Here is a 57131-nt window from a genome sequence, read left to right as displayed (position 1 = left end):
ATCATTGCTGCCCTGGCCGTCAGTGTTGTCGGCTGCACCCGTTGGTCGATGGACCATCATTTGAACAATGCGTACCGCGCCTACGGTGTGGGCGATTGCCAGCGGGTCACCCTTGAGTTGTCCCAGGTCGACCGTGAAAGTCGTTCCCGGCGCTACGTGCAACCGGAAGTCTCGATGTTGCGCGGGCAGTGCCTGGAGCGCGAGAAATTGTTTGTCGATGCGGCGCAGACTTATCAGTTCATCATCAGCCAGTACCCGGCGAGCGAATATGCTTTCCGGGCACGCGCGCGGCTGGATACCCTGCAACAACTGGGGCATTACCCCGGCGCGAGTGCCGCCCGGCCGCGTCCGGCGTCGTTGTAATGATATTTGTCATGCCATAGCTGGCTCGTTGCCAGTCTTGGGCTAATCTTTGAGTGTCAGTTTGTATAGGTTTCTATTCGAACGGATGGAATACCCGGATTTGGCAGCCGTAAAGTGGCAACGCTTTTGCCGTTGTCGCACCGATATCCGGGGAGAGCGGGCCTTTGGGCTCGTTTCGAATCACTGGAGCGGCCACAATCATGGCCATTGGATGGCGACCTCATCATGTTTACTCCCCGACGGATCAAGCGGCATCAGTTACCTTGCTTCCTTCAAGTGTTCAATCGCCTCACAGACAAACCTATTGGCTATTTGGGCAATCTCTCCGAGCAGGGCCTGATGTTGATCAGCCAATTACCCATGATGGTCGACGTGGAGTTCGAGTTGCGCTTGAAGATCCCGGGGCCTGAGGGCGAGGTACATGCGGTGGACCTCACGGCTACCTGCCTGTGGTGCCATGAGGATATAAACCCCAAGCATTACGACTCCGGGTTTCGTATTTCCCAGGCGCCTGCCGAATATGGGGAGGTGATCAACGCACTGTTGAGTTACTTCAGCTTTGATCCCTTGCAGGCCTCTGCCTAGAGACAGTGCACCAGCATTCATAGTACGCCGGCTTTTTTCCAGCCCAGGTAGCGGGTCACCAGGGCGGCTCCCATTTCCGAAGGCAGCGTGTCCAGTACCGAAAGCCCGTGGGCGTTCAAGCGGTCATGGAGTTCGTCCCGGGTATTGAGATAGTCGACATTCCCGCAATAGGCCAGGGCTTCGGGCAGGGTTTGCACGGGGGCCTGGCGCAACTGGTCAAGGACTTCCTCCCGCAGGCTGGCAACCAGCACCCGGTGCTGGCGACTGATGCGTTTAACGGCGCCCAGCAATTCTTCATCATCCTCATCGCGCAAATTGGTCACTACGATCACCAACGAACGACGTTTCTGCCGGGCTAGCAGTTGGCTGGCGGCTGCCTGGTAATCGGCCGTACGCCGGGAAGTGTCCAGGTCATACACCGCATTCAGCAGCAGGTTGAGCTGGCCGCTGCCCTTGACCGGCGCGAGGTAACGCGGCTGGTCGCAGGCAAACGTGCAGAGCCCGACGGCATCGCCTTGGCGCAGGGCGACATAGCTGAGCAGCAGGCATGCATTGAGGGCGTGGTCGAAGTGCGACAGTTCGGCGTCCTGGCTGCGCATGCGCCGGCCACAATCGAGCATGAACATGATCTGCTGGTCGCGCTCGTCCTGGTACTCCCGGGCAATGGGCGTGCGTTGCCGAGCGGTGGCTTTCCAGTCGATCTGGCGCAGGCTGTCGCCCTCGCGAAATTCACGCAGTTGATGAAACTCCATGCCCAGCCCGCGTCGTTGGCGCTGGCGTACGCCGAGCTGGTTGAGCCAGTTGTCCACCGCCAGCAACTGCGCGCCGTACAGGCGCGCGAAGTCCGGGTAGACCCGGGTGGCATCGCTGACGTCTATCAACCGCCGTGCCGACCACAATCCGAGTGGGCTGGGAAGGTGAACTTCGCAACGGGTAAAACTGAAATGCCCGCGCCTTTGAGGTTTTAACCGGTAGCCCAATTCACTCTGCTCGCCGGGTCGCAGGTCGATGGACTGCGGCAGGTTCTGCACCGTCAAACCGTCCGGTACATGATCGAATACCTGGAGCACCAGTGGCTGGGAATAGTCGTGGTCCAGCGTCACCCGCACCTCGCCCCAGCGACCCAGCGCCAGGCTCCCGGGCATCTGCCGTCGCACGCGCGGGGACGGGCGGCGACGCAAACGGCCGGCATCCAGCAGGGCCAGTAACAACAGGGCCAGCAGCAGGCCCCACGTCACGGCGTGCAGGGTGTCTGGCACCTTGACCTGCAGCGCCACCAGTGCGCCGAGCAGGATGCTCAGGCCCAGCAGCACACCGAGCCAGATCAATAGCAGGCGGGTCGGTCTCATGGGCGGGTCATTGCCGTGGCGCCGGGACTTGGTCCAGCAGTTGCTTGAGCACCTGGTCGACTTCCAGCCCGTCGATATCCAGCTCCGGGGCAATGCGCACCCGATGGCGCAGTACGGCCAGGGCGCAGCCTTTGATATCGTCCGGGGTGACAAACTCGCCACCGCGCAGCAAAGCCCGGGCTCGTGCGCCACGCACCAGAGCGATGGAGGCCCGAGGGCCCGCGCCGATGGTCAGGCCTGGCCAACTGCGGGTGGTGCGGGCCAGCCGTACGGCGTAGTCGAGCACCTGCTCATCCAGCGCCAGCCCACTGGCGATCTGTTGCAGCTGCAACACATCTTCGGCGTGCAGCACCGTTCGCAGCGGTTGCACGTCGAGCATGTCGGCGCGGGACGAACGGGTGACTTCGCGCACCATGTCCAGTTCCTGCTGCGCCTCGGGGTAGTCCATGCGCACCTTGAGCATGAAACGATCCAGTTCGGCCTCGGGCAATGGGTAAGTGCCTTCCTGCTCGATGGGGTTCTGGGTGGCCAGTACCATGAACGGTTGGCCGATGGGCAGCGCCTCGCCTTCGAGGGTTACCTGGCGTTCCTGCATGGCTTCCAGCAACGCCGCCTGGGTTTTTGCCGGAGCACGGTTGATCTCGTCAGCCAACAGCAGGTTGGTAAACAACGGCCCCTTGCGCAGCTTGAACTGTTCGGTATGCAGGTCGTAGACGGCATGGCCTGTCACATCGCTGGGCATCAGGTCCGGGGTGAACTGGATGCGTGCGAACTCGCCACCAAAACAGCGTGCCAGGGCTCGAACCAGCAAGGTTTTGCCCAAGCCGGGAACACCTTCCAGCAGTACGTGGCCACCCGCGATCAATGCCGTGAGCACGTCATCGATCACCTGGTCCTGGCCGATGACCGCCTTGCGCAGTTCGACGCGCAAGGCCTGGGCCAGTTGGCTGGCGCGCTGGATCGGGTCTGCGGCTGGAAATTCGCTCATAGGGCATTCCTGAGGGTTTGCAGGCTAGCCACCTGGCGGCTGAAGTCGGCACTGGAGAGCCGTTTTGCCGGGAGTGGGCCGAGGGCCTGGCTGATGACGAGGGAGGGTTGGCGGGTCAGGCGTTCAAGCACCCGCGATTGTTCGGCAGTGTCGAGGTGTTCGAACCCGGGATGACGGCGCCTCGCCGTACGTTGGATGTCGCGCTGCAAGGCTTGCAACAAGCTGTTTTGGCCGCTGCGGCGCAGCAGGAAGTCGGCACTGGCTTTCAAATGTTCCTGCAATTGCCGACGTGCCTTGGGGGCTGGTTGCCGGATCGGGCCCTGGCGCAGGCTGGCGTGCCATAACCCCAGGGCGATCAATGCGGCGAGTGCCACCAGAGCCTGGGGGAAATAGCGCAGCAACAGACTGAACAGATCCTCGATATCGGTGTTGAACCGCAGCGTGACCTGCGTCCCCTGACTCAGGTACCAAAGCAGCCAGGCGTTATCGTATTGACCAATGGCCGGGCTTTTCCACAGGTCGCTGTCGGTGATCACGGTCACACGGCCTTGCCCGAGGTTAATCTGCATCAGGTGCGTCGACTTGGCACTGTTGGCCGAGAATTGCGCCAGGTGCCTGGGGTCGGTGAGATTGAAGTCGGTGTCGAAGCTGAAATAGGCCGGGGCCGTTTCGTTGTCCACATAGAGTTTGGTCAGGTCCGGTGTTTTCTTTTTACGCGCGGGTGCTGGAGCGTCGAACTCTTCACTGAAGGATTGGTGTATCTGCACGCGGTCCAGCAGCAGGTCACCACTTTTACCGGTGTCGTCATCCCACAGTGCCTCTGCGACGAGCAGCAGGTGGCCGCCAGCCTGTGTCCATTGCAGCAATTGCTCGACCTGCGGTGGGCTCATGTTACTGCGCTCGCCCAGCAGCAACAGGCTGTTGCCTTTGGGCGAAAGACTGGCCAGCCGTTCCAGGCTGTTGGCGTGCTCCACCACCAGGCCTTGCTGGCGTAGAAAGTGTTCCGCCGCCAGGTAAGGGTTGGCGAGGGCTTCGGGCGAAGGGCCGCGATCGACCACCTCCTGATACGGGATCGCCTTGTGCCAGGCATAAAAACCGCCTGCTGCGAGCAGGCCCGCCACGAGCAGTCCGACCCACAGCAATGGCCGGTTCATTGCGCAGCTCCCGAGCCGAACAGGGCTCGCCAACTGCTGCATAGCTGTTGTTGCGCGAGGGCAGGCGGCAGGCGGTGGCCATAGGCAAGGTTTTGCCAGTAGCGGGTCAGCTCATCGCTGAACGCCAGTAACTGCGGCTGTTGCAGTTGGCGGATACGCTCCAGGACCTGGCCTTCCGTGTCGGCGTTTTTCAGCGGCAGGTTGAAGTCGTGCAGCAGTCGGCTGAGCAAGCCACGGTAAAGCAAACCGAGGGCTTCCCGAGGCTGTGTCGCCCAGAGCTGTTCGGCGGTGCCGGCGATGTCTTCGGGCAAGGTGTCTGCCCCCAGTTCGAGGCCGAACAACTGCGAGGGGGCGGGCTTGGCAGCCTTCGGCTTGCGTGGGCTGCGGCGGCTGACAAAGGCATGCAGCCAGTCGCGGTAGCGCCAGATCACCAGTGCCAGGCCACCCACCAGCAACCCCCAGAGCAGTACTTCAAGGCCCTTCGCGATGTGCTTGAACGAATCGCTGTTGAGGTTTTTCAGCAATGCTTCCAGCCAGGCCGGCAACTTGCCGTCATCAGCCGGTTTGTTTTTGTCCGCCGCTTTTTCTTCGCCGAAGCGGTAGCGGGTGACGGTCTCGGAGTTTTTGAACGGTGGCTGCTCCAACAGCGCCTTGATCGACTGACTGGCCGATTGTGTACTCAGCTGTTTTTGGGGAGCCGGTTCATCGGCCCATGCCGATGGGAGCGGCGGAACCAGCATCAGCCCGATCACCAGCAGCAGGACCGGCGCCACACCGCTCAGGCGCTGGCGCAATCGGCGGAACACCAGCTCCAGGTCCCAGGCTTCCAGTACGGTGCGGCGGTTCAGGTACAGGCTGAAACCGCAGGCGACATAGATAGGCTCCCAGAACACCAGGATCAGCGCGTAGAAGGCGTTGGTCAGGTGTTCCAGCCAGAGCCAGTCGTGCCCCGCTGTGAGCACCAGCTGTTGCCAGTCCCAGTCCCGTTCGACCTCTTGCGGCAGGAAAAAATAGAACACGGCCATCAACCCGAACCACAGGGCGATTTCCAGATGCACCCCGATCAGGGTCAGCCAGCGTGCGGCGCCGGCATTGCGTTGTTGCAGCACACCAAGACGTTGTTGGCGCGCCTGGCCTTGCAGGCCTTCGAGCTGGACCACCGGCATCACGAAGCTGCGGCTCAGGTTGAAGCGTCGCCAGGTCAGGCTGGCCAGCAGTTGGCCCTTGAGCAGGCGCGGCGAGTGGCGCAGGGCTCGTTTCAGGCTGGGTGTTTCGCCGAACAGGGCCCTGGACAGGATATACAGTGGCAGGCGGTCGAATGCCGGTTTTAACCACCAGAACAGTAACAGCGCGGTGGAGGGATGATTCCACAGCAGCACGCTGAACAGCGCGAAGATCGGCAAGGTCACGATGGCCCAGCTGCTCATCAGCAGCAGCCGATGTTCGCGGGCCAGCAGGATGCCGAGGTCCATGGCTTCCCAGGAGGTACGCGGGCGGATCACGACGCTGGCATCACTCAGGCGCATGGCGGTTCCGTCCGGCAAGCAGCAGGTAGGCGGCCATCAGCAACCAGAGGGTGGTGCCCACCAGGTACTTGATCCACGGCGCCACGGCATTGGTGGAAGACCAGTACGCCTCGATAAACGCGGCGATCAGCAGGAACACCATCACACCGCAAATCATCTGCACGCTTTTACGTGCGGCCAGTCGCAGGGATTCACCTCTCGTCAGTTGCCCCGGCGCAATCAACGCCCAGCCCAGTTGCAGGCCGGCCGCGCCTGCCAGGGCGATGGCGCTGAGTTCGAAGGCGCCATGGCCAATCACGAAAGACCAGAAGGTTTGGCCGTAGCCGATTTGTGTCAGGTGCCCGGCAACGGCACCAATGATCAGGCCGTTGAAGAACAGGAAAAACACGCTGCCCAGGCCGAACAACAGCCCGGCGGCAAAGGTCTGGAACGCGATGCCGATGTTGTGCATCACGTAGTAGCCAAACATCATCCAGTCTTCGCTGGAGGCACGTTCGGCTGCCCGGCCCAGGCGGCTGGCATCCGGGTCGTACATGCTTTGCATCTCAGCCACTTGTTGGGGGCTGACGATGCTGTAGATCAGGTCTGGATACAGGTACACCAGCAACGCGATGCCGATCAGGCTGCCAAAGAACAGCAGGCTGGCGGCCAGCACGAACGGCCATTGCGCGCGAACCAGCCTGGGGAAGTCGGCCAGCAGGAAGCTCAGTACGTTTGCGCCCAACTGGCTGCGATGCCGATACAACTGCTGGTGGCCGCGCAAGGCAAGCTGCTGCAACGGGTCAACCAGGTAGCTGCTGTAGCCACGCTCCTGGGCCAGGGCCAGGTGTTGGCACAACTGCCGGTACTGATGAGGGAAGTCGGTGAAGTCAGCGCGCTTGGCGTTGCCTTTTTCAAGCTGTGTCAGTTGCGTGGCAAAGGCTTGCCATTGTGCTTGGTGGCGGCTTTCGAAAAAACTCTGCTTCATGCTGGCCCCAACAATCCGCGAGCCACGCCGTTCAGTTCCGCCACGGCGCGGGCAGGGGAGACTTGCAGGGGAGTGGCCAGGATCGCGGCCAGTTCGTTGATTCGCTCGGCGGAGAGTTCGCCCTGGCGTTCGGCGAAGCTGAGAATCGCCCGTTGTTCGTTCAGCTCAAGGGCGAACGGCAGGCGCAGTGCCGGGGCTTGCGGCACCTGCGGACGGGAAAGGGGTTGTTCGCGATAGATCACCAGCGTCCCGGCCGCCAGGTCACCCAGGCGTTTGAAGTTGGGGTGTTGCAGGCAGCTGATGGCGCCGAGGAAGTAGCCGAAGGGCAGCATGTCGACAAAACGCAGCAGGTTGCGGATCAGCGAGGCGGACCAGCCGATGGGCGTGCCGTCGTCCTGTACCACCCGCAGGCCCATGATCTGCTTACCGGGCGAGCAGCCCTGGTTAAGCACTTCGAACAGCACCATGTACCACCAACTGACGAGGAACAGCAGCAGCGAGCCCAAGCCAATGCCCAGGTTGCCGAGAAACGCGAGGGCGATGAACAGGATGCCAAGAATCAGGCCGCGCAACCCCAGGTCGAAGGCAAAGGCCAGTGAGCGAACCAGCAGGCCGGCCGGGCGCAGGGGCAGGTCGACGCCCTCCGGGGTCTCGATCTGGTAGCGGGTGTCCAGTGGCGCAGATGGCATCGCGGTCCTTGGCAGTGCGGCGCTGGCGCCTGGGCGGCAGCGGCGGGGTTGGAAAGACGGATGCTAGCAGTGTCGACGGTGGAAGCAACCACTCAACGATTTACTGAATGTTTGTACAGTGAACACAGCGCTGGCCCCCGGTGCCGTCAAGCGCCTAGACTTTGCCGGTCTTCAGCACAGGAATAGCCCGTGACCACCATTTTCTGGTACGACTATGAAACCACCGGCATCAACCCGCGTAGCGACCGCCCGCTGCAGGTAGCCGGTATTCGCACCGACCTTGAACTCAACGAAGTCGGGCCGCCGGTCAATCTCTACTGCCAGCCCAGCGAGGATATCCTGCCGCATCCGGCCGCCTGCGCGATTACCGGCATCACACCCGGGGTGCTGGCGGAAAAAGGCCTGGCCGAAGCCGACTTCATGACCCGCGTACACGCCGAACTGGCCACCCCGGGTACCTGCGGGGCCGGCTACAACACGTTGCGTTTTGACGACGAGATGACGCGCTACAGTCTGTACCGCAACTTTTTTGATCCCTATGCCCGGGAGTGGCAGGGCGGCAACAGCCGCTGGGACCTGATCGACGTGGTACGCACCGCCTATGCCCTGCGCCCGGACGGGATCGTCTGGCCGGAACAGGACGGGCGCGTCACCCTCAAGCTTGAGCGATTGACGGGTGCCAACGGCATCGATCACGGCCAGGCCCACGATGCCTTGTCCGATGTGCGCGCCACCATCGCCCTGGCGCGGTTGATCCGCGAGAAACAACCCAAGCTCTATGACTGGCTGTTTCAACTGCGCAGTAAGCAACGGGTTATGGACCAGATTCGTTTGTTGCAGCCGATGGTGCACATTTCCGGTCGCTTTTCTGCCGAGCGTCATTACCTGGGCGTGGTGCTGCCTCTGGCCTGGCACCCGCGCAATCGCAATGCGTTGATCGTCTGCGACCTGGGGCTCGATCCCCAAGGGCTGTTGGACGAGGACGCCGATACGTTGCGCCGGCGGCTATATACCCGTCGTGACGACCTTGCCGAAGGTGAGTTGCCGGTACCGCTCAAACTGTTGCACATCAATCGCTGCCCGGTGGTCGCACCGTTGAGCGTGCTTCGGGCCCAAGACCGCGAGCGTCTGCAACTGGATATGGATGAGTGTGAGGCGCGGGCCCTGCGGCTAAGCGACGCACAGGAACTATGGCGCGATAAATTAGCGCTGATTTACGCCGAGGAAGATTTTGCGCCAACCGCTGATCCTGAGCAGCAGCTATACGATGGTTTTATCGGTGACCGTGATCGACGTTTATGTGAACAAGTGAGAGTCGCCGAGCCTGCGCAACTAGGGCGTCAGCAATGGCCTTTCGATGATGAACGTTTGCCTGAATTATTATTTCGCTATCGTGCGCGTAACTTCCCTGACACCTTGAATAGTGAGGAGCAACAACGCTGGAGAGTTTTCTGTCAGCAACGTTTGTCAGACCCGCAATGGGGCGCGCCAAACACCCTTGAGGCTTTTAAGCAGGCGCGTCTTGAGTTGGCTGTTAGTGCTACACCGTTTCAGCAGCGGGTGCTTGATGAATGGCAGGAGTATGTTGACTCTTTAGCCGCACGAATGAGCCTGTAATCGGCACACAGGTAAAATACGGACAATAAAAAACGCCAGCTAGCTGGCGTTTTTTATTGCGTTGCGTATCACGCGGCGTCCTGGTGAGGCTTAGCCCAGCAGGGTAGCCCAGCCTTCAACCACGTCGCCGCCCCACTTGGCTTTCCACTCTTTCAGAGTCTTGTGGTTGCCACCTTTGGTTTCAATCACTTCGCCGTTATGCGGGTTTTTGTATTGTTTAACCTTGCGTGCACGCTTGGTGCCGGTAGTTTTTACGGCGCCACGTGGAGCTTTAACTTTCGATTCTGGATCCAGCAGCGCGATGATGTCACGCAGGGATTTGGAGTATTCGCCCATCAGGGTGCGCAATTTGCCTTCGAATTCCAGCTCGGTTTGCAGTTTGTCGTCTTGGGACAGGTTCTTCAAACGGGCTTGCAGCTCTTTGATAGCTTCTTCGGTGGCGCGGTATTCGTTGATCAGGGACATGAGGACTACCTTATGTAGGGCGCGGGGTGAAAGGGGATAGTGGCCCAATAATAGTCAGACAGTTTGCTCAAGTAAACATTTAAGACTGCATTTATGTAATTTACTTTGGTTGTTTGTGACAAAAGCGTGGAATTTAGTTAATTACTAACGGCGACAGGCTAAAGATACTCTCGCTAAGTCTTGGCTTACTGCCTGAGTCCACGGGTTTGCACACATACAATGGGTAAAACCTTACGCTATTAAGGGGCAGGGCTGACGCTCGCGATCAGAATAACGGTTAAGGAATACTGCAGTTTTTCTGCGCAATCGCTAGAATGGCGGCCTTTGTGAAGTTCTGGAGTTTCCCCCTAATGCGCACTTTTCGGCTGGTGATTGCTTGCCCGGACCGGGTTGGCATCGTTGCCAAGGTCAGTAACTTTCTGGCTTCCCATAACGGCTGGATCACCGAAGCGAGCCATCACTCGGACAATCTCAGCGGTTGGTTCTTCATGCGTCACGAAATTCGTGCCGATACGCTGCCCTTTGGTCTTGAGGCATTTCGCGAGGCATTTGCGCCGATCGCCGAAGAGTTCTCGATGACCTGGCGCATTACCGACACGGAACAGAAAAAGCGCGTGGTCCTGATGGCCAGTCGCGAGTCCCACTGCCTGGCGGACTTGCTGCATCGCTGGCACAGCGACGAGCTGGACTGCGAGATTTCCTGCGTGATTTCCAATCACGACGACCTGCGCAGCATGGTCGAGTGGCATGGCATCCCGTACTACCACGTTCCGGTCAACCCGCAGGACAAAGAGCCGGCATTTGCCGAAGTCTCGCGCCTGGTCAAACAGCACGATGCAGACGTCGTGGTGCTGGCGCGCTACATGCAAATCCTGCCGCCGGAACTGTGCAGTGAATACGCTGGCAAGGTGATCAACATTCACCACAGTTTCCTGCCGTCGTTTGTGGGTGCCAAGCCGTATCACCAGGCATCCCTGCGTGGTGTAAAGCTGATCGGTGCTACCTGCCACTATGTTACCGAAGAGCTGGACGCAGGTCCGATCATCGAGCAGGACGTGGTACGCGTCAGTCATAGCGACAGCATCGAAGACATGGTGCGTTTTGGCCGTGATGTCGAGAAGATGGTGCTGGCTCGCGGCCTGCGCTATCACCTGGAAGACCGGGTGCTGGTGCACGGCAACAAGACCGTCGTGTTCTGATTGAAGTGTTTTGATTGAAGAGTGAAGGGCCTGGGCGTTAAATCGCTACAGGCCCTTTTTTCTTTGGCAACAGGTGAGGATTGGAGAATGAGCGATCCACTTGATAAAGCCACGTCCAAAGCTCCCGCGACGCTGGGAGAAGGTTGTTTGAGTCGATATGACCCGGATGACCTGAGCAGTGAGGACGGCACCGAGTTTCCAGGTGCCGCCGAGTTGTGGGAGCAACTGCAAGACACATCCGATTCGCCGGAAGAACAGGCGTCAGCCGCTGCGCAAGGCCGCCACTGACGCTGTTGAATCAGATCCGGAAACTGCCCACCAGTTGTTTCAAGCGCGCTGCCTGTTGTTCCAGGTCGGAACAGGCGCGCAACGTCGATTGCAGGTTTTCCACACCTTCCTGATTGAGGGTGTTGATCTCGGTGATGTCCATGTTGATCGACTCCACCACCGAGGTCTGTTCCTCGGTAGCGGTGGCGACTGACTGGTTCATCCCGTCAATCTCGCCGATGCGCTGGGTCACGCTGTTCAGGCGCTCGCCCGCCAGGTTGGCGATTTCCACGCTGTCCTGACTGTGTCGCTGGCTTTCGCTCATGGTGCTGACCGAATCCCGCGCGCCGACTTGCAGCTCCTCGATCATCTTCTGCACTTGCTGCGCCGATTCCTGGGTGCGGTGTGCCAGGTTGCGCACTTCATCGGCCACGACCGCGAACCCGCGACCGGCTTCCCCGGCCCGTGCGGCTTCAATCGCCGCGTTGAGGGCCAGCAAGTTGGTTTGCTGGGAAATGCTGGTGATCACTTCCAGGATCTGCCCGATGTTCACGGTCTTGCTGTTAAGCGCTTCGATATTGGTGCTGGAGGCGCTGATCATTTGCGACAACTGGTTCATCGCCTTGATATTGCGCTCGACAACGTGTTGCCCGTCTTCGGCCAGGTGCCGCGCATCGGTGGCCTGATTAGAGGCCTGGGCGGCGTTGCGGGCGATTTCCTGGGCGGCGGCCCCCAACTCGTTGATGGCCGCGGCGACGCTGTTGGTGCGGTTGGCCTGCTCGTCGGAGTTGATCATCGAGGAGTTGGAGGCGCTGACCACCCGCAAGGCCACTTCATTGACGTGTTCGGTGGCCGAAGACACTTCTCGGATCGAGGTGTGAATCCGCTCCACGAAGCGATTGAACGCGATGCCGAGCACGCCGAATTCGTCGTGGTTCTGGATGGTCAAGCGGCGGGTCAGGTCGCCTTCGCCGTCGGCGATGTCTTCCATGGCGCGGGTCATGACGTGCAATGGTTGCAGGAGGATGCGGATCAGCATGCCCAGCAGGGCGATGATGATGACCACGGCGATGATGGTGGCAATGATCGCCGAGGTGCGGAACTCACTGAGCATGGCGAAGGATTTGTCTTTATCCACCGACAGGCCGAGGTACCAGTTCACCGAGGGCAGGCCCTTGATCGGGGTAAAGGTGACGATGCGGGTTTTGCCGTCCACGTCGACTTCACTGAAATCGCTGCTGATCTTCGGGGTGCTTTTTGGATAGACGTCAGCCAGGGTTTTCATCACCAGGTTTTTGTCCGGGTGCACCAGCACTTTACCGTCGGCGCTGACCAGGAAGGCATAACCCATGCCGCCGAAGTTCAGGGCGCCGATGTTGTCCACCAGGGTTTGCAGGCTCAGGTCACCGCCCACCACGCCGACACTCTGGCCGGCTTTGCTGCTGGGGGTGGCAATGGAGATGATCAACTGGCCGGTGGCCGCATCAATGTACGGTTCGGTCAGGGTTGAGCCGTTACTGCCCTGTGCGCCCTTGTACCAGGGGCGTACACGCGGGTCGAAGCCGTCGGGCATCTTGGTGTCGGGGCGGATCACGAAACCGCCTTTGCTGTCGCCCAGGTACGTGGCCATGAACGAAGACGTCAGGGCTTTCTGTTCCAGGAGGCTTGCGACGTTAGTTGAATCCGGGTTGATGGCGATGTTCTGGGCGGCACTTTCGATCAGCACAATGCGCCCGGTGAGCCAGGTCTGGATGTTGCTGGCGGTGACATCACCCATTTCATGCAGGTAGTTGTTCAGATCGTCGCGAATCGCATTACGCTGCAAGTAGTCGTTGTAGAGGGTAAACAACGCAAAGGCGGCAATGACGATAAGAGCGGCGGCAAGCAGGATTTTATGGCTGAAACGCAGATTTTTATTCATGGCTTGTGGGGTCCGCTATGGTCTTAATATCCGATGCACGTCCTTTTGAGGCGCGCAAAATGGCTGCGTTAAAAAAAGTGTGATATTTCCATCTGCTCCTGCAGGAATTATCCGGCCCGTTTTTCTAAGACTTTTTGGGTCTCTCGCTCTAACTGTATCGACCACGCAGTGCTAAAGATTAACCATGGGTGACAAAATGCCTGACTCCTCGCAACTCATTATTGGTGCCGATCTTCAAGGTCAGCCGATCGCCCAGTCGATGCGCCTGGCCAACCGCCACGGCCTGATCGCGGGTGCTACCGGCACCGGCAAAACCGTCACGTTGCAGCGTCTGGCGGAAGCCTTCAGCGATGCCGGCGTCGCGGTATTTGCCGCCGACATCAAGGGCGACCTCTGCGGCCTGGGCGCTGCGGCCAACCCTCAAGGCAAGGTCGCTGAGCGGATCGCCGGCATGCCTTTCCTTAATTACACGCCCAAGGCGTATCCGGTGACGTTGTGGGATATCCACGGCGAGTCCGGTCATCCGCTGCGTACCACCATGAGTGAAATGGGCCCGCTATTGCTCGGCAGCCTGTTGGAACTCACCGACAGCCAACAATCAGCGCTTTATGCGGCCTTTAAGGTGGCCGATCGCGAAGGCCTGTTGCTGCTGGACCTCAAGGACCTCAAGGCGCTGCTCAATCATTTGCGCTACCACCCGGAATTGCTGGGGGAAGATGCGGCCTTGATGACTACCGGTTCCAGCCAGGCGTTGTTGCGGCGCCTGGCGGTACTGGAGCAGCAGGGCGCCGAAGCGTTGTTCGGCGAACCGGCGTTGCAACTGGAAGATATCCTGCAGCCGGCCAGTGACGGCCGCGGACGCATTCACCTGTTGGACGCCAGCCGCCTGGTGCATGAAGCGCCGAAGGTGTACGCGACCTTCCTGCTCTGGCTGCTGGCCGAGCTGTTCGAGCAACTGCCGGAGCGCGGTGATGCCGACAAGCCGCTGCTCGCGCTGTTTTTCGATGAAGCGCATCTGTTGTTCGCCGATACGCCAAAGGCCCTGCAGGATCGCCTGGAACAAGTCGTGCGACTGATTCGTTCGAAAGGCGTCGGCGTGTATTTCGTCACCCAGTCTCCGGGGGATCTGCCGGACACGGTGCTGGCTCAGTTGGGCCTGCGCATCCAGCATGGGCTGCGGGCGTTCACCACTAAAGAACAGAAATCCCTGCGGGCCGTGGCCGATGGCTTCCGCCCCAACCCGGCGTTTGATGCGCTGGCGGTGCTGACCGAATTGGGTACGGGTGAGGCGTTGGTGGGAACCTTGCAGGAAAAAGGGACGCCTGAGGTAGTCCAGCGCGTGCTGGTGGCGCCGCCACAATCGCGGATCGGGCCGTTGAGCGAAGCTGAGCGGGCGGCGTTGATTGCCGGTTCGCCGTTGCTGGGGCGCTATGACAAGCCGATTGACCGGGAGTCGGCGTACGAAGTGTTGATGGCGCGCAAGGACCTGGGGCCGCAAGAGGAGGCGACGCCCGCTGCTGAAGAACCGAGCTTTACCGACAAGGCCGGCGCGTTCCTGGGGACTACGGCAGGCAAGGCACTGAAATCGGCGATGCAGCAGGCGGCCAATCAGATGGGCCGGCAGTTGGTGCGCGGGTTACTGGGGTCGCTGTTGGGCGGCAGCAAGCGTAAATAACGATGCGATCAAATGTGGGAACGGGCTTGTTCGCGAAAGCGGTGGAACAGTCAATATATCCAGTGACTGACACGCCGCCTTCGCGAGCAAGCCCGCTCCCACACTTGGTTCTGCGCCGGGTCTCAGGTCTTGGGTTTGGCGTGAGCGGCCAGCCGCTCCAGTGCCGCGCGTAAATTCGGGTCGGTAATCCCGTCGGCTGTGGCCTGAATGGTTTCGGCTGCAATCTCCGACAAATCCATCGTATGCCCCACTGCACCTTGCGGTACGGTCGGCGGTTGTACTTTGAACTGGATGCGCGTCAGGCTGGCGAATTCATCGAAGGCCATCAATTGGCGCTGCAACCGTTTTTGCTGATAGCGCAGGCGCGTCGCCCAATGGCCGTCGGTGACGATCAGCAGCAGATTGCCTTCACGCCACGACGCCACATGACAGTGTTCGCGGGCGGCGGGTTGCAGTTGGCTTTCTACCAGGCGTTGCAAATGACCAAGGCGTTGCGCATGGCCGAAGATGGCTTTTAAAGGCTTGGCTTCGCGAAGCAACACGGCGGGAGCTCGAGCCGTAAGAGGGCGAAATGCCATGACTAGACACCTTAAGTAACAGAGCGGCCATGGTAGCAGAAAGTGTCTGCACCGCCGCGCCCATTGCATTACGGGCAGATTATCCATTAAATCAATGAGTAACTTATTGCCCGAATGGGTTGAAGTTCAGCAAAAAGCCCTTATTTTAAACAAGCCCTCTAAGAGCGCCGTGCCTGCATCGTGGAATAACGCCACTTTCCTCACCCACGTTTCCGGGTAGAATGCTCGTTCGCATGCGGCCGTGAGGGCTGCTCGGGCGACTCACGGGGCGCCCTCCATCCCTATGTGTGGAAGAACCTGCCGATATGTTTGCGCCTTTGTTAAAGAAACTTTTTGGAAGCAAGAATGAGCGCGAAGTCAAACGCATGCTCAAGACGGTGCAGCTGGTCAATGCCTTCGAAGAGCAGATGGTTGCCCTTTCGGACGAGCAATTGCGCGCCAAGACCGAAGAGTTCAAGGCCCGCATAGCCAAAGGTGAAACCCTCGACAAGCTGCTTCCCGAAGCCTTTGCGGTCGCCCGTGAAGCCGGTAAGCGTGTCATGGGCATGCGCCACTTCGACGTTCAGTTGATCGGCGGCATGACCTTGCATGAAGGCATGATTGCCGAAATGCGCACCGGTGAAGGCAAGACCCTGGTAGCAACCCTGGGCGTTTACCTCAACGCACTGTCCGGCAAGGGCGTGCACGTTGTGACGGTGAACGACTACCTGGCCCGCCGGGATGCCAACTGGATGCGTCCGCTGTATGAATTCCTCGGCCTGACCGTCGGCGTTGTCACGCCGTTCCAGCCGCCGGAAGAGAAGCGCGCCGCCTACGCTGCCGACATCACCTACGGTACCAACAACGAATTCGGTTTCGACTACCTGCGCGACAACATGGCGTTCAGCATGGAAGAAAAATTCCAGCGCGAACTCAATTTTGCCGTGATCGACGAAGTCGACTCCATCCTGATCGACGAAGCCCGTACCCCGCTGATCATTTCCGGTCAGGCCGAGGACAGCTCGCGCCTGTACACCGAAATCAACAAGCTGATCCCGCGCCTTGAGCAACACATCGAGGAAGTGGAAGGCGTGGTGACCAAAGAAGGTCACTTCACCATCGACGAGAAGACCCGCCAGGTCGAACTCAACGAAGCCGGTCACCAGTTCGTCGAAGACATGCTGACCCAGATCGGCCTGCTGGCCGAAGGCGAGAGCCTGTACTCGGCGCATAACCTGGGCCTGTTGACCCACGTGTATGCCGGCCTGCGTGCTCACAAGCTGTTCCATCGCAACGTCGAATACATCGTGCAGGACGGCCAGGTCGTACTGGTCGACGAACACACCGGTCGTACCATGCCGGGTCGCCGTTTGTCGGAAGGCCTGCACCAGGCGATCGAAGCCAAGGAAGTCCTGAACATCCAGGCAGAGAGCCAGACCCTGGCCTCGACCACCTTCCAGAACTACTTCCGTCTGTACAACAAACTGTCCGGCATGACCGGTACAGCCGACACCGAAGCGTTCGAATTCCACCAGATCTACGGTCTGTCGGTGATGGTTATCCCGCCGAACAAGCCGCTGGCGCGTAAAGACTTCAACGACCTGGTGTTCCTGACCGCCGACGAGAAATACGCTGCAATCGTCGCCGACATCAAGGAATGCATGGCCCAGGGCCGTCCGGTGCTGGTGGGTACTGCCACCATCGAAACTTCCGAGCACATGTCCAGCTTGCTGAACAACGAAGGCATCGAGCACAAGGTCCTCAACGCCAAGTTCCACGAAAAAGAAGCCGAGATCATTGCCCAGGCCGGTCGCCCAGGCGCACTGACCATCGCCACCAACATGGCCGGTCGTGGTACCGACATCCTGTTGGGCGGTAACTGGGAAGTGGAAGTCGCCTCCCTGGAAGACCCGACCCCTGAGCAGATCGCGCAGATCAAGGCCGACTGGCAGAAGCGTCACCAGCAAGTGCTGGAGTCCGGTGGCTTGCAGGTGATCGCGTCCGAGCGTCACGAGTCGCGCCGTATCGACAACCAGCTGCGTGGTCGTGCCGGTCGTCAGGGTGACGCCGGTTCCAGCCGTTTCTACCTGTCCCTGGAAGACAGCCTGATGCGTATCTTCGCCTCGGACCGGGTGAAGAACTTCATGAAAGCCCTGGGCATGCAGTCCGGTGAAGCGATTGAACACCGCATGGTGACCAACGCTATCGAGAAGGCCCAGCGCAAGGTAGAAGGCCGCAACTTCGACATTCGCAAGCAACTGCTCGAGTTCGATGACGTCAACAACGAACAGCGTAAGGTGATTTATCACATGCGTAACACGTTGCTGGCCGCCGACAACATCGGCGAGACCATTGCCGATTTCCGTCAGGACGTGCTCAACGCCACTGTCAGTGCACACATTCCGCCACAATCCCTGCCTGAACAGTGGGATGTTGCCGGTCTGGAAGCCGCGTTGAAGAGCGACTTCGGTGTCGACTTGCCGGTCCAGCAATGGCTCGACGAAGACGATCACCTGTACGAAGAAACCCTGCGCGAGAAGCTCATGACCGAGCTGCTGGCCGCGTACAACGAAAAAGAAGAGCAGGCGAGTGCCGAAGCACTGCGCACCTTCGAGAAGCAAATCGTACTGCGTGTGCTGGACGACCTGTGGAAAGACCACCTGTCGACCATGGACCACCTGCGTCACGGCATCCACTTGCGTGGCTACGCCCAGAAGAACCCGAAGCAGGAGTACAAGCGCGAGTCGTTCACGCTGTTCTCCGAGCTGCTGGATTCGATCAAGCGCGATTCGATTCGTGTGCTGTCCCACGTTCAGGTGCGTCGCGAAGACCCGATCGAGGAAGAAGCCCGCCTGCGTCAGGAAGCCGAGGCACTGGCTGCGCGCATGCAGTTCCAGCATGACGAAGCACCGGGTCTTGAAGCTCCGGAAGTGTTGGGTGAAGAGGTCGATGTGGCCCTGGCCCAGGCGCCTGTGCGCAATGAGCAGAAGCTCGGTCGCAACGAGCTGTGCTGGTGCGGTTCGGGCAAGAAGTTCAAACACTGCCACGGCGAAATCAACTAAGATTTTCGCCTGACGCTGCAACACCCCGCGCCGCGACCGGCATCAGCCGTCGCGGCGTTTTGCCATTTCGTCACCGTCGATAACGACGGGATACACATCCACTATTGTTAGGAGCGCATTCATGGCTGTTGGTCTTGGTCCTTTGCCCACGTTGCACCCGGTTGCCGGTTTTGAACTTGGTATCGCTTCGGCCGGCATCAAGCGCCCGGGGCGCAAGGATGTGGTAGTGATGCGCTGTGCCGAAGGCTCGACCGTCGCGGGTGTGTTCACCCTGAACGCGTTTTGCGCGGCTCCGGTGATTTTGGCCAAGCAACGGGTTGAAGGCCCGGTGCGTTACCTGCTGACCAACACCGGCAATGCCAACGCCGGCACCGGCGAGCCAGGCCTGGCCGCCGCTGCCCGTACCTGCGCCAAGCTGGCGGAACTGACCGGCGTTGATGCCAGCCAGGTGCTGCCGTACTCCACCGGCGTGATCGGTGAGCCGTTGCCGGTCGAGAAAATCGAAGGCGCGCTGCAAGCCGCACTGGATGACTTGTCGGTGGATAACTGGGCGGCTGCGGCCACCGGCATCATGACTACCGACACCCTGCCCAAAGGCGCAAGCCGTCAGTTTGTGCACGAAGGCGTCACCGTCACCGTCACTGGCATCAGCAAAGGCGCCGGCATGATCCGCCCGAACATGGCGACCATGCTTGGCTACATCGCCACCGACGCCAAAGTCTCCCGCGATGTGCTGCAAAACCTGATGCTCGACGGCGCCAACAAGTCGTTCAACCGCATCACCATCGACGGCGATACTTCGACCAACGACTGCTGCATGTTGATCGCCACCGGCCAGGCCGACCTGCCGGAAATCACCTCGTCCAACGGCGCGTATTTCGCAGCGTTGAAGCAGGCTGTGTTCGAAGTGTGCATGGACGTGGCCCAGGCCATCGTGCGTGACGGCGAAGGCGCCACCAAGTTTGTGACGGTTGAAGTCAACGGCGGCGGCAACCACCAGGAATGCCTGGACGTTGGCTACACCGTGGCCCACTCCCCGCTGATCAAGACTGCACTGTTTGCCTCCGACCCGAACTGGGGCCGTATCCTGGCCGCTGTGGGCCGTGCCGGTGTTCCGAACCTCGACGTGAGCAAGATCGACGTATTCCTTGGCAACGTATGCATCGCCAGCCGTGGCGCCCGGGCCGAGACATACACCGAAGCCCAAGGCTCTGCGGTGATGCAGCAGGAAGAAATCACCATCCGTATCGAATTGGGTCGCGGTGAGTGCAGCGAAACCATCTGGACCACCGACCTGTCCCACGAGTACGTGAAGATCAATGCGGAATACCGCACCTGATACGCAGGTATGGCAGGTGTCACTGTAGGAGCGAGCTTGCTCGCGAAAAACCGGAGGGCGCCCCGCTGAGTCAGGAAGCCCGCGTTATCGTTAACGACCTTCGCGAGCCAGCTCGCTCCTACAGGTGGATTTACGTTTAGAGGAACAATGCGGTGAAACGAGTTCATGTAGCAGCAGCGGTCATCCGGGGTGTCGACGGCAGGATTCTGCTGGCGCGCCGCGCCGATACCCAGCATCAGGGCGGCCTCTGGGAGTTTCCCGGTGGCAAGGTGGAGGCCGATGAGTCGGTCGCTACCGCGCTGTCCCGTGAATTGCAGGAAGAGTTGGGCATCCAGGTTACGGCAGCTCGTCCGTTGATCAAGGTGCAGCATGATTACCCGGACAAGCAGGTGTTGCTGGATGTCTGGGAAGTTTCGGCTTTTACCGGTGAACCTCACGGTGCCGAAGGGCAACCCCTCGAGTGGGTAGCCCAGCGGGACTTGCCTGACTATGAGTTTCCGGCGGCCAACGCACCGATCGTAGCGGCAGCGCGTTTGCCGGCTGAATACCTGATCACTCCGGGTGAGCTGGAAACGCCGACGCTGTTACGCGGCATTCAAAAAGCTATCGCGGGCGGCATCAAGCTGGTTCAGTTGCGTGCTCCCAACGGCTACGACCCCAAATACCGCGACCTGGCGGTGGACGCCGTGGGGCTGTGTGCGGGCAAGGCTCAGCTTATGCTCAAGGGGCCGTTTGAATGGCTGGGGGATTTTCCCGCAGCCGGCTGGCACATGACCTCGGCGCAACTGCGCAAATACGCGAGCAAGGGGCGACCCTTGCCGAAGGATCGCTGGTTGGCGGCGTCTTGCCACAATGCTGAAGAACTGGCTTTGGCGGAGTTGATGGACGTGGATTTCGTCACGCTGTCACCGGTGCAGCCGACCCAGACTCACCCTGATGCCCAGCCATTGGGTTGGGAGCAGGCGCAGCAGTTGATCAGTGGTTTCAGCAAACCGGTGTTCTTGCTGGGTGGGGTGGGTCCTGCTGAGCGGGAAAAGGCCTGGGAGGCCGGGGCTCAAGGTGTGGCGGGGATTCGGGCGTTCTGGCCTGAGGTATAAGGACCAGGCCGGTGAGCTTGTTGTGGCGAGGGAGCTTGCTCCCGCTGGAGTGCGAAGCGCTCCCAATATTTTGGGTCTGCTGCGCAGCCCAGCGGGAGCAAGCTCCCTCGCCACAAATCTCAATCAGTCAGTAAGCATCAGTGCGGCTTCGCCGCCGCCTGCCACAAAATCTCCGCAACGCCCTGGCGCTTGGCAATCACCCTGGCGGCCACAAACAGCAAGTCCGACAGCCGGTTGATATACGCCAACCCCACGCCTTCCAGCGGTTCCACTGCATTCAGGTGCTGACACCGACGCTCCGCACTGCGGGCCAGGCTGCGGCACACATGAGCCTGGGCAATCAACGCCGAACCCCCCGGCAGAATGAAGTTCTCCAGCGGCCCGACCTCTTCATTCCAGCGATCGATCGCCGCCTCAAGCCGGTCGACTTCCGCCGCATTCAGCGCCTTGTACACCGGCATCGCCAACTCGCCGCCCAGATCAAACAGCCGATGCTGGCAAGGCGTCAGCACCTCGATCACATCCTTCAATGCCGGATGCTGCCCGCTCTGTTCCTCAAGCCCCGCCAACAACAAACCCAGCTGGCTGTTCAACGCATCGACTTCGCCAATGGCCTCTACCCGTGGGTGGTCCTTGGGTACGCGGCGGCCATCGCCCAGGCCGGTTTCGCCCTTGTCGCCGGTACGGGTGTAAATTTTCGACAGGCGAAAGCCCATGGTTAGCGCTCCAGTTGAGTCAGTTCGTTGGGGGGCAGTTGGCTGCCGGCCAAGGGCAGGCGCAAGGTGAAGCAGGTGCCTTGGCCGAGGGTGGAATGCACTTCCATCTGCCCCTTGTGATTGTTGGTGATGATGAAATACGAAACCGACAATCCAAGGCCGGTGCCCTGGCCGATTTCCTTGGTGGTGAAGAACGGTTCAAAGGTGCGTTTGCGCACGTTCTCACTCATGCCAATGCCGTTGTCTTCCACCTGGATCTCCGCCCATGGCGGGTTGAGCCGGGTGCGCAGGATGATTCGCCCTGGCTCGCTGTCATCCTCACGCTGGTGAATTGCCTGGGCGGCGTTTTTCAGCAGGTTGAGCAGCACTTGTTCGAGTTCGTTGGCGGTGCCGGGGACCGGACCCAGCTGCGGGTCGAACTGGCGGATGATCGCCTGGCCCTTGAAGTCGAAGCCGACGATGAGGTCGAAATCGTTGCCGGCAATCTCCACGGCCTGGTCGATCAAGGCCGGCAAGTCGCAGGGCGCCATCTGGCGGTTGCTGCGGCGGCTGAAGCTGAGCATGTGGGTGACGATTTTCGCGGCCCGGGCACCGGCCTGCTGGATGCCGTCGAGCAATTGCGGCACTTCGCGGCTTTGCAGATAGCGGTTGACCGTGTCGAGGTCGATGCCCACTTGTTCGGCGTGCTCGAGGTTTTTCGGCAGTTCGTTGGACAGCCGGCGGCGGATGTTCTGCACGTTATGCAGGATCGCCCCCAACGGGTTATTGATTTCGTGGGCCATGCCGGCGGCGAGGCCACCCACCGAGAGCATCTTCTCTGACTGCACCATCATTTCTTCCAGGGACAGGCGCTGGGTGATGTCGTCGATCCGGATCACCACGCCGCGCCCGGCGCCGCCCATCAGCGGGTAGAAGGTCAGTGCGTAATGCTTGGGTTCGTCATCCTTGATCCAGGTGACCCGCTCGATCCGCTCCACGGTGTGTTGCTCTACCGTGGCCTTGATCTGCGGCAGGAACGGCTTGAGCGGCTGGAAGGCAAGGAAGATCGGCTGGTTCAACGCCTCGTCCAGACGGGTGCCGGAAAGCGCACTGGCTTCCTGGTTCCATTGGGTGACGTAGAGCTGCTCGTCGAGGGCGATCAGCGCCGAGGGCATCGAGTCGATGATGCTGTTGAGGTAATTCTGGAAACCGGTGAGCTTTTTCTCGATCTTGCTGCGCACCTGGACTTCCAGCTCCAGCTTGCGGTTGGTGTGGCGGGTTTCTTCCGCCAGACCCTGGGCTTGATCGTAGGCGGCCTGGGAATCGTCACGGGCGCGCTTGAGTTGCTGCTCGCGGGCTTCGATGCGCGAAAGCATGGTGTTGAAGGCTTCGGCGAGACTACCGATTTCATCGTGGTTGCCACGGCCGGCGCGCAGGGCGTAGTTCTCTTCCCGGGTTACCTGGCGCGACAATTCTTCCAGTTCATGGATTGGCCGGGTAATCAGGCGCTTGATCTGCCGCGCAATCAGCAGCCATAGCAGCACGCTGAAAATCAGGATGCCCAGGCTGGCGGTGAAGGTCCCGGTGTAAAAGGCCACCGGCAGTTCGCTGCTGGCCACCAGCAACAAATGCCCGGACGGTTGGCCGGCGCGGGGAAGGGTGATCACCTGGTTGCTGCGAAACTCGGTGGCGCGCCAGGTTTCAATATCCCGGTAATTGTCTGGCAAGTGCAGGCGATTGGCATGTTGCAGCTGGGCCAGGCGCGTGCCTTCGCCGTCATATAAGGCTGCGGCCCGCAATGGTGAGTAGCTGGTCAGTTCATCCAGCAGGGTTTGCGCCTTGAGCGGTGAGTCCAGGGACTCGGCGGCGAGCGAGGGGTTGGACACCAGCCGACCGATGGCCTGCAAGGCCTGAGGTGCCATGCTTTCCTGGGAGATCCAGTAGGCGGCGCTGATAAAGGTCAGGTTGGCCACCAGCAAGACGGTGGTCAACAAAACCAGCAGGGCCGCCAGCAGTTTTTGCCCAACCGGTAGATTTTCGAGGCGCTGGCGCAGTGGCATCAAGGTTTTCGCTGCAAAGGAACAGGCAGGCAGGGTAGCGCGTGCTTCAGTCGCTGGGCAATCCGCGTGCAGACAGTCGCTGTACCAGGCGCGCCTGGAGTTGTTGCAGGTGCGGCAAGGTCAGTTGGTGGCGTGCGGCCGCCTGGCAGGCGTAGCCCAGCAAATAGCTGATTTCGGTGCGGCGGGCACTGGCCACGTCCTGGTACATCGACGAGTAATTGGCTGCCGTGGCCTGTATCACCCGTTCCACTTCGCGTTGCAGGTCCTGCGCGGCAGCGGGTTGGCCGCAGCGTTCCAGCAGGTCGGCGAGTTCGGCGCACAAGGTGGCCACTTCACATTGATGGGCTTGCAGTTCGCCATTGCGGCATTCGTAGAGCACGGTCAGCGGGTTGATGGCGCAGTTCAGGGCCAGCTTGCGCCACAGGCGGGTGAGGATGTCGGTGCTCCATTCATGGGGAATGCCGGCGGCTTGCAGGTCATCCAGCCACAGCGGCGGGGTAGGGTGGCTCGCATCTCCCAGCCAGGTGTAGCCATGGCCGGCAAACACGACCCGCCAGTCGCTTTCGCGAAACGCGCCTTCGGTGCTGGAGGCGAAGATGCAGCGTGCCTGGGGCAGTTGGGCGGCGACCGCGTCCTGGCTGCCCAGGCCGTTTTGCAGCAGGATCAGTTCGGCGTCCGGTGCCAGTCGATGTTCAAGCTGTGCGACGGCCTCTTGGGCGTCGTAGGCCTTGCACGCCACCAGCAGGCGATGAATCGGTCCTGAGCTGTCGGAGGTTTCGCCGACGACCGGGTAAGTGTGGGCCACGCCATGCTCGACCAGCGTCAGGCCCTCGGCGGCCTGATAACTCGTCAGCCGCATGTGGTCCCGCAGGATCAGGCGCACGGGCAACCCGGCACGGGCCAGGCGGGCGGCCCACAATGTTCCGAGGCTGCCAGCGCCGAGGACATGCCAGGTGGTCGACATCAGTTTTTACTCCGTAAGGCTGCCCGCAGTGAACGAGGCGAAAGAACCGCTATAATGCCCGGGCATTTTAGCCTGGGCGTGCTCCATCTCTACTGAGCCGCGCCCCTTTTTATTGGAGAAATTACATGCCGTCGTTCGACGTGGTATCCGAACTGGACAAACACGAAGTCACCAACGCCGTCGAGAACGCCGTCAAGGAGCTGGATCGTCGCTATGACTTGAAGGGCAAGGGCAGCTTCGAGTTCAAGGAAAAGGACCTGACTGTCAACCTGACCGCGGAAGCCGATTTCCAGCTGGAAGCGATGATTGAGATCCTCAAGCTGTCGTTGGTCAAGCGCAAGATCGATGCGCAATGCCTTGAAATCAAGGATGCGTATGCCTCCGGCAAGCTGATGAAGCAGGAAGCCGTGCTCAAGGAAGGCATCGACAAGGAGCTGGCGAAGAAAATCGTCGCTCACGTCAAGGACGCGAAGCTCAAGGTCCAGGCCTCGATTCAAGGCGAGCAGGTGCGCATCACCGGCAAGAAGCGTGACGACTTGCAAGAGGCTATTGCTGCCTTGCGTGCCAAGACTTTCGACATGCCGCTGCAGTTCAATAACTTCCGTGACTGATAGCACTTTGGGGAACCTGTAGGCGTTTTTGACGTCCCACGCCCCAGAACCTGCGCCCACCATTGAGCCCTACGGGGCTCAATTGCATTTAGGGCCAATCAATATGCCGAGCATCCGGTAAACAGGAGAATGTAGATGGATTTGAACGCTGAAGTGGATCACCTGATCAAGACCTCTGAGTCGTGGTTACCGATGATCATGGAATACGGCAGCCGATTTTTGCTGGCCCTGGTCACCCTGGCCATCGGTTGGTGGCTGATCAACGTCTTGACCCACCGAGTCGGGCGTTTGCTGGCACTGCGTAATGCTGACCTGGCGCTGCAACACTTCATTACCAACCTTGCGAACATTGCGCTCAAAGTCATGCTGGTGGTCAACGTGGCCTCGATGATCGGCGTGGCAACCACTTCGTTCGTTGCCGCGATCGGTGCCGCCACCCTGGCCATCGGCCTGGCCTTGCAAGGCAGCCTGGCGAACTTCGCCGGCGGCGTGCTGATTCTGTTGTTCCGCCCGTTCCGCATTGGTGACTGGATCGAAGCCCAAGGCACTTCCGGTACCGTCGACAGCATCCAGATCTTTCACACCGTGTTGCGCACCGGCGACAACAAGACGGTGATCATCCCAAACGGCAGCCTGTCCAACGGCCTGATTACCAACACCAACCGTCAGCCGACCCGCAAGGTGGTGTTTGATGTGGGTGTCGACTACGAAGCCGACCTGCAGAAGGCCCGCGAAGTGTTGCTGGAACTGGCCAAGGATCCACGTGTACTGGCTGATCCTGCGCCGGCAGCCGTGATTTCTACCTTGGGCGACAGTTCGATCACTGTATCCCTGCGAGTCTGGACCAAGACGTCGGACTATTGGGATGTAATGTTCATGTTCAATGAACTGGCACGTGACCGTTTGAAAGCCGCGGGGATTGATATTCCATTTCCGCAGCGGGTTATTCGCGTGATGCAGGAAAGTGCAGTGAAGTAAACGTGCGACGTGCGGCTTAAACTTGTCTGGCGTGTCAGGTTTATTCGGGATTGAACTAGATAGCTAGCTTGCTAGTTATCCGGTTGTTGAGATTAAGTTGCAATAAAAAAGCCGCTCACTTGCGAACAAGTGAGCGGCTTTTTAGTTAGAGCCGAGGCCCTAAGTCATCGTTGTAATCAAACTGCCAATTACAAGATGTTCAGCGGGTATTGCGCGATCAGACGCAGTTCGTCGATAGACGCCGAACCGTAGTACACACCATCGCTGGAGCGATAAGTGGCTTGACGTACACGCAGGCTCAGGTCTTTAGCCGGGCCGCTCTGGATCACGTACTTGGCTTCGATGTCACGTTCCCACTCTTTGCCGTTCGAGGTGTCGGCGGTGTTGGCGCCGGTACCTTTAACGTAGCGAGTCATGAAGCTCAGGCCTGGCACGCCAAACGTGGCCATGTTCAGGTCGTAGCGAGCCTGGAAGGACTTCTCGTCTTCAGCGTTGAAGTCGGAACGAGCGATGGAGTTGGCCAGGAAGATCGTGCCGCCGCCGTCTACGCCGTAACCGTAGTCACCGTCACCGCTAACCTTCTGGTAGGCCAGGGTAAAGGTGTGAGCCTGGATGGTGTACGCGCCTTGCAAGCTGTAGGCACGGTTATCCAGTTTGGTGGTGCCGTCCTTTTCAGCCCGTTGCAGGCCAGCGCCATCACTTTTGGTGCTGTAGATGTTGAAGTCGACTGCCAGGGACTGTTCATTGCTAAGCGCATGGGTCCAGTTCAGATTGGCGTAGGTTTTCTTCCAGTAGTCTTCGGTCTTCGCGTAGTAGAGGCTGGCGCTGACTTCTGGAGTGAGGGCGTAGACGCCACCGATGAAGTCAGTTTTTGTCAGGCCCAGGCTGTCGCGGTAGGTCTGGGCTTGCGCCACGCTCGACGTGAAGTGACCGCCTTCGAGTTTCAGGCCCTTGATCTCGTTGCTGGTCAGCGAGATACCCTGTGGCAATTCAGGCAGCAGACGGCTGTCATCGGAAGCGAACACAGGTGCGGTGGTGTACTGGTCGCCGACTTTCAGGACCGTATCGGAGATACGGAACTTAACAGCGCCGCCGCCTTTGGAGTAATCATCCTCAGAGCGACCGTCGGAGCCCGTTGGAAACAGGCCAGTACCGGAACGACCCTTGCCGCTGTCCAGTTTGACGCCCAACAGACCGATCACGTCGACACCCACACCGATGGTGCCTTGGGTGAAGCCCGACTGGTACAGGCCGTTGAAGCCCAGGCCGGTTTCGTTGACGCGGCTTTTGCCGGTGTCGTTGTTACGGAAGTCGCGGCCAAAGTTCAGGAGGCGAGTGTTGATGCTGAAAGTACTGTCTTCAACAAAGCCTTTGGAGTCGTCCTGAGAGGACGCCATTGCGAACTGCGAGGTGCCTGCTGAAACAGCCAGGGCGATCATGCTCCACTTCATCACGCGCATCGTGATTTGCTCCTTTGGTTTTAGGAAGAGTACTGCCGTCCCACCTATATTTTTGTCTGGGCGGCTCTTTCTTTTTTGTGTCGGCGCAAAGTTATATCACGCAGACATTATTGACGATACTTGCACATCTATCCTTTCAGCTTCTTTACGGGCCTGTCGTAAATTGCTAGCTCCATGTCGCAAATTCACAGTCCGTTTGGAACCGGACTGACAACTTCAATACTGTTTAAAAGCGTTGAGTCGGGTAAGGAATATCCCTTCTCAAAGTTTTAACTCTTCCTTGAAAAGCATTGAACCGCTGTTGTTTTCCGTCGCGAAACACCTGCTTCCTGCCGGTGCCGTTGTCGACGATACAACGGTGAATGCAACAAGCGTGCACAAACCGAAAACCGAATGTGATTTTTTCGTGAAAATTGTCAACGCCGTGTAAAAACCGCATAAGCACGGGCTTTTTACGCCGATTGGTTTGGCCTTGACGCGCCTGCTGTGCTCCTGTTGGGTGGTGCATAAAACCTGCACCAGAGCAAAACGTTACCGGTTCACCCCGTTCGGTGGGTAGTCGGCGGATCCCTTTGAAGCACAAATGGGTCATTTTGGTGCGATTGTTCCCGGTCTGCGTTTTTGCCTCAGGGTAGTGTTCCTATCCTGAGAGCCCTCTGGCTCAAGGTCTTTAAGCGTGTCCTACGTCCTGACTTTGACTGGGATTGGATGCATTGGTCATTTAGCGTAGCTGAAATATTGGTCTGTCTCGAAATGGTGCGCTTTTTTTCGCGGCGTCCTGTTTGGGCGCGTATCTGGCCTGATGCATTCGCCGTGAAGCGCCCGGCATTCGCAGGTATGCTGGGCGCCTGAAACCTGACCCGCCGAACGGGAGTGACTGCTGTGTTCGCCTTAGATCCACGTCTTCAACAAGACACCTTGCCCATCGGGGATTTCCCCCTGTGCCGGCTGCTGCTGTCCAATGACTCGAATTACCCTTGGTTTATCCTGGTGCCGCGCATCGACGGTATCAGCGAAGTGTTTCAACTGGATGTCGCTGACCAGCAGCGCGTGTGGCAAGAAAGCACGGCGCTGGCGCAGTTGCTTAATGAAGGGTTTGGCGCCGACAAAATGAATATCGGTGCGCTGGGTAATGTGGTCAGCCAACTGCATGTGCATGTGATCGTGCGCAAGCGCGATGACGCCGCCTGGCCGGCGCCGGTCTGGGGCAAGCATCCGGCGAAGCCTTACAGCGACGAGCAAGTGGCGGCGATTCGTGCGCGTCTGCGCGAGATCCTGCCGGCCGGCTTCGCGTTTCTGGAGGCTTGAGCCATGGACCTTCAAGACCGCGTGACCGACCTGGAAAGCCGACTGGCCTTTCAGGACGACACCATTGAGACCCTCAATGACATCCTGGTCACCCAGCAGCGGGCGGTTGAACGCCTGCAGATGCAGATGACTGCACTGCTCAAGCGCCAGGAAGAAATGGGCGGCCAGTTCGAGTCGTCTGAGGAAGAGGCGCCGCCGCCTCACTATTAATGAGGCAGGGGTGAATCCCCAGGCATAAAAAAACCGCGATGCAGCCAGGCTGCATCGCGGTTTTTTTGTTTCGGGGTGCTGGAATCAGCGACGCGGCAACGCCGCGATCACATCTTCGGCTTGCAGGCCCTTGTCACGATTCATCACGGAGAACTCCACGCGCTGGCCTTCCACCAGGACGCGATGGCCTTCGCCGCGAATCGCCCGGAAGTGGACGAAGATATCGTCGCCCGAATCCCGGGAAATAAAGCCGAAGCCCTTGGAGGTGTTGAACCACTTCACGGTACCGGTATCCCGGTTGGTCATGTCGTAGCTTTGCGACGCTGCGGCCGGCGAGGAACGGTAAAAACTGATGGCCAGATGAAGAACGATGGCGACCAGTGCTATTGCCAGGCTGAGCAGGACGGCCGGGTGGCCACCGACTTCAGGCATAGGCGCCAGCAGGGTGAGGGTTTGCACGACAACAGCCAGGACCAGCAGGGCGCTGACCAGGTTTTGCAGTTGATGACGCGGGCCTTTGTTCCAGTAAGGAATGACTGGAGCCAGTGTCAGGTTAAGAAGACCAAAGAAGGTCAGGTAGAGAGCGTCAGGTTGCTGCAGGTAAGGCAGGGTTTCTGAGCGCAGGCTGGGGATAAAGGACAGCAGCAAAGCTGCAGCGCCCGTTAGCAGGTGGACGATTTTCAACATTTTGATTAACTCACGTTAAGACGGATCACGAGGAAGAGCTGACTGGCACGGTTCGCTTCTGAACAATGGGAGGCGTTGGGCACGTGCACGGGGTATCAGCCTATGCCGCTGCCGCAAAAAATAACGACGGCGACACGCTGCCTATTTAACAGCAAAGCCTGTGCCTACTCAAATCAAGCATTTCGGGCTGTTGCAAGGCGCGGGGGCATTTGCGCGCCAAACGCTTGTCCTAGACAGGTGCGGGATTTTTCGTCGGCGGCGGGTAATTTTTCTTGCAGGGCTCAAAGCCTTGCCTGCCGTGCAGACGCGCGCTGCAAGGGGCGATTTGCCGCAGGTAGAGCGGGCCAGTCGGGCTGCACAAGGCCGGTACTCTTGCTAGAGTGGTCCTGCACCTGATCAATGAATTTTTTATCAATTGAAGGGGAAACACATGGCAATCGATATTGGTATCAGTGAAGAAGACCGTAAATCAATCGTTGACGGACTTTCGCGCCTGCTTTCCGATACCTATGTACTTTACCTGAAGACCCACAACTTCCATTGGAACGTAACGGGCCCCATGTTTCGTACGCTGCACTTGATGTTTGAAGAGCAGTACAACGAACTGGCGCTGGCGGTGGATTCAATTGCAGAGCGTATTCGCGCCCTGGGTTTTCCTGCGCCGGGTGCTTATTCGGTGTACGCGCGACTTTCTTCCATCAAGGAAGAAGAGGGTGTGCCGAGCGCTGAAGACATGATCAAGCAACTGGTCGAAGGCCAGGAAGCCGTTACCCGGACTGCCCGGGGTATCTTCCCGTTGTTGGACAAAGTCAGCGATGAACCTACTGCGGACTTGCTGACACAGCGTATGCAAGTTCATGAAAAAACCGCTTGGATGTTGCGCTCCCTGCTCGAAAACAAGTAACACCGGTGGCGGGTGGGCGTCGAGCTGACGCCCCTCGCGTGCCTGTTTTCCGGCGATTTCCCTGATTCTGCGAGCTTCCTGATACACGCGTTGGCTTGTCCTACGGTGATCAGCTCCCTGTCTTCTGGCTGCACTTGTCTTCTTGATGTTTTATAGCTCAACGGCCAACGACAACACTGATGAGTGGCCGTCAGGCAATGGAGTGTCAAGTGTATGTCACGCGGAGCAGGTAATGGAGTTATGGAAACGTGCGGGTTGCACAAGATAAAGGTAGATCCCTTTGCCAAGGGGTTCGATATGAACTTGGCGAGGCCATTGTCCCGGTCCGTTCGGCTTAATGGTTTTTCGACGTGTTTGCGACTTGAAGAGGTGTATTGGAATATCCTCACGGAGATAGCCAGGATCAATACGTGTTCGGTCAGTGCGCTGCTGTCTTACGTGGACCGTGAAGTGCACTTGCGATACGGCGGTGTAAAGAATTTCAGTGGTCTGGTCAGGGTAGTTTGTGTGGTTCATGTATTGAAAGGGCGCCTCAATGCGCCGGGTGTCCATCCGGACCTGGCATGATCCTTGTGCCGGCCGCCAGGCTCGGGATTGTCCCGGGTCGGGCGCCTGGCAGAAGCGTGCTGTAGCCACCTATATAAAGAGCAGCGCGCCGCTACGGCTGCACAGCCTCGATTTACCAGATATAATCCCGGGCTTTGCTGCGCATGCCGGGACTTTCCCACGGGATAGAGTCAGGGCAGGGCGTGGCGCAGTAATGATCTGATCGCCGAGACATCTCCATGCCCATGTACGACTATCAATGCGCTTCCTGTGGTCATCAGTTGGAAGCCATTCAGAAGATCAGCGCCGCGCCGCTGGTCGATTGCCCGGCCTGCCAGGCACCGGAGCTTAAAAAGATGTTGTCCATGCCGGGCTTCCGCCTGAGTGGCAATGGCTGGTATGAGACTGATTTCAAGACCGGTACAAAGAAGAATCTGGCCGGCGGCGACAAAGCAGACTGAGTTGAACTCTACGCGCAGGCTCCTGCATTATCCGTCACCTGACTTAGCTGTACGGTGATGAGGCAGGCCTCCACTGAATTTCGAATTACGAGAAGCGAAACCACTATCATGATGCGCAGCCACTATTGCGGCCAACTGAACGAGACCCTGGAAGGTCAGGAAATCACCCTTTGCGGATGGGTTCACCGTCGCCGCGACCACGGCGGGGTGATCTTCCTCGATATCCGTGATCGTGATGGTCTGGCCCAGGTGGTGTTCGATCCGGACCGCGCCGAGAGCTTCGCCGCCGCCGACCGCGTGCGCAGCGAGTACGTCGTGAAGATCACCGGCAAGGTTCGCCTGCGTCCGGCCGGCGCCACCAACGCCAACATGGCGTCGGGCATGATCGAAGTGCTGGGTTACGAGCTGGAAGTGCTGAACGAGTCGGAAACCCCGCCGTTCCCACTCAACGAGTTCTCCGACGTTGGCGAAGAAACCCGCCTGCGTTATCGCTTCCTGGACCTGCGTCGCCCGGAAATGGCCGAGAAGCTGCGTCTGCGTTCGCGCATGACCACCAGCATCCGTCGCTTCCTGGACGAAAACGGCTTCCTCGACGTCGAGACGCCGATCCTGACCCGTGCTACCCCGGAAGGCGCTCGCGACTACCTGGTGCCGAGCCGTACCCACGCCGGTTCCTTCTTCGCGTTGCCGCAATCGCCACAGCTGTTCAAGCAGCTGCTGATGGTTGCCGGCTTCGACCGTTACTACCAGATCGCCAAATGCTTCCGTGACGAAGACCTGCGGGCCGACCGCCAGCCGGAATTCACCCAGATCGACATCGAGACCAGTTTCCTCGATGAAAAAGAGATCATGGGCATCACCGAGCAAATGATCCGCAACCTGTTCAAGGAAGTGCTGGACCTGGAATTCGGCGAATTCCCGCACATGACCTTCGAAGAAGCCATGCGCCGTTACGGTTCCGACAAGCCTGACCTGCGTAACCCGCTGGAACTGGTTGACGTTGAAGACCAACTCAAAGACGTCGACTTCAAAGTGTTCAGCGGTCCGGCCAACGACCCGAAATGCCGTATTGCTGCGCTGCGCGTTCCTGGCGCTGCGAGCATGCCGCGCAAGCAGATCGACGACTACACCAAGTTCGTCGGCATCTACGGTGCCAAGGGCCTGGCGTACATCAAGGTCAACGAGCGCGCCAAGGGCGTTGAAGGCCTGCAGTCGCCAATCGTCAAGAACATCCCTGAAGCCAACCTCAACGTGATCCTTGATCGCGTTGGCGCGGTCGATGGCGACATCGTGTTTTTCGGCGCCGACAAGTCGAAGATCGTCAGCGAAGCACTGGGTGCACTGCGGATCAAGGTCGGTAACGACCTGAACCTGCTGACCTGCAAGTGGGCGCCGATGTGGGTTGTCGACTTCCCGATGTTCGAAGAGAACGACGACGGCAGCTTCAGTGCCCTGCACCACCCGTTCACCGCGCCGAAGTGCACGCCGCAAGAGCTCGAGGCCAACCCGGCTGGCGCTCTGTCCCGTGCCTACGACATGGTGCTGAACGGCACCGAGCTGGGTGGCGGTTCGATCCGTATCCACCGCAAGGAAATGCAGCAGTCGGTCTTCCGCCTGCTGGGCATCAACGAAGATGAGCAGCAAGAGAAGTTCGGCTTCCTGCTTGACGCCCTGAAATACGGCGCGCCGCCTCACGGTGGCCTGGCCTTCGGCCTGGACCGTCTGGTGATGCTGATGACCGGCGCGCAGTCGATCCGTGAAGTGATTGCCTTCCCGAAAACCCAAAGTGCTGCCGACGTCATGACGCAGGCACCGGGTGTGGTGGATGCCAAGGCACTGCGCGAGCTGCATATCCGTCTGCGCGAAGCACCAAAGGCTGAGTAAGGCCGCAGCGTGAAAGCGCCATAAGGTTTTACATTGTCAGCTAAGGGCGCATCTTCGGATGCGCCTTTGCGTTACAAGGGCTGTACGTTAAAGAGGGAAGTCCCGCCTGGGGCGGGATCGACAGGTTTCTACAGAATTTCGGAGTTGTGTTATGGCTGGCCATTCCAAGTGGGCGAACATCAAGCACCGCAAAGAGCGTCAGGATGCCAAGAAAGGCAAGATCTTCACCAAGTGGATTCGCGAGCTGACCGTCGCTGCGCGCCAAGGTGGCGGTGACCCGGGTTCCAACCCGCGTTTGCGCCTGGCCCTGGACAAGGCCCTCGGTGCCAACATGAGCCGCGACATCATCGACCGCGCCGTGGCCCGTGGTGCCGGTGCGGCCGATACCGACGACATGGTCGAGCTGAGCTACGAAGGCTACGGCCCGGGTGGCGTGGCGGTGATGGTCGAGTGCATGACCGACAACCGCAACCGTACTGCGGCCGCCGTGCGCCATGCATTCAGCAAGTGTGGCGGCAACCTGGGCACCGACGGTTCGGTGGCCTACCTGTTTGAGCGCAAGGGGCAGATTTCCTTCGCGCCGGGCGTTGACGAAGATGCACTGATCGAAGCCGCGATGGAGGCGGATGCCGACGACGTGGTGACCAACGAAGACGGTTCCATCGACGTGTTTACCTCGTTCGCGGGTTTCTACTCTGTGCGTAACGCTCTGGAAGCGGCCGGTTTCAAAGGTACCGATGCGGAAATCGTGATGCTGCCCACCACCAGCGCCGAGCTGGACCTGGATGGGGCGCAGAAGGTGCTCAAGATGCTCGACATGCTTGAAGACCTGGATGACGTGCAGAACGTCTATTCCAATGCCGATATCCCGGAATCGGTGGCCGAACAGCTAGGCTGAGGGATGATGCAGATCTAATGTGGGAGCGGGCTTGCTCGCGAAGGCGGTGTAACAGTCACCTTATCGACTGACTGGTACACCGCCTTCGCGAGCAAGCCCGCTCCCACATTTCGACCTTCGCTATATCAAGAATTTTTTACCCAATCCGCAGGCGTTATGACTCTAATCCTAGGTATCGACCCCGGTTCGCGAATCACCGGCTTTGGCGTGGTCCAACAGACCCCGCGAGGCTGCGTGTACGTGGCGTCGGGCTGTATCCGTACCGGCGCCGGCGAGCTGGCCGAGCGCTTGCAGATCGTTTATCGCGGCGTGCGTGAAGTGATCCAGACCTACGGCCCGGTCACCATGGGCATCGAAAAAGTGTTTATGGCAAAAAACGCCGACTCGGCTTTAAAGCTCGGCCAGGCCCGCGGTGCGGCCATCGTTGCCGGTGCCGAGGAGGGCATGGAGATCGCTGAATACACCGCGACCCAGGTCAAGCAAGCCGTGGTCGGTACCGGTGCCGCGAATAAGGAGCAGGTGATGATGATGGTCATGCACATGCTCAAGCTCACCGCCAAACCGCAAATCGATGCCTCTGACGCCCTGGCCATTGCCATTTGCCACGCCCATACCCGCTCCAGCCTGATGCCCCATGGCCTGGGTACGGCACGCAGTCGTGGCGGCCGGCTGCGTCTCTGATAGCATCAGCGCAATCATTCTGCGTGGGGTGCATGAACGGCCTGTGCTGTCGGCCGGCATGCCCGCGTTATTACCGGTCAGGCCTTGATCTGAGCCGATTCTTAAGGATTCGAACGTGATTGGACGCTTGCGCGGCACTCTGGCTGAGAAACAGCCGCCGCACCTGATTCTGGATGTAAACGGGCTGGGCTATGAGCTGGAAGTGCCCATGACCACCCTCTACCGCCTACCGTCGGTCGGTGAACCGCTGACCCTGCACACCCATCTGGTGGTGCGCGAAGACGCACAATTGCTCTATGGTTTCATTGGCAAGCGTGACCGGGACTTCTTCCGTGAGCTGATCCGCCTCAACGGCGTGGGCCCGAAGCTGGCGCTGGCGCTGATGTCCAGCCTCGAAGTCGATGAGCTGGTGCGCTGCGTGTCGGCCCAGGACACCTCGGCGCTGACCAAGGTGCCAGGCGTCGGCAAGAAAACCGCCGAGCGCTTGCTGGTGGAGCTCAAGGACCGCTTCAAGGCCTGGGAGGTCGTGCCGAGCATGTTCGCCCTGGTGCCTAACCAGCCGGATGCGCCGGGTGTGCCGGTGGCCAGTGCCGAAAGCGATGCAGTCAGTGCGCTGATCTCCCTGGGCTACAAGCCCCAAGAGGCGAGCAAGGCCGTGTCGGCCATCAAGGACAAGAACCTGAGCAGCGAAGACATGATCCGCCGCGCCCTGAAGGGAATGATTTAAGTGATTGAAGCTGATCGTCTGATCGCGGCCACCGGCCCCCGTGACCGTGAAGAAGTCCAGGACCGGGCGATTCGCCCCCTGAGCCTTGCCGAATACATCGGCCAGCCCACCGTGCGTGAGCAGATGGAGCTGTTCATCCAGGCCGCGCGCGGGCGTAGCGAATCCCTGGACCACACGTTGATTTTCGGCCCGCCGGGCCTGGGCAAGACCACCCTGGCCAACATCATTGCCCAGGAAATGGGCGTGTCGATCAAGTCCACCTCCGGCCCTGTGCTGGAACGCCCGGGTGACCTGGCGGCGCTGTTGACCAACCTGGAACCCCACGACGTACTGTTCATCGACGAGATCCACCGGCTTTCGCCCATCGTCGAAGAAGTGTTGTACCCGGCCATGGAAGACTTCCAGCTGGACATCATGATTGGCGAAGGCCCGGCCGCGCGCTCGATCAAGCTCGACTTGCCGCCGTTCACCCTGGTGGGGGCCACCACCCGTGCGGGCATGCTGACGAACCCGCTGCGAGACCGTTTCGGGATTGTTCAACGTCTAGAGTTCTATAGCACGGCGGATCTGGCGACTATTGTCAGCCGTTCGGCGAATATCCTCGGTCTGCCCCTGGACCCGGAAGGCGCGTTTGAAATCGCCCGTCGCGCCCGTGGTACGCCGCGGATTGCCAACCGGTTGCTGCGACGGGTGCGCGACTTTGCCGAAGTACGGGCCAAGGGGCATATCACCAAGCCCGTGGCAGACCTGGCGCTGAACCTGCTGGATGTGGATGAGCACGGCTTTGATCACCAGGACCGGCGCCTGCTGCTGACCATGATCGAGAAGTTCGACGGTGGCCCGGTGGGTGTGGACAGCCTCGCGGCAGCCATCAGCGAAGAGCGGCATACGATTGAGGATGTACTGGAACCGTACCTGATCCAGCAGGGCTATATCATGCGTACGCCGAGGGGGCGTGTGGTCACCCGGCATGCCTATCTGCACTTTGGGTTAAACATTCCGTCACGATTGGGCGAGATGCCCGTAGTAGACGAATTCCTCGATGCAGTAGACGATTAAAAACGCTTGGCGATTCGATTTATTCGGCGTTTGTGCTGTCCTAGTGGCTGGCGTCGTCATTCTTTCGTTAGAAATGTGCCACAGAATGAAAAACAGTTGCCTGGCCGGATTGGCAACCTGAGGAGTAAGCACTAGAGTATGCGCGCGCAAAACGGGGATCAGTCGTTCGCACATCGCTGTCGCGTTTATTACGAGGACACCGATGCCGGCGGCATCGTTTATTACGTCAATTACCTAAAGTTCATGGAGCGGGCTCGAACCGAGCGGCTACGGGAGCTGGGCTTTGCCCAATCCCAGCTGGCAGGGGAGGACCTGTTGTTTGTCGTGCATTCCAGCGAGGCGCGTTACTACGCGCCGGCGCGACTGGACGATGAATTGCTGGTCAGCGCAGAAATAACCGAATTGAACCGTGCCAGCCTGCGCTTTAAACAGCAGGTCAGGCGGGCTACGGATGCAACGCTGCTCTGTGAGGGGCAGTTCCTGGTGGCCTGTGTTCGCACCAATAGTTTGAAACCCCGGGCCATTCCCGAAGCTCTACGCACGGCCTTTGCCGGCGTGAGCGGCGCGGGTAAACATTCAGAGCAGGAGATTTAGCGTGGAACCTACCGTCGTCGACCATTCCTCCATGTGGAGCCTGGTCAGCAATGCCAGTGTCGTGGTTCAACTGGTGATGCTGATCCTGGTAGCCGCATCGGTTACCTCTTGGGTCATGATTTTTCAGCGCAGCAACCTGCTGCGTGCCGGTCGACGCGCCCTGGAGAGCTTCGAAGAGCGCTTCTGGTCGGGTATCGACCTGTCCAAACTGTATCGCCAGGCCGGCAGCAACCCGGACCCGGATTCGGGCGTCGAGCAGATCTTCCGTGCCGGCTTCAAGGAATTCTCCCGTCTGCGCCAGCAGCCAGGCGTTGATCCGGAAGCGGTCATGGAAGGCGTTGCCCGTGCCATGCGCGTAGCGATTTCCCGCGAAGAAGAAAAGCTTGAGCAAAGCCTGCCGTTCCTCGCCACCGTAGGTTCCGTCAGCCCGTACATCGGCTTGTTTGGTACCGTGTGGGGGATCATGAACTCCTTCCGTGGCCTGGCCCAGGCCCAGCAAGCGACCCTGGCCACCGTGGCCCCGGGTATCGCCGAAGCGCTGATCGCCACCGCCATCGGCCTGTTCGCAGCTATTCCCGCAGTAATCGCCTACAACCGTTTTGCCGCTCGTGGCGAAACCTTGATCAGCCGTTACTACACCTTCGCCGATGAATTCCAGGCGATCCTGCACCGTAAAGTGCACACCAGCGAAGAATAAGCAGGTAATTCCCAATGGCTTTAATCGCTCGAGCTCGCAAAAAGCGCAAGCCGGTCGCCGAGATGAACGTAGTGCCTTACATCGACGTGATGCTGGTGCTGCTGGTTATCTTCATGGTGACCGCGCCGATGCTCAATCAGGGCGTGAAGGTTGATCTGCCCAAGGTTTCCAGCGAAGCCTTGCCGCAGGACAACAACACCCAGGTCCTGACCATTTCGATCAAGGCTGACAAGACCTATTACTGGAACCTTGGCAGCGAAGTCGACACTCAGAAACAGCAGGACAAGGCCATGACCTTGCCGCAGATGACTGATGCTGTGACCAAGATCATTCGCGCCGGCAACGAAGGTGGCAAGCACACCCAGGTGTTCATCCGCGGCGACAAGGTCGTCGACTATGGCTCCGTGATGGGCGCCATGGGCGGGCTGCAGAAGGCCGGCGTCGGTAACGTTGGTTTGATTACCGAGGCGCCCTGATGCACCAACAGCGAGAGCCGTCCGCCTCGGAAAGCTTCTTCTGGCCTAGCGTCTGGGCGATTGCCCTGCACGTCCTGGTGTTTGGCATGCTGTTTGTCAGCTTTGCCATGACCCCGGACCTGCCGCCAGCCAAGCCGATCGTGCAGGCGACCCTGTATCAGCTGAAATCGAAAAGCCAGGCCACCACCCAGACCAATCAGAAGATTGCGGGTGAGGCCCAGAAGTCGGCTGCGCGCCAGACTGAAGTCGAGCAGATGGAACAGAAGAAGGTCGAGCAGGAAGCGGTGAAGGCTGCTGCGGAACAAAAGAAAGAAGAGGCGGCTCAAAAGGCCGAGGAATCGAAAAAGGCTGACGAGGCGAAGAAAGCTGACGAGGCTAAAAAGGCTGATGAAGCCAAGAAAGCCGATAAAGCTGCCGAAGCCAAGAAGGCTGAAGAGAAACAATTGGCTGATATAGCCAAGAAGAAATCTGAAGAAGAAGCCAAGAAAGCTGCTGAAGAAGAGGCCAAGAAAAAGGCCGCTGAAGACGCGAAGAAAAAGATAGTCGAAGACGCGAAGAAGAAAGCCGCGGACGACGCCAAGAAGAAAGCTGAAGCTGACGAGGCGAAAAAGAAGATCGCCGACGATGCGAAGAAGAAAGCTGCCGCCGACGCCTCCAAGAAAAAGGCCCAGGAAGCAGCACGTAAATCGACCGAAGACAAAAAGGCCCAGGCCTTGGCCGATTTGCTTTCCGACACGCCGCAGCGCCAGCAAGCCTTGGCCGATGAACGTGGTGACGAAGTCGCGGGCAGTTTCGATGACCTGATTCGTTCACGGGCAGCGGAAGGGTGGACCCGTCCTCCTTCGGCACGCAAAGGCATGACAGTAGTGCTGCAGATCGGCATGTTGCCGGACGGTACGGTGACTTCGGTCGGCGTGGCCAAGTCCAGTGGCGACGGTTCGTTCGACAGTTCGGCGGTAGCAGCGGTCAAGAACATTGGCCGGTTGACCGAGATGCAGGGAATGAAACCAAGCGACTTCGCTCCCTACCGTTCATTCAAGATGACATTCACACCTGAGGATCTAGCCTTGTGAGAAACCTTCTTCGAGGAATGCTTGTCGTTATTTGCTGCATGGCAGGGATAGCGGCGGCGGATGAAAAGAACATTCTGGTCACCAGCGGTAGCGATCGGGCCACCCCGATCGCCGTTGTACCGTTTGGCTGGCAGGGCGGCAGCGTGCTGCCGGACGACATGTCGCAGATCATCAGCGATGACCTGCGCAACTCCGGTTACTACGCACCGATCGACAAAGGCAACATGATCAGCCAGCCGACCCAGGCCAGCGAAGTCATCTTCCGCGACTGGAAAGCGCTGAACGCCCAGTACCTGATGGTGGGCAGCATCACGCCTGCCGGCGGTCGCCTGCAGATCCAGTACACGTTGTTCAACGTCGCGACCGAGCAGCAAGTGCTGACCGGCAGCGTGTCGGGCACCACGGATCAACTGCGGGACATGGCGCACTACATCTCCGACCAGTCGTTTGAAAAGCTGACCGGGATCAAGGGTGCCTTCTCGACTCGCCTGCTTTATGTAACGGCAGAGCGTTTTTCGGTAGACAACACTCGCTACACACTGCAGCGCTCCGACTATGACGGCGCTCGCGCAGTGACGCTGCTGCAATCCCGTGAGCCGATCCTGTCGCCACGCTTTGCACCCGATGGCAAGCGTATCGCCTATGTGTCCTTTGAACAGAAGCGTCCACGGATCTTCGTTCAGCACATTGATACCGGTCGCCGTGAGCAGATCACCAACTTTGAAGGCCTGAATGGCGCGCCAGCCTGGTCGCCGGATGGTTCGCGACTGGCATTCGTATTGTCCAAAGATGGCAACCCGGACATCTACGTGATGAACATGGCTTCGCGCCAACTGAGCCGTGTTACCAGTGGCCCGGGCATCAACACCGAACCGTTCTGGGGCAAGGATGGTTCGACCATCTACTTCACCTCAGACCGTGGTGGCAAGCCGCAAGTCTACAAAACCAGCGTGAGCGGCGGCGGCGCCGAACGAGTGACCTTTATTGGTAACTACAACGCTGCACCGAAGCTTTCGGCTGATGAAAAGACGTTGGTGATGATTCACCGTCAGGATGGTTTCACTAATTTCCGGGTTGCGGCCCAGGATTTGCAGCGTGGAACGGTAAAAATCCTTACAGATACCAACCTTGATGAGTCAGCTACTGTTGCGCCCAACGGCACCATGGTAATCTACGCCACCCGCCAGCAGGGCCGGGGAGTCTTGATGCTCGTGTCCATTAATGGACGCGTAAGGCTCCCGCTTCCTACCGCACAAGGCGAAGTCAGAGAACCGTCCTGGTCCCCTTACCTGAACTGACGCGGCGCTACAAAAAGAAGTACTTAACACACTGGGGTTCATTAGGAGTTTCACGATGGAAATGCTGAAGTTTGGTAAGTTTGCTGCTCTGGCTCTGGCTCTGTCCGTAGCCGTTGGTTGCTCGTCTAAAGGCGGCGACAATGCCGGTGAAGGCGCAGCTGTTGATCCAAACGCTGGTTACGGCGCTAACACTGGTGCAGTTGACGGCTCCCTGAGCGAAGAAGCTGCTCTGCGCGCTATCACCACTTTCTACTTCGAATACGACAGTTCGGACCTGAAGCCAGAAGCCATGCGCGCTCTGGACGTTCACGCGAAGGACCTGAAAGCTAACGGCGCTCGCGTTGTTCTGGAAGGTAACACCGACGAACGTGGTACTCGTGAGTACAACATGGCACTGGGCGAGCGTCGTGCGAAAGCCGTTCAGCGCTACCTGGTACTGCAAGGTGTTGCTCCGGGCCAACTGGAACTGGTTTCCTACGGTAAAGAGCGTCCAGTTGCTACTGGCCACGACGAGCAGTCCTGGGCTCAAAACCGTCGCGTCGAACTGCGTAAGTAATTCGTCATGCGAACGTGCCGTCGTGCTCTAACTGTATTGGCTCTCAGCCTGGCACCGCTTGCGGTGTGGGCTGCGGTTCCTGTGGAAGATAGCAACTCTGGCTATAACAATAGCGGGAGCAGTTATCCCCCAGCGGGTTATGGCACGAACGGCGCCTATGCCGGGGGCGCGGCTACGGCCGCGCCTTCGGCACAGGGCGAACTGTTCAACCAGCTGCAACGCATGCAGGATCAATTGTCGCAGCAACAAGGCACGATTGAAGTTCTGCAGAATCAAGTGAACCAGCTGAAGCAAGAAGGCCTGGAGCGTTACCAGGATCTTGATCGACGTATTGGAGCCGGCGTTACACCAGCCGCCACTCCTGATAATTCTTCTGCCGGTGGCGCCGCAAGCGCCGCCGGTGGTGCAGCAGCAGGGGCCGCGGCTGCGAGCCAAGCCCCTGCCGCCAGCAGCGAACCGGGTGATCCGGCGAAGGAAAAGCTGTATTACGACGCAGCCTTCGACCTGATCAAGGCCAAGGATTTCGATAAGGCCAGCCAGGCTTTTACCGCATTCCTGCGCAAATACCCGAACAGCCAGTACGCCGGCAACGCCCAGTACTGGTTGGGTGAGGTGAACCTGGCCAAGGGTGACCTGCAAGGTGCAGGTCAAGCGTTTGCCAAGGTCAGCCAGCTGTACCCCAAGCACGCCAAGGTGCCGGACTCGCTGTACAAACTCGCTGACGTAGAGCGCCGCCTGGGTCATACCGACAAGGTCAAAGGCATTCTGCAGCAGGTGGTGGCCCAATATCCGGGTACCTCCGCTGCTCAGTTGGCACAGCGGGATCTGCAACGCATGTAAGCGTTGCAACCCGTTCAGAAGAAACCCGCGCCCTGCGCGGGTTTTTTCGTTAGAATCCACGCCCTTTTATGACACACGCTTCCTGGGGTTTACGCGTTGGCGCAATTCCTTGAAGTGCCTGACGGAGGCGGACAGCCTGTTTAGCTGTTACGCCCGTGGCGACTATGCAAGACACATTACGTATCACCGAAGTTTTTTACTCGTTGCAGGGTGAAACGCGCACTGCCGGGCTGCCCACTGTATTTGTGCGCCTCACCGGTTGCCCGCTGCGTTGCCAATACTGCGACAGCGCCTACGCCTTCAGCGGCGGCACCGTGCGTACCCTTGACGACATTCTCGAGCAAGTAGCCGGTTACCGGCCGCGCTATGTCTGTGTTACCGGTGGCGAGCCACTGGCACAGCCTAATGCCATTCCGCTGCTCAAGCAGTTGTGTGACGCCGGTTACGAGGTGTCCCTGGAAACCAGCGGCGCCCTGGATATTTCCGCGGTAGACCCTCGCGTCAGCCGGGTTGTCGACCTCAAGACCCCGGGTTCCAAGGAAGCGCACCGCAACCGCTACGAGAACATCGAGCTGCTGACGGCCAACGACCAGGTCAAGTTCGTCATCTGTTCCCGTGAAGACTACGACTGGGCGAACTCCAAGCTGATCCAATATGGCCTGGACCGCCGAGCCGGCGAAGTGCTGTTTTCCCCAAGCCACCATGACCTGAATGCGCGTGACCTGGCTGACTGGGTCGTCGCAGACAATCTGCCGGTGCGCCTGCAACTGCAGTTGCACAAGTACCTGTGGAACGACGAGCCGGGGCGCTGAGATGACTGATCAAAAGCGTGCGGTCATTCTGCTGTCCGGCGGCCTCGACTCGGCCACCGTGGTTGCCATGGCCCGTGCCGAAGGCTACGGCTGCTACACCATGAGCTTCGACTACGGCCAGCGCCACCGCGCCGAGCTTGATGCCGCGGCTCGCGTCGCCCGCGACCTGGGCGTGGTGGAGCACAAGGTGATCGGACTGAACCTCGACGGCATGGGTGGCTCCGCTCTGACCGACAGCTCCATCGACGTGCCACAAGGCCCCAGCGAAGGCATCCCGGTGACCTACGTGCCGGCGCGCAACACGGTCTTTCTGTCCCTGGCCCTCGGCTGGGCCGAAGTGCTGAACGCCCGCGACATCTTCATCGGCGTTAACGCCCTGGACTACGCCGGTTACCCGGACTGCCGTCCCGAGTACATCGAGTCGTTCGAGCGCATGGCCAACCTCGCTACCAAGGCCGGTGTAGAAGGGCAGGGCTTTCGCATCCTGGCGCCGCTGCAGAACCGCAGCAAGGCCGATATTGTGAAGGCTGGCGTAGGACTCGGCGTCGATTACTCGCTGACTGTTTCCTGCTATCAGGCGGACAATTACGGTCGGGCTTGTGGGAAATGCGACAGCTGCCGACTGCGTGCAGAGGGCTTAGAGGCGGCCGGAATTACTGACCCAACGCGTTATTTCTGATTTATTTCAAATAAGGTGTTGAATAATCCTTAGAAATCAGTATTATACGCGCCACCACACAGCGGGTCGTTAGCTCAGTTGGTAGAGCAGTTGGCTTTTAACCAATTGGTCGTAGGTTCGAATCCCACACGACCCACCATTTTTGGCGGTTTAGAAAATCCGGAAGGCCCACGCAAGTGAGGATTTCCGGGTTTTTTTTTGCCCAACAAAAGCCGATCACTCTCAACGCCGAGAGTGATCGGCTTTTTTGTTTTAAACCTAGCCAAACCGCCCGGTGATGTAGTCCTCGGTCTGCTTCATCTTCGGCTTGGTGAAGATCTCATCCGTATTGCCGTGCTCAATCAGTTCGCCCATGAACATGAACGCCGTGCTGTCGGATACCCGCGCGGCCTGTTGCATGTTGTGGGTCACGATGATCACCGTGTATTGCTCTTTCAGCTCGGTGATCAACTGTTCGATACGCCCGGTGGAAATCGGGTCGAGTGCCGAGGTCGGTTCATCCAGCAGCAAAACCTGCGGCCGCAGCGCAATGGTGCGAGCGATGCACAGGCGTTGCTGCTGCCCGCCTGAGAGGCTCTGGGCGCTCTGCTTGAGTTTGTCTTTCACTTCATCCCACAGGGCGCCTCCGCGCAGGGCCTGCTCCACACGGTCATCCATTTCCCGGCGTGAGAGCTTTTCATGGTGGCGCACGGCATAGGCGATGTTGTCGTAGATCGACATGGGGAACGGCACCGGCTTCTGGAAAACCATCCCGACATGACTGCGCAGGCGGTTCATCGAGTAGCCGGGGGCGAGGATGTTTTCGCCGTTGAGCAGCACTTCGCCGCGGGCTTCCTGCTTCGGGTACATCGAGTAGATGCGGTTGAACACCCGCAGCAAGGTCGACTTCCCGCAACCCGATGGACCGATGATCGCGGTGATGCGTTTTTCCGGAATGTCGATGTCGATGGATTTCAGCGAACGCTGGTTGTTGTAGAAAAACTCCAACCCACGGACACGGATTTTGGTTTTTTCAGGATCAAGGCGGGTCGATTGCATCAGTGGGACCTATTGCGTAAAAGAATCAGGCGAGACAGCAAGCTCAGCACCAGCACGAACATCGTCAGTACCAAGGCGCCTGCCCATGCCAGGGAGTGCCAGTCATCGAAGGGGCTCATGGCGTACTGGAAAATAACCACCGGCACGCTGGCGATCGGTTTGAGCAAGTTGCTGCTCCAGAACTGGTTGCCGAAGGCAGTGAACAGCAGCGGGGCGGTTTCGCCGGTAATCCGAGCCAGCGCCAGCAGGATGCCGGTCACCACGCCGGCCTTGGCGGCTCTCAACACGATCTGCAACGTCAGCTTCCATTGCGGCACGCCCAGGGCCAGGGCGGCCTCACGCATGGTGGAGGGCTGCAGTTGGAGCATCTCGTCGGTCGTCCTCACCACCACCGGAATCACCAGCAGTGCCAACGCCAGGGCGCCGGCAATGGCAGAGAAACCGACCTGGTGATTGGTCAACAGGTTCAGCGGCAGGATCACGCCGGTGTAGATGAACAAACCGAGGACGATTGAGGGCGCGGACAGCAGAATGTCGTTGATGAAACGCACCGTGGTACCCAGGCGCGAATGCCGTGCGAATTCCGCCAGCCAGATACCGGCCATCAGCCCGATGGGCGTGCCAATCAGCAGCGCAATCCCGGACATCAGGGCGCTGCCATAAAACGCGTTGGCCAGGCCGCCGTCTGTTCCGGGTGGCGGTGTCATCTCGGTAAACAGGCGCAGGTTGAGTGCCTGAAAGCCGTTGATGATGGTGGTCAACAGAATCCACGCCAGCCACAACAGGCCAAAGGCGGTGGCGCCACAACTCAGCAGCATGGCCACGCGGTTCTTGAAGGCACGCTTGCGGTACAGGCGTTCGTTGCTGTTCATAGGCCCTCCTTGCGTGACAGGCGCATGAGCATCAGCCGCGCCAGTGCCAGCACCACGAACGTCACGATAAACAGCAGGAAGCCCAGCGCGATCAGTGCCGAACGATGCAGGTCGGTATAGGCCTCGCTGAACTCGTTGGCGATGACCGATGCGATGGAGCTGCTGGGCATCAGCAATGAGGCGGAGAACTGTTGTGCGTTACCCAGCACGAAGGTGACGGCCATGGTTTCACCCAGGGCGCGACCGAGGCCGAGAAATACCCCACCAACCACTGCCGAACGGGTGTAGGGCAACACGATGTCCCACACCACTTCCCAGGTAGTGCTGCCCAGCGCGTAGGCCGATTCTTTCAATTGAGTCGGCACACTGCGGAAAACCTCATGCATCACCGACGTAATGAACGGCGTAATCATGATCGCCAGCACAATGCCGGCGGTCAGCATCCCGATGCCCAGCGGCGGCCCCTGAAACAGCGAGCCAATAAACGGAAGCGCACCCAGGTAATCGTTGATCCAGGGTGACAAGTGTTCTGCCATAAAGGGCCCGAAAACAAACAAACCCCACATGCCATAAATGATCGAGGGAATGCCCGCGAGCAATTCAACGGCGGAGGCGACCGGCATTCTCAGCCAGGGCGGCGCCACTTCAGTGAGGAAAATCGCGATGCCAAAACTCACCGGCACTGCAATCAGCAACGCCAGGAAGGAGGTGACCAAGGTGCCGTAAATCGGTACCAGGGCGCCGAAGTGGTTGTTGACCGCATCCCACTCGGTGCTGGTAATGAAACCGAAACCGAAGGTCTTGAAGGCCAGGCCGCCGCCCCACAATGTCGAGGCGGCGATGCTTGCCAACAACAGCAAGACCAGCATGGCGGCCCCGAACATCGAGCGTTTGAACCACAGGTCGTTACGCTGATCGCGAGCGGCGCGGCTGTCACCCGACACATCGCTCGCGTGAGTGGTCATGGCCAGAGGATGGACAGTTTCGTTCATATCAGATGTGCTCACCCGCCTTGCTCAAGCAGGTGCCTGGCAAGGGGGTCATGGGAGGACGGATCAGTGGGCGAAGTCGGACTTCCAGTAACCTTCGATCCGGGTCACGAGGGAATCAGGCAACGCGACGTAGTCCAATGCCGCAGCCTGCTGTTGACCTTTCTCCAACGACCATTTGAAGAAGTTGAAAGCGGCCTGGCTTTGCTCGGCGTTCTTTGCCTGCTTGTACATGATGATCCAGGTGGTCGCCGTGATCGGCCACGCGTTCTCGCCCGGTGCGTTGGTCATGATCAGGTTGAAGTCTTGGGCGTTGGCCCAGTCGGCGGTATCCGCCGCTGCCTGGAAGGCCTTGGCGTTGGGCTCGACGAATTTGCCGGACGCGTTCTTCAGTGAGGCGTAATTCATCTTGTTCTGCAGGGCGTAGGCGTATTCAACAAAGCCTATGGAGTTCTTGATCTGCTTTACGTAGGCCGAAACACCTTCGTTACCCTTGCCACCCACACCGACTGGCCACGGCACGGTGGTGCCGAAACCGATTTTGCTTTTCCAGCCATCACTGACTTTGGAGAGGTAGTTGGTGAAGTTGTACGAGGTGCCCGAGCCGTCCGAGCGGTGGACCACGGTGATATTCGCGCCAGGCAGCTTCAGGCCGGGGTTGAGCGCGGCAATCGCCGGGTCGTTCCAGGCCTTGATGTCACCGAGGAAAATCTTCGCCAGCACCTCGCCATCGAGTTTCAGTTGGCCTGCTGCAACGCCTTCGACGTTCATCACCGGCACGATGCCGCCAATCACGCTGGGGAACTGGCCGAGGCCGCCGGCCTTCAATTCATCCACCGACAGCGGTGCGTCGGAAGCACCGAAGTCTACGGTCGCCGCCTTGATCTGGGCGATGCCGCCGCCAGAACCGATGGACTGGTAGTTGATCCGGTCATTGGAATTCTTGCTGTATTCCTGGGACCACTTGGACAGCACCGGGTAGACGAAACTGGAGCCTGCGCCCGTGACGTCGGTGGCGTGAGCGACACCACTCAGGCACAGGGCAGTGAACAACACTGACAGACTCTTTTTGGTCAGCAACATCACGACGACACCTCAAAGAAAAGGGTTAAGTGGAGGGCTCCACCTGTCAAAGACGTGACGATTTAATTCCTGGGATGTTTCTGTTTGATGACGGTTTGGCTTTATGAAGAAACATTTAGAAATATCTGCGAATGACCTCAGAAGAGTGATTCTGAGGCCATTGCGCCAATCAACCCTGGCTGCGCACCAGAATCGATTCATCGATTTGTGCAATCGACGTGACCCCGGTCAGCGTCATGGCCACGCGCATTTCCTTGGCGAAGATATCCAGCAGGTTTTCCACGCCACGCTGCCCGTCGGCGGCCAGTGCATAAGCCTGCGCACGGCCCAACAGTACGCCCTTGGCGCCCAGCGCGAGCATGCGCACCACGTCCAGCCCCGAGCGTACGCCGGAGTCCACCAGCACCGTCAGATCGCTGCCTACGGCTTGTACGATAGGCGCCAGCGCCTTGGCCGTGGACAGCACGCCATCCAGTTGGCGGCCGCCGTGGTTGGAGACGACGATGCCGTCGGCACCAAAGCTCACCGCGTCCTTGGCATCCTCGGGGTCGAGGATGCCTTTGATGATCATCGGGCCTTTCCAGAACTCGCGGATCCACTCCAGGTCTTTCCAGCTGATGGACGGATCGAAGTTGTTCGCCAGCCAGCCGATGTAGTCCTTCAACTGCGTGGGCTTGCCCAGGTATTTGGAGATGTTGCCCAGGTCGTGGGGGCGACCCAGCAGGCCAACATCGAAGGCCCAGGCCGGTTTGGTCATGGCTTGCAGTATTTGGCGTTGCGGGCCGTAGGCGCCGGACATCCCCGAATGCGCATCGCGATAGCGCGCGCCGGGGGTGGGCATGTCGACGGTGAACACGAGGTTTTTCACCCCGGCGGCCTGGGCTCGCTCCAGGGCGTTTTTCATGAAGCCGCGATCTTTCAGCACATACAGCTGAAACCAGATGGATTGCGGGCTCTGGGACGCCACTTCTTCGATCGGGCACACAGACACGGTCGACAGGCAAAACGGAATGCCCTTGTTCGCCGCCGCCTTCGCCGCCTGCACTTCACCACGCCGGGCAAACATGCCGGTCAGGCCCACGGGGCTGAGCACCACCGGCATCGCCAATGGCTGGTCGAACAACGTGGTTTCAAGGCTCAGGCTTTCGACGTTGCGCAGGATGCGCTGGCGCAGGCTGATGTCGGACAGGTCCGAACTGTTGGCCCTTAGGGTGTGTTCGGCGTAGGCACCGCCGTCGATGTAGTCGAACAGGAAACGCGGCAGTTTGCGGCGGGCGGCTTCGCGGTAATCCGATGCGGACGAAATGATCATGAACAGTGATGCCCCGGAATGAAGAAACGGTGGGGGGAGGATAGACAAACGCCTTTCATGGTAAAAACAACTTTTCCAACTTGATTCAAGTCGCAAACGGAATACTCATGAACCTTCGTACGCTGTTGGCCTTTGTCGAAGTAGTACGCCAGGGCAGCTTCTCACAGGCGGCCGAGGTGGTTTCACTCACGCAGTCTACCGTGAGCAAGGCGGTGAAGACCCTGGAAGATGAGTTGGGCACGCCGCTGTTCAATCGCATCGGCCACAAGAGCGAGCTGACGGCCGCCGGCGAAATTGCCTACCGTCGCTCCCTGGTGTTGCTCGCCGAGCGAAGTGACCTGGTGGCGGAGATCAACGACCTGCTGGGACTCAAGCGCGGTGTATTGCGCATCGGCTTGCCGCCGGTGGGCAGTGGCGTGCTGTTTGCGGCGATGTTTGCGTTGTATCGACAGCGTTATCCGGAAATCGAAATCGAGCTGATCGAGCACGGCAGCAAGAAGCTCGGCGAATGCCTGGAGGCCGGCGAGGTGGACCTGGCAGCGTTACTGGTACCGGTGGCGGGGGAATTTGAATATCAGGATGTGCGCGTCGAACCGCTGATGGTGGTGATGCCGATCGACCATCCACTGGCCGGGCGCAAAAGCGTCGACTTTTCCGACCTCGCCGACTCGCCGTTCATTCTGTTCGAAGCCGGGTTTGCGCTTAACCGGATTATTCTCACGGCCTGCGAGCGCAGAGGCGTAGTCCCGCGCATCACCGCCCGCAGCGCGCAGATCGACTTTATCGTCGACTTGGTTGCTGCGGGGCTGGGGATCGCGTTTCTACCGAGCATGCTGGCTTACAAACACCTGCATGCCGGTATCGCGCTGATTCAGCTGGACGAGCCTCAGACCGATTGGCACATCGCCCTGGCCTGGCGGCGACAGGCGCATCTGCCACCGGCGGCGCGGGCCTGGCTGGACTTGGCCCTGGAGATGGGCAATGTTCCAGACACGGCCCAGCCTGCGGTTTAGCTTTGTGCGACCAAGGGCAGGCGGCTGTTGACGACTTTTTGCAGCAGCAGGGCCAGCGCCTGGGTGGAATATGGCTTCTGCAGCAAGACAAAACGGCTGGCCTCTTCCTGAGCGATACGCGCGTATTCGTCGTTGTAACCGGTGGTAAGCACCACGGGCAGCCACGGATACAGGGCCTCGATCGCGTCCAGTAACTCCAGGCCGCTCATGCCGGGCATGGAGATATCCGAGAACACCACCTGGAAGCTTTCCGGGTTGGGAGCGAGCGCTTCCAGCGCGCTTTGGGCATCGGGCACCCACAGCACGTGAAAGCCCATCTGTTCCAGGGTCTGCGAGGTGTACAGGCCGACATCGGCGTTGTCCTCGACCATCAGCACGCCCAAGCCCGAGACAATAGGCGAGGTGCTGGTGGCCTGAGGCGCCGGCATGGCGCTTGGCTCGACCTTGGGCAGGTACAGGGTGAATTGGCTGCCGGTACCGCACTCGCTCTGCACCAGGATTTCACCGCCCGATTGCTTGGCGAAACCGTACACCTGGGACAATCCCAGCCCGGTGCCCTGGCCGATGCCCTTGGTGGTGTAGAAGGGCTCGAAGATAGCGTCGAGTTTCTCCGGCGGGATACCCGACCCGGTGTCCGTCAGTTCGATGGTCACGTAATCGGCGATGCGTACCGGATGAGCGCGTACCGAAGGTAGCCAGCTGGCCGTCGAGACAGTAATCGTCAAATGCCCATTGCCAGCCATGGCATCCCGGGCGTTGACCACCATGTTGACCAAAGCAGTGTCGAACTGGCTTTCATCGGCGTTGATAAAGCAGGCATCGTCGGGTACCTGGATGCTCACCTTGACCCGCGAACCGGTCAGGCTGTCCATCATCTCTCCCACCCGCTTCACACTTTCGCCGACATTGAACACCTCTGGCCGCAGGGCCTGGCGGCGGGCGAACGTGAGCAGTTGGGCGGTCAGGCGGGCTGCGCGATCTACGGTGCTGGCGATGGCTTCCACGTATTTGATGCGGCGCGCTTCGCTCAGGGCGGGCGGTTTGAGCAAGTCGGCGCAGGACTTGATCACCGTCAGCAGGTTATTGAAGTCGTGTGCGACACCGCCGGTGAGTTGGCCGATGGCTTCCAGTTTCTGTGACTGGCGCAGGGCATCTTCTGACAGGCGCAGGGCTTCCTTGGCTTCTTCCTCGGCCTGGATGTCGCGGCCCACGGCATGGATGTAGTCGCTGTCGGGCACGGCCGTCCAGGCGATCATGCGGTAGCTGCCGTCCTGGTGGCGGTAACGGTTCTTGAAGTTGGGGAAGTTCTTGCCGTCCCCCAGGCGACTGACTGCCGAGGATGAGACGGCCAGGTCGTCGGGGTGGACCAGCGCCAGCAATTGGCTGCCCACCAGGTCGTTTTCGGCGTGACCGAGCATGCGGGTCCAGGCCGGGTTCACGGCGGAGATCACACCGTCGAGTTGCGCCACCAGCATCAGGTCTGGTGACAGGCGCCAGATGCGGTCGCGGTCGCGGGTGCGTTCGATCACCCGCTGCTCCAGGGATTCGTTGAGCTTGCGCAGGGATTCTTCGGCTTCGCGCAGGGGCGTGATGTCCCGGGAGACGCAGAGGATTTTCTCCGGCAGACCGTCACTGCCCATGATCGGGCTGACGTTCACATGCCACCACTTCAGGTTGCCAGCCATGGTGTTGGCGGCGCCGATGAAGCTGGCGTTGTGGCCATCCCGGGCGGCTTGCACGGCAGCCTTGGCGTCGAGATTACCCTGGTCCTGCCAGAAGTCCGGCCAGGGGCAGCCGCGAATCGCATTGAAGTCGCTGACCTCCATGATCTGCTTGCCGCCTTCGCTCATGAAGGTCAGCCGCGCGTCGAGGTCCAGCACCTTGATGCAGTCGTTGATGCTGGCAAGCACGCGCTCGGTGAAGGCTTCGCTGTGATCCAGGCCCGCGACGGACAAATCGCTGGCACCCGTTTCGGGTGGGCGATGTGTTTCTGAACCCTTCCCGATAGTGCTATTCATTTGAGTGCTGCCGCGCGTGTTAAATAGCCGCCATCATGTCATTGCGACACTTATATCTCCAGCAACTTGACGCTAATTCGACGGCGGTCGCCCGTCTGTCTGCAAGCGCCGGATCAAGCTTAAAACTCATCAGTCATTTTCGGGTTTTCAGGTCTGAATGAGTGCGCTAAAAACCGCCAAAGTCGTTGAAATCAAGAGGATTGTCGGACAATTTTTCGCATGAAAAACTCTTCATAATTTGCCCGCTCGAAGATTGGTAGCTTCCTCGTGCTGCCCAATAATTCGAGTTCTAATAATGAATAAAAAACTCTGCAAGAGCGCTTTGGCGCTGTCGATTTCGCTCGCCTCCACGTCCCTGTTTGCAGGTGGTTTCGCCCTCAATGAACAAAGCATCAGTTCAATGGGTACAGGCTACGCCGGGCGTTCCTCCTCCGCCGATGACGCCAGCACGGTGTTCGGCAACCCGGCCGGCATGTCCCGCCTCAAGCAGAATGAAGTGAGCATCGGGGCGACTTACCTGGATGCGAGTTCGAATATCAAGAACGCCAGCTCCTCGCAATTCGGTGCCAATAACCCGGGCACCGACAAGGGCGACATGGTGCCGGGCATTGCCGTGCCGATGGGCTACCTGGTGACGCCGATTGATGAACACTGGGCGTTCGGCCTGGGGATCTATGCGCCGTTCGGCCTGGAAACCGACTATGAGCGCAGCTTTCAGGGCAATGGCTTTGGCAATAAAAGCCAGATCAAGGTCATCACCGTCCAGCCGACGGTCAGTTATGCCTTCAACGACAAGGTCTCAGTGGGTTTTGGTCCTACCTTCAACCGGATCTCGGGTGAACTGGATTCCAACGTGCCGCTTGGGGGTGGCGCCGGCGAGAAGGTCAAAGTCAAGGGCGACGACACCGCCACCGGTTTCAATGCCGGTATCCTGGTACAACCGCTGGAAAGCACGCGCATCGGCCTGACTTATCACTCGCAAGTGGTCTACCACCTCAGCGGCAAGACTAACGCTTCCGGCCTGATTTCCGATGCCTTTGATGGCGGCCCGCAACGCTATGACGCCAGCCTCAATGTCACCACACCCTCGTCGGTGGACTTCTCGGTTACCCATCAACTGAACGATGACTGGACCCTGTACCTGGGCAGCACTTACACGCGCTGGAGCCAGTTGAAGAAGATCACCATCAACAACGACGGTGTGTCAGCCTTGGCCGCCCAGTTCGGCGGCTTGAATGCGATCACCGAACAGCAGAACTGGCATGACACCTGGTCCCACGCCATTGGCGCGGCGTACCGGGTAAACAAACAACTGGTGCTGCGTACCGGGTTCTCGGTGGATCAGACGCCAACCAACAACACCGACCGTTCCGTGCGCATTCCGACGGGTGACCGTACTGTGTTCAGCCTCGGTGCCGGGTGGACGCCAATCGAAAACGTAACCTTTGACGTGGCCTATTCCTACCTCAAGGAAGAACCGATCAAGGTGCGCCAGAGCCAGCCCGCCCTGGGCCTGACCTACGACGCCAAGTATGAAAACAGCGCCAACGGTTTTGGTGGTTCGGTCACTTACCGCTTCTGATGCACCGGAACAGGGCAAAGAGTCATTTTTCTGACATGGCTCTTTGCTAGCAATTGTATCAATCGCGCTACCAAACCCTGCCTGTCTTGGTTAAATTAGGCGTAATTCAGCTCAAGACAGGGATCGTCATGACTACGCTTTCGCCGATCAGCTCCGCCATTCCCCTTATCAATCGACCCGCCGTTACGCCGCCAGCGACGCTGACGCCAGAAACGGAGGTCACTGCCGTGCGTCCTTCCTCGGTGGTCAGCCTTGGCAATGTCACGATGGAGGTTCAAGCCGAGACGTATTCCCGAAACGGACAATTGCCCGGTCATGGGTCGATCAACGCTTGGGAAAGTGACAGCTACGATGCGGTGACTAAAGCGATCAACACGAATTTCTATGCGCTGCCCAGAGGCACGGGCTTCAGCGGCCTGGGCGCGACCCTGATCGAGCAATTTGCGAAGAGCGGTACCGACATCTCGCAGTCGGCGCTGAGCACCACTTCGTCCAAGACCCAAAGCCCCGACGCGCTCAAGATTCAACAGGCGCTGCTCCACAGCAAGGCAGACAACCTGGTCAGCCTCACCGTCAAGACGGCCAGCGGCAAGACCGTCACCTTCAGCCTGGCCAGCCAGTCCGGTGGCCTGGCTGCGCAGGCCAAGGTGGACGGCGGCACCCTCAGCGCCGCCGAGCTCAAGGAAGTCGCCAAGTTGGGCGAAGCCTTCCAGGGTGCCATCGACGGCCTGGCCGCCCAGCCGCCGAAACTCGAGTTGAGCAAGCTGACGCAGTTTGATTCCAGTGTGTTGTCCTCGGTGGATCTCAGCGGCAAATTGAAAGTGGGCAACGTTGACGACCTCACCCTTGCGTTCCATGCGGACAACCAGAGCCGTACGACGAAGATGAGTGGTCCGGCGGGGGAAGTGAATCTCTCGGTCGACCTGAAAAACGCCGGCATCCTCGGCAACGCCAAGCAGCAGGCAATCGCGCTGAAAAGCTACCTGGCCCAGTTCGACAAGGCCCAGGCGCGGGGCAAAGCCGACGCTGACCTGATGGCGATGTTCAAGGACGCGTTTACCGCCATGAACAGCAACTACCCGCAGGGCATCAAGGCGCCACAGCCGCTGACCCGGAATGCGGCGGATCAAGGCCTGCTCACCGGTCTCGCAGATTTCAAGGCCTCCATCAGCCAGACGGCCTCGTCCCCGAACCCGGCCCGCCTGGCGGAAACCGACACGTTTGCCTATGAGGTGTCCCAGAAGACCCGCGTCGGCGGCAATGACCTCTCGAATCGCACGGTCGACCAGGTCCAGCAATCAACTCTCAACGCCAGTTTTCATTTGGCGCTCAATGGCGGTAAGCCACCGTCTTTCGATAGTCAGCGCGAGTCGCAGAACTACCTCTATGTGCAGGTCGACGACAAGGCCAGCAGCTCGGCGAATATCACCTACAAGGACGGCTTCCTGACCAACGCCTCCGTGGACCAGAGTGCCAGCCAGATCACCCGTACCCAGCGCTATGAGATGGGGATATTGGTTAAAGACACCGTGGCGCCGAACCAGGCCAGCAGCCATCGCGACTACCTGGTGTTGCTGGAGTACGCGGCGCGGGAAGGCAAAAAGGCCCAGGGCGCTGATGAAACTATCCTGAAGGATGCGCTGGCGAACATGCATCAGTTGGTGTTGCTGCAAGACGATCCCACCGTTTTGCCCCGTTAAACCTGTCGTTGAAAAAAAGGGAAACCCCTGGCCGGGTTTCCCTTTTTTTATGCTTCGTCGAATCCCAGATTAGGCTTTTGAAACCATTCGATATTCTGTAGCCTTGCGCAGCTTCACCGTGCTTGATGAACACAATCACTTCGTCCGGCGGCGCCCGAAGGGCTCCAGAGCCGGTGGTACACTCGACTTTCGCGCAACTGCGCCTGCAGGTCTTGCGAACATGACGCAAATTTCCGAACGCCTTCTGGTCCAAGCCCACCTCGACGCCAAGCAGCCCAAGGTGCTGAGCGCTGAAGAAGAGGCGGGCTACCGTGCCGCCATCGCTGCCGAGCTCAAGGCTCAGGACGCGGTGCTGGTGGCGCACTTCTACTGCGATCCGGTGATTCAGGCCCTGGCCGAAGAAACCGGTGGCTGTGTCTCCGACTCCCTGGAAATGGCCCGCTTCGGCGCGGCGCACCCGGCCAAGACCGTATTGGTGGCGGGCGTGCGATTCATGGGCGAGACGGCCAAGATCCTCACGCCTGAAAAACGCATCCTGATGCCAACCCTGGAAGCTACGTGCTCCCTGGACCTTGGCTGCCCGGTGGATGAGTTTTCGGCGTTTTGTGATCAGCACCCTGAGCGCACTGTGGTGGTTTATGCCAACACGTCGGCAGCGGTGAAAGCCCGGGCTGATTGGGTAGTGACTTCCAGCTGTGCGTTGGAGATTGTCGAAAGCCTGATGGATAACGGCGAGACCATTATCTGGGGGCCGGATAAGCATCTGGGCACCTATATCCAGCGTCAGACGGGTGCGGACATGCTGCTGTGGGACGGTGCTTGCATCGTGCACGAGGAGTTCAAGTCCAAGCAGTTGGAGGACATGAAGGCGTTGTACCCGGACGCAGCGATTCTGGTGCATCCGGAGTCGCCCACTTCGGTGATTGAGTTGGCGGATGCGGTGGGGTCGACCAGCCAGTTGATCGCGGCGGCGCAGCGGTTGCCGAACAAGACGTTTATCGTGGCTACTGATCGGGGTATCTTCTACAAGATGCAGCAGTTGTGCCCGGATAAGGTGTTTGTCGAGGCGCCTACGGCCGGGAATGGGGCGGCGTGTCGCAGTTGTGCGCATTGTCCTTGGATGGCGATGAACACCCTGGAACGTACGCTGCAATGTTTGCGTGAGGGGAGTAATGAGATTTTTGTTGAGCCTTCGGTGATTCCGCAGGCGGTTAGGCCGCTGAAGCGGATGTTGGATTTTACTCAGGCGGCTCGGTTGAGGTTGGCTGGTAACGCCTGATTTTCGGTGGGTTGGTTTGTGTACATATCCGTTGCTGCGGTAACGGCGGCTTATGGTTCCGCTCTTACAGCGGGTCACTTTTGGCAAACGCGGTACGTGTCAATGTATCTGTCGCCTTACTACTGTTTTAGCAAGCCATTGCGGCCCTAGCATCCGGTCGCTCCGGGTTCAGATAAACAGCTTCTGCAAGCTGCCAGTTACGTGTGTTCCCGCTCCAGCGGCTGGGATTAGCCGCTTTAGCGGACTCGTACAGATCCTTGCGGGCTA

The 57131-nt window shown here is 59.4% G+C and carries 54 protein-coding genes, 1 tRNA gene and 1 pseudogene (1 of these 56 running past the window's edge); 35 read left to right on the top strand and 21 right to left on the bottom strand.

Annotation, left to right across the window (positions count from 1 at the left end):
• A protein-coding gene (locus AU074_RS27910; RefSeq protein WP_076017447.1) for a tol-pal system YbgF family protein crosses the window boundary here: on the top strand, positions 1-363 show its 3' portion. 12 nt of this gene lie to the left of the window's left edge; the window shows 363 of its 375 coding nt (coding positions 13-375); its start codon lies off the left edge, out of view; the stop codon is at positions 361-363.
• A 225-nt stretch (positions 364-588) separates the two neighbouring features.
• On the top strand, positions 589-948 hold the full coding sequence (locus AU074_RS27905; RefSeq protein WP_076017732.1) for a PilZ domain-containing protein: 360 nt from the start codon (positions 589-591) through the stop codon (positions 946-948).
• 17 nt (positions 949-965) lie between these two features.
• On the opposite strand, the gene AU074_RS27900 is transcribed toward AU074_RS27905, so the two are convergent.
• From AU074_RS27900 to AU074_RS27875, 6 genes are read right to left on the bottom strand one after another with little or no spacing between them, the layout of a single operon-like run.
• Complete coding sequence (locus AU074_RS27900; RefSeq protein ID WP_076017446.1) at positions 966-2297, bottom strand: DUF58 domain-containing protein; 1332 nt, start codon at positions 2295-2297, stop codon at positions 966-968.
• 7 nt (positions 2298-2304) lie between these two features.
• Positions 2305-3285, bottom strand: coding sequence for a MoxR family ATPase (locus AU074_RS27895; protein WP_076017445.1), 981 nt, complete (start codon positions 3283-3285; stop codon positions 2305-2307).
• Complete coding sequence (locus AU074_RS27890) at positions 3282-4439, bottom strand: DUF4350 domain-containing protein (RefSeq protein ID WP_076017444.1); 1158 nt, start codon at positions 4437-4439, stop codon at positions 3282-3284. Before AU074_RS27890 ends, AU074_RS27895 begins: the two co-directional genes overlap by 4 nt.
• The gene (locus tag AU074_RS27885; protein WP_076017443.1) at positions 4436-5965 is read right to left on the bottom strand and encodes a DUF4129 domain-containing protein; all 1530 of its coding nucleotides are present in this window, start codon (positions 5963-5965) and stop codon (positions 4436-4438) included. The genes AU074_RS27890 and AU074_RS27885 overlap by 4 nt, the downstream gene beginning before the upstream one ends.
• Positions 5952-6932: a stage II sporulation protein M gene (locus AU074_RS27880; RefSeq protein ID WP_076017731.1), complete on the bottom strand. Its 981-nt coding sequence runs from the start codon at positions 6930-6932 to the stop codon at positions 5952-5954. Before AU074_RS27880 ends, AU074_RS27885 begins: the two co-directional genes overlap by 14 nt.
• A complete protein-coding gene (locus tag AU074_RS27875; protein WP_076017442.1) occupies positions 6929-7621 on the bottom strand; it encodes an RDD family protein in 693 nt (230 codons plus the stop codon). The genes AU074_RS27880 and AU074_RS27875 overlap by 4 nt, the downstream gene beginning before the upstream one ends.
• A gap of 189 nt (positions 7622-7810) precedes the next feature.
• Here AU074_RS27875 and sbcB point away from each other — a divergent pair, with 189 nt between their 5' ends.
• Positions 7811-9238: an exodeoxyribonuclease I gene (gene sbcB / locus AU074_RS27870; RefSeq protein ID WP_076017441.1), complete on the top strand. Its 1428-nt coding sequence runs from the start codon at positions 7811-7813 to the stop codon at positions 9236-9238.
• A 90-nt stretch (positions 9239-9328) separates the two neighbouring features.
• Here sbcB and mvaT read toward each other — a convergent pair whose 3' ends face one another.
• Positions 9329-9703 (bottom strand): histone-like nucleoid-structuring protein MvaT, encoded by a 375-nt coding sequence (gene mvaT, locus AU074_RS27865; RefSeq protein ID WP_005790963.1) that lies wholly within the window; start codon positions 9701-9703, stop codon positions 9329-9331.
• 350 nt (positions 9704-10053) lie between these two features.
• On the opposite strand from mvaT, the gene purU reads away from it, so the two are divergent.
• Both purU and AU074_RS27855 read left to right on the top strand, forming a co-directional pair.
• Positions 10054-10902 carry a formyltetrahydrofolate deformylase gene (purU, locus tag AU074_RS27860; protein WP_003209762.1) on the top strand — a complete coding sequence of 283 codons (849 nt, stop codon included), beginning with the start codon at positions 10054-10056 and terminating at the stop codon, positions 10900-10902.
• An 87-nt stretch (positions 10903-10989) separates the two neighbouring features.
• On the top strand, positions 10990-11190 hold the full coding sequence (locus tag AU074_RS27855; protein ID WP_076017440.1) for a hypothetical protein: 201 nt from the start codon (positions 10990-10992) through the stop codon (positions 11188-11190).
• 10 nt (positions 11191-11200) lie between these two features.
• On the opposite strand, the gene AU074_RS35005 is transcribed toward AU074_RS27855, so the two are convergent.
• Both AU074_RS35005 and AU074_RS35000 read right to left on the bottom strand, forming a co-directional pair.
• A complete protein-coding gene (locus AU074_RS35005) occupies positions 11201-11965 on the bottom strand; it encodes a methyl-accepting chemotaxis protein (protein WP_371916669.1) in 765 nt (254 codons plus the stop codon).
• A 93-nt stretch (positions 11966-12058) separates the two neighbouring features.
• Positions 12059-13090: pseudogene (locus tag AU074_RS35000) on the bottom strand (cache and HAMP domain-containing protein); the annotation flags it as partial.
• 196 nt (positions 13091-13286) lie between these two features.
• On the opposite strand from AU074_RS35000, the gene AU074_RS27845 reads away from it, so the two are divergent.
• Positions 13287-14765 (top strand): helicase HerA-like domain-containing protein, encoded by a 1479-nt coding sequence (locus tag AU074_RS27845; protein ID WP_076017730.1) that lies wholly within the window; start codon positions 13287-13289, stop codon positions 14763-14765.
• Positions 14766-14887: 122 nt separating this feature from the next.
• Here AU074_RS27845 and AU074_RS27840 read toward each other — a convergent pair whose 3' ends face one another.
• Positions 14888-15343: a DUF721 domain-containing protein gene (locus AU074_RS27840; RefSeq protein ID WP_008432358.1), complete on the bottom strand. Its 456-nt coding sequence runs from the start codon at positions 15341-15343 to the stop codon at positions 14888-14890.
• Between the two features lie 305 nt (positions 15344-15648).
• Between AU074_RS27840 and secA the strand changes: the two genes are divergently transcribed.
• The 3 genes from secA to AU074_RS27825 all read left to right on the top strand — a co-directional run bounded on the left by secA (position 15649) and on the right by AU074_RS27825 (position 20820).
• Positions 15649-18384: a preprotein translocase subunit SecA gene (secA, locus tag AU074_RS27835; protein ID WP_076017438.1), complete on the top strand. Its 2736-nt coding sequence runs from the start codon at positions 15649-15651 to the stop codon at positions 18382-18384.
• Between the two features lie 121 nt (positions 18385-18505).
• A complete protein-coding gene (argJ, locus tag AU074_RS27830) occupies positions 18506-19723 on the top strand; it encodes a bifunctional glutamate N-acetyltransferase/amino-acid acetyltransferase ArgJ (RefSeq protein WP_076017437.1) in 1218 nt (405 codons plus the stop codon).
• 152 nt (positions 19724-19875) lie between these two features.
• Positions 19876-20820 carry a Nudix family hydrolase gene (locus AU074_RS27825; RefSeq protein ID WP_076017436.1) on the top strand — a complete coding sequence of 315 codons (945 nt, stop codon included), beginning with the start codon at positions 19876-19878 and terminating at the stop codon, positions 20818-20820.
• A gap of 137 nt (positions 20821-20957) precedes the next feature.
• Here AU074_RS27825 and AU074_RS27820 read toward each other — a convergent pair whose 3' ends face one another.
• The 3 genes from AU074_RS27820 to AU074_RS27810 are packed head-to-tail and all read right to left on the bottom strand — an operon-like array spanning position 20958 to position 24539.
• Positions 20958-21536 carry a cob(I)yrinic acid a,c-diamide adenosyltransferase gene (locus AU074_RS27820; RefSeq protein WP_063027599.1) on the bottom strand — a complete coding sequence of 193 codons (579 nt, stop codon included), beginning with the start codon at positions 21534-21536 and terminating at the stop codon, positions 20958-20960.
• A gap of 2 nt (positions 21537-21538) precedes the next feature.
• Positions 21539-23575, bottom strand: a complete 2037-nt coding sequence (locus tag AU074_RS27815; RefSeq protein WP_076017435.1) for an ATP-binding protein — start codon at positions 23573-23575, stop codon at positions 21539-21541.
• Positions 23576-23621: 46 nt separating this feature from the next.
• On the bottom strand, positions 23622-24539 hold the full coding sequence (locus AU074_RS27810) for a putative 2-dehydropantoate 2-reductase (protein ID WP_076017434.1): 918 nt from the start codon (positions 24537-24539) through the stop codon (positions 23622-23624).
• 125 nt (positions 24540-24664) lie between these two features.
• On the opposite strand from AU074_RS27810, the gene AU074_RS27805 reads away from it, so the two are divergent.
• Both AU074_RS27805 and AU074_RS27800 read left to right on the top strand, forming a co-directional pair.
• Positions 24665-25150 (top strand): YajQ family cyclic di-GMP-binding protein, encoded by a 486-nt coding sequence (locus AU074_RS27805; RefSeq protein WP_076017433.1) that lies wholly within the window; start codon positions 24665-24667, stop codon positions 25148-25150.
• 135 nt (positions 25151-25285) lie between these two features.
• Positions 25286-26128: a mechanosensitive ion channel family protein gene (locus tag AU074_RS27800; protein WP_076017432.1), complete on the top strand. Its 843-nt coding sequence runs from the start codon at positions 25286-25288 to the stop codon at positions 26126-26128.
• A 188-nt stretch (positions 26129-26316) separates the two neighbouring features.
• Here AU074_RS27800 and AU074_RS27795 read toward each other — a convergent pair whose 3' ends face one another.
• On the bottom strand, positions 26317-27588 hold the full coding sequence (locus tag AU074_RS27795) for an OprD family porin (RefSeq protein ID WP_076017431.1): 1272 nt from the start codon (positions 27586-27588) through the stop codon (positions 26317-26319).
• Between the two features lie 882 nt (positions 27589-28470).
• Here AU074_RS27795 and AU074_RS27790 point away from each other — a divergent pair.
• Positions 28471-28896 carry an HIT domain-containing protein gene (locus AU074_RS27790; RefSeq protein WP_076017430.1) on the top strand — a complete coding sequence of 142 codons (426 nt, stop codon included), beginning with the start codon at positions 28471-28473 and terminating at the stop codon, positions 28894-28896.
• A gap of 3 nt (positions 28897-28899) precedes the next feature.
• The gene (locus AU074_RS27785; RefSeq protein ID WP_017475674.1) at positions 28900-29106 is read left to right on the top strand and encodes a SlyX family protein; all 207 of its coding nucleotides are present in this window, start codon (positions 28900-28902) and stop codon (positions 29104-29106) included.
• An 84-nt stretch (positions 29107-29190) separates the two neighbouring features.
• Here the strand turns inward: AU074_RS27785 and AU074_RS34765 are convergent, their stop codons facing one another.
• Positions 29191-29793, bottom strand: coding sequence for a cold-shock protein (locus AU074_RS34765; protein ID WP_003209798.1), 603 nt, complete (start codon positions 29791-29793; stop codon positions 29191-29193).
• A 430-nt stretch (positions 29794-30223) separates the two neighbouring features.
• On the opposite strand from AU074_RS34765, the gene AU074_RS27775 reads away from it, so the two are divergent.
• From AU074_RS27775 to AU074_RS27690, 18 genes are all read left to right on the top strand, one after another.
• Positions 30224-30697 carry a Dps family protein gene (locus AU074_RS27775; protein ID WP_003209800.1) on the top strand — a complete coding sequence of 158 codons (474 nt, stop codon included), beginning with the start codon at positions 30224-30226 and terminating at the stop codon, positions 30695-30697.
• Positions 30698-30910: 213 nt separating this feature from the next.
• Positions 30911-31264: a ribbon-helix-helix domain-containing protein gene (locus AU074_RS27770; protein ID WP_076017429.1), complete on the top strand. Its 354-nt coding sequence runs from the start codon at positions 30911-30913 to the stop codon at positions 31262-31264.
• 218 nt (positions 31265-31482) lie between these two features.
• On the top strand, positions 31483-31704 hold the full coding sequence (locus tag AU074_RS27765; RefSeq protein ID WP_076017428.1) for an FmdB family zinc ribbon protein: 222 nt from the start codon (positions 31483-31485) through the stop codon (positions 31702-31704).
• A gap of 108 nt (positions 31705-31812) precedes the next feature.
• The gene (gene aspS / locus AU074_RS27760; RefSeq protein ID WP_076017427.1) at positions 31813-33588 is read left to right on the top strand and encodes an aspartate--tRNA ligase; all 1776 of its coding nucleotides are present in this window, start codon (positions 31813-31815) and stop codon (positions 33586-33588) included.
• A gap of 151 nt (positions 33589-33739) precedes the next feature.
• Positions 33740-34486: a YebC/PmpR family DNA-binding transcriptional regulator gene (locus AU074_RS27755; RefSeq protein ID WP_003209810.1), complete on the top strand. Its 747-nt coding sequence runs from the start codon at positions 33740-33742 to the stop codon at positions 34484-34486.
• Positions 34487-34642: 156 nt separating this feature from the next.
• Positions 34643-35167, top strand: a complete 525-nt coding sequence (gene ruvC / locus AU074_RS27750; protein WP_003209812.1) for a crossover junction endodeoxyribonuclease RuvC — start codon at positions 34643-34645, stop codon at positions 35165-35167.
• A 115-nt stretch (positions 35168-35282) separates the two neighbouring features.
• Positions 35283-35894, top strand: a complete 612-nt coding sequence (ruvA, locus tag AU074_RS27745) for a Holliday junction branch migration protein RuvA (protein ID WP_010169952.1) — start codon at positions 35283-35285, stop codon at positions 35892-35894.
• Positions 35895-36953, top strand: a complete 1059-nt coding sequence (ruvB, locus tag AU074_RS27740) for a Holliday junction branch migration DNA helicase RuvB (protein WP_071484352.1) — start codon at positions 35895-35897, stop codon at positions 36951-36953. It abuts the gene before it with no gap.
• 138 nt (positions 36954-37091) lie between these two features.
• The gene (gene ybgC, locus AU074_RS27735) at positions 37092-37547 is read left to right on the top strand and encodes a tol-pal system-associated acyl-CoA thioesterase (protein ID WP_017475680.1); all 456 of its coding nucleotides are present in this window, start codon (positions 37092-37094) and stop codon (positions 37545-37547) included.
• Position 37548: 1 nt separating this feature from the next.
• Positions 37549-38244, top strand: coding sequence for a protein TolQ (gene tolQ, locus AU074_RS27730; RefSeq protein WP_048727035.1), 696 nt, complete (start codon positions 37549-37551; stop codon positions 38242-38244).
• Between the two features lie 23 nt (positions 38245-38267).
• Positions 38268-38720: a protein TolR gene (gene tolR, locus AU074_RS27725; RefSeq protein ID WP_161635741.1), complete on the top strand. Its 453-nt coding sequence runs from the start codon at positions 38268-38270 to the stop codon at positions 38718-38720.
• Positions 38720-39793 (top strand): cell envelope integrity protein TolA, encoded by a 1074-nt coding sequence (gene tolA / locus AU074_RS27720; RefSeq protein WP_076017426.1) that lies wholly within the window; start codon positions 38720-38722, stop codon positions 39791-39793. Before tolR ends, tolA begins: the two co-directional genes overlap by 1 nt.
• 17 nt (positions 39794-39810) lie before the next feature.
• Positions 39811-41091 carry a Tol-Pal system beta propeller repeat protein TolB gene (tolB, locus tag AU074_RS27715; RefSeq protein WP_173860414.1) on the top strand — a complete coding sequence of 427 codons (1281 nt, stop codon included), beginning with the start codon at positions 39811-39813 and terminating at the stop codon, positions 41089-41091.
• A gap of 55 nt (positions 41092-41146) precedes the next feature.
• On the top strand, positions 41147-41647 hold the full coding sequence (gene pal / locus AU074_RS27710) for a peptidoglycan-associated lipoprotein Pal (protein ID WP_003209827.1): 501 nt from the start codon (positions 41147-41149) through the stop codon (positions 41645-41647).
• Between the two features lie 6 nt (positions 41648-41653).
• Entirely contained in the window at positions 41654-42487 is an 834-nt protein-coding gene (gene ybgF, locus AU074_RS27705; RefSeq protein ID WP_023659229.1) for a tol-pal system protein YbgF, read from the top strand.
• Positions 42488-42651: 164 nt separating this feature from the next.
• Positions 42652-43299, top strand: coding sequence for a 7-carboxy-7-deazaguanine synthase QueE (gene queE / locus AU074_RS27700; protein WP_076017424.1), 648 nt, complete (start codon positions 42652-42654; stop codon positions 43297-43299).
• A 1-nt stretch (position 43300) separates the two neighbouring features.
• Positions 43301-43978: a 7-cyano-7-deazaguanine synthase QueC gene (queC, locus tag AU074_RS27695; RefSeq protein ID WP_076017423.1), complete on the top strand. Its 678-nt coding sequence runs from the start codon at positions 43301-43303 to the stop codon at positions 43976-43978.
• A gap of 63 nt (positions 43979-44041) precedes the next feature.
• A tRNA-Lys gene (locus tag AU074_RS27690) sits at positions 44042-44117 on the top strand.
• Between the two features lie 119 nt (positions 44118-44236).
• On the opposite strand, the gene pstB is transcribed toward AU074_RS27690, so the two are convergent.
• The 5 genes from pstB to lldD all read right to left on the bottom strand — a co-directional run bounded on the left by pstB (position 44237) and on the right by lldD (position 49272).
• Positions 44237-45016 carry a phosphate ABC transporter ATP-binding protein PstB gene (gene pstB / locus AU074_RS27685; protein ID WP_003209835.1) on the bottom strand — a complete coding sequence of 260 codons (780 nt, stop codon included), beginning with the start codon at positions 45014-45016 and terminating at the stop codon, positions 44237-44239.
• Entirely contained in the window at positions 45016-45888 is an 873-nt protein-coding gene (gene pstA, locus AU074_RS27680; RefSeq protein ID WP_010169939.1) for a phosphate ABC transporter permease PstA, read from the bottom strand. The genes pstB and pstA overlap by 1 nt, the downstream gene beginning before the upstream one ends.
• Positions 45885-46880, bottom strand: a complete 996-nt coding sequence (gene pstC / locus AU074_RS27675; protein ID WP_083676737.1) for a phosphate ABC transporter permease subunit PstC — start codon at positions 46878-46880, stop codon at positions 45885-45887. Before pstC ends, pstA begins: the two co-directional genes overlap by 4 nt.
• Positions 46881-46943: 63 nt before the next feature.
• On the bottom strand, positions 46944-47960 hold the full coding sequence (gene pstS / locus AU074_RS27670; RefSeq protein ID WP_076017422.1) for a phosphate ABC transporter substrate-binding protein PstS: 1017 nt from the start codon (positions 47958-47960) through the stop codon (positions 46944-46946).
• A 169-nt stretch (positions 47961-48129) separates the two neighbouring features.
• A complete protein-coding gene (lldD, locus tag AU074_RS27665; RefSeq protein WP_076017421.1) occupies positions 48130-49272 on the bottom strand; it encodes an FMN-dependent L-lactate dehydrogenase LldD in 1143 nt (380 codons plus the stop codon).
• Between the two features lie 107 nt (positions 49273-49379).
• Here lldD and AU074_RS27660 point away from each other — a divergent pair, with 107 nt between their 5' ends.
• Positions 49380-50285, top strand: a complete 906-nt coding sequence (locus AU074_RS27660) for a LysR family transcriptional regulator (protein WP_076017420.1) — start codon at positions 49380-49382, stop codon at positions 50283-50285.
• Here AU074_RS27660 and AU074_RS27655 read toward each other — a convergent pair.
• The gene (locus AU074_RS27655) at positions 50282-52240 is read right to left on the bottom strand and encodes a PAS domain-containing sensor histidine kinase (RefSeq protein ID WP_076017728.1); all 1959 of its coding nucleotides are present in this window, start codon (positions 52238-52240) and stop codon (positions 50282-50284) included. The genes AU074_RS27660 and AU074_RS27655 overlap by 4 nt on opposite strands.
• 358 nt (positions 52241-52598) lie before the next feature.
• On the opposite strand from AU074_RS27655, the gene AU074_RS27650 reads away from it, so the two are divergent.
• The 3 genes from AU074_RS27650 to nadA all read left to right on the top strand — a co-directional run bounded on the left by AU074_RS27650 (position 52599) and on the right by nadA (position 56864).
• Positions 52599-53885 (top strand): OmpP1/FadL family transporter, encoded by a 1287-nt coding sequence (locus tag AU074_RS27650; RefSeq protein WP_076017419.1) that lies wholly within the window; start codon positions 52599-52601, stop codon positions 53883-53885.
• A 128-nt stretch (positions 53886-54013) separates the two neighbouring features.
• Entirely contained in the window at positions 54014-55585 is a 1572-nt protein-coding gene (locus AU074_RS27645; RefSeq protein ID WP_256576982.1) for a lactate dehydrogenase, read from the top strand.
• A 220-nt stretch (positions 55586-55805) separates the two neighbouring features.
• Positions 55806-56864 (top strand): quinolinate synthase NadA, encoded by a 1059-nt coding sequence (gene nadA, locus AU074_RS27640; RefSeq protein ID WP_003209852.1) that lies wholly within the window; start codon positions 55806-55808, stop codon positions 56862-56864.
• The last annotated feature ends 267 nt before the right edge of the window (positions 56865-57131 follow it).

The organism is Pseudomonas sp. ATCC PTA-122608 (assembly GCF_001952855.1).
Classification (GTDB): domain Bacteria; phylum Pseudomonadota; class Gammaproteobacteria; order Pseudomonadales; family Pseudomonadaceae; genus Aquipseudomonas.
Note: the sequence above shows the minus strand (reverse complement) of the source record. Positions and strands in the feature narration are given on the sequence as shown.

Coding starts and splice junctions, on each gene's coding strand:
- AU074_RS27905 (WP_076017732.1), top strand. CDS start 589: ATGTTTACTCCCCGACGGATCAAGCGGCATCAGTTACCTTGCTTCCTT.
- AU074_RS27900 (WP_076017446.1), bottom strand. CDS start 2,297: ATGAGACCGACCCGCCTGCTATTGATCTGGCTCGGTGTGCTGCTGGGC.
- AU074_RS27895 (WP_076017445.1), bottom strand. CDS start 3,285: ATGAGCGAATTTCCAGCCGCAGACCCGATCCAGCGCGCCAGCCAACTG.
- AU074_RS27890 (WP_076017444.1), bottom strand. CDS start 4,439: ATGAACCGGCCATTGCTGTGGGTCGGACTGCTCGTGGCGGGCCTGCTC.
- AU074_RS27885 (WP_076017443.1), bottom strand. CDS start 5,965: ATGCGCCTGAGTGATGCCAGCGTCGTGATCCGCCCGCGTACCTCCTGG.
- AU074_RS27880 (WP_076017731.1), bottom strand. CDS start 6,932: ATGAAGCAGAGTTTTTTCGAAAGCCGCCACCAAGCACAATGGCAAGCC.
- AU074_RS27875 (WP_076017442.1), bottom strand. CDS start 7,621: ATGCCATCTGCGCCACTGGACACCCGCTACCAGATCGAGACCCCGGAG.
- mvaT (WP_005790963.1), bottom strand. CDS start 9,703: ATGTCCCTGATCAACGAATACCGCGCCACCGAAGAAGCTATCAAAGAG.
- purU (WP_003209762.1), top strand. CDS start 10,054: ATGCGCACTTTTCGGCTGGTGATTGCTTGCCCGGACCGGGTTGGCATC.
- AU074_RS27855 (WP_076017440.1), top strand. CDS start 10,990: ATGAGCGATCCACTTGATAAAGCCACGTCCAAAGCTCCCGCGACGCTG.
- AU074_RS35005 (WP_371916669.1), bottom strand. CDS start 11,965: ATGATCAACTCCGACGAGCAGGCCAACCGCACCAACAGCGTCGCCGCG.
- AU074_RS27845 (WP_076017730.1), top strand. CDS start 13,287: ATGCCTGACTCCTCGCAACTCATTATTGGTGCCGATCTTCAAGGTCAG.
- AU074_RS27840 (WP_008432358.1), bottom strand. CDS start 15,343: ATGGCATTTCGCCCTCTTACGGCTCGAGCTCCCGCCGTGTTGCTTCGC.
- secA (WP_076017438.1), top strand. CDS start 15,649: ATGTTTGCGCCTTTGTTAAAGAAACTTTTTGGAAGCAAGAATGAGCGC.
- argJ (WP_076017437.1), top strand. CDS start 18,506: ATGGCTGTTGGTCTTGGTCCTTTGCCCACGTTGCACCCGGTTGCCGGT.
- AU074_RS27820 (WP_063027599.1), bottom strand. CDS start 21,536: ATGGGCTTTCGCCTGTCGAAAATTTACACCCGTACCGGCGACAAGGGC.
- AU074_RS27815 (WP_076017435.1), bottom strand. CDS start 23,575: ATGCCACTGCGCCAGCGCCTCGAAAATCTACCGGTTGGGCAAAAACTG.
- AU074_RS27810 (WP_076017434.1), bottom strand. CDS start 24,539: ATGTCGACCACCTGGCATGTCCTCGGCGCTGGCAGCCTCGGAACATTG.
- AU074_RS27805 (WP_076017433.1), top strand. CDS start 24,665: ATGCCGTCGTTCGACGTGGTATCCGAACTGGACAAACACGAAGTCACC.
- AU074_RS27800 (WP_076017432.1), top strand. CDS start 25,286: ATGGATTTGAACGCTGAAGTGGATCACCTGATCAAGACCTCTGAGTCG.
- AU074_RS27795 (WP_076017431.1), bottom strand. CDS start 27,588: ATGCGCGTGATGAAGTGGAGCATGATCGCCCTGGCTGTTTCAGCAGGC.
- AU074_RS27785 (WP_017475674.1), top strand. CDS start 28,900: ATGGACCTTCAAGACCGCGTGACCGACCTGGAAAGCCGACTGGCCTTT.
- AU074_RS34765 (WP_003209798.1), bottom strand. CDS start 29,793: ATGTTGAAAATCGTCCACCTGCTAACGGGCGCTGCAGCTTTGCTGCTG.
- AU074_RS27775 (WP_003209800.1), top strand. CDS start 30,224: ATGGCAATCGATATTGGTATCAGTGAAGAAGACCGTAAATCAATCGTT.
- AU074_RS27770 (WP_076017429.1), top strand. CDS start 30,911: ATGTCACGCGGAGCAGGTAATGGAGTTATGGAAACGTGCGGGTTGCAC.
- AU074_RS27765 (WP_076017428.1), top strand. CDS start 31,483: ATGCCCATGTACGACTATCAATGCGCTTCCTGTGGTCATCAGTTGGAA.
- aspS (WP_076017427.1), top strand. CDS start 31,813: ATGATGCGCAGCCACTATTGCGGCCAACTGAACGAGACCCTGGAAGGT.
- AU074_RS27755 (WP_003209810.1), top strand. CDS start 33,740: ATGGCTGGCCATTCCAAGTGGGCGAACATCAAGCACCGCAAAGAGCGT.
- ruvC (WP_003209812.1), top strand. CDS start 34,643: ATGACTCTAATCCTAGGTATCGACCCCGGTTCGCGAATCACCGGCTTT.
- ybgC (WP_017475680.1), top strand. CDS start 37,092: ATGCGCGCGCAAAACGGGGATCAGTCGTTCGCACATCGCTGTCGCGTT.
- tolA (WP_076017426.1), top strand. CDS start 38,720: ATGCACCAACAGCGAGAGCCGTCCGCCTCGGAAAGCTTCTTCTGGCCT.
- tolB (WP_173860414.1), top strand. CDS start 39,811: ATGCTTGTCGTTATTTGCTGCATGGCAGGGATAGCGGCGGCGGATGAA.
- pal (WP_003209827.1), top strand. CDS start 41,147: ATGGAAATGCTGAAGTTTGGTAAGTTTGCTGCTCTGGCTCTGGCTCTG.
- ybgF (WP_023659229.1), top strand. CDS start 41,654: ATGCGAACGTGCCGTCGTGCTCTAACTGTATTGGCTCTCAGCCTGGCA.
- queE (WP_076017424.1), top strand. CDS start 42,652: ATGCAAGACACATTACGTATCACCGAAGTTTTTTACTCGTTGCAGGGT.
- queC (WP_076017423.1), top strand. CDS start 43,301: ATGACTGATCAAAAGCGTGCGGTCATTCTGCTGTCCGGCGGCCTCGAC.
- pstB (WP_003209835.1), bottom strand. CDS start 45,016: ATGCAATCGACCCGCCTTGATCCTGAAAAAACCAAAATCCGTGTCCGT.
- pstA (WP_010169939.1), bottom strand. CDS start 45,888: ATGAACAGCAACGAACGCCTGTACCGCAAGCGTGCCTTCAAGAACCGC.
- pstC (WP_083676737.1), bottom strand. CDS start 46,880: ATGAACGAAACTGTCCATCCTCTGGCCATGACCACTCACGCGAGCGAT.
- pstS (WP_076017422.1), bottom strand. CDS start 47,960: ATGTTGCTGACCAAAAAGAGTCTGTCAGTGTTGTTCACTGCCCTGTGC.
- lldD (WP_076017421.1), bottom strand. CDS start 49,272: ATGATCATTTCGTCCGCATCGGATTACCGCGAAGCCGCCCGCCGCAAA.
- AU074_RS27660 (WP_076017420.1), top strand. CDS start 49,380: ATGAACCTTCGTACGCTGTTGGCCTTTGTCGAAGTAGTACGCCAGGGC.
- AU074_RS27650 (WP_076017419.1), top strand. CDS start 52,599: ATGAATAAAAAACTCTGCAAGAGCGCTTTGGCGCTGTCGATTTCGCTC.
- AU074_RS27645 (WP_256576982.1), top strand. CDS start 54,014: ATGACTACGCTTTCGCCGATCAGCTCCGCCATTCCCCTTATCAATCGA.
- nadA (WP_003209852.1), top strand. CDS start 55,806: ATGACGCAAATTTCCGAACGCCTTCTGGTCCAAGCCCACCTCGACGCC.